We start from the raw sequence: 57,671 nt of genomic DNA on the forward strand, positions 1-57,671 counted from the left end.
AAAAAAGACGTAGCTGAAGCCGTTCTCCATTCGGATCAAGGCTATCAGTATACGTCTTATGCATACAACAAGCGATTAGAAGCATATGGCATAAAAGGCAGCCACTCTCGCAAAGGAAACTGCCTAGATAACGCCTGTGTAGAATCCTTCTTTTCGCACCTCAAGACAGAGAAGTTGTATCTATACCAGTGTAAATCGGAAAGTGAATTAAGACAAGCCGTTGAAGATTATATTTACTATTATAATTATCAACGATTTCAATCTAAACTCAATCAGCGTGCGCCGATTGAGTTTAGACACGCACTAGCTGCATAGTTTTTTTATATTGTCTACTTGACAGGGATAAGACCATAGTTACGGTCTTTTTACTAAACATTCAAGTCTCTTTTTTTATAATAAACATAGGTTACGATCAAAAGTGATAGAATCAATACTAGTGAAATTACTACAAAAATCACATCTAAACCACCGCCATACATGACATTTTTCGCTTCGAAATATTTAAAGGGTGTAAAATATCTTAAGCCTTTAATGTTCTCATTTAAGTCGATAATGATTGATAACATATACATAAGTAATAGGATTCCAGTAGATACTGATGCAGCCGTTTTTGGTTTCTTTTTTACAGCAGCGAGTGCGCTGCCAATAACCATGAACAAGACCTGCAAAATAAACATTGCCGCCATTAAGATGGCGATTTCACTATTAACCTCTTCACCATTGCTATATTTCCCTAAAAGGATAATAGAAGAAACGAATGTTACGAGATTAAAGATCACGATATTTGTGAATGCTGCCATTAACTTTGCTGTAATAACTTTACTTCTAGATACTGGTTTTACGAATAAAAACTCAGATGTTTTATCCCGTTCTTCTTTGGCAATTATGGTTGCTCCGATCATTACCGCATGAATAGTTGCCATTAATAATAAATAGAGAAAAAGCATACCATAGTAACCGCTGGCCTTCGTTAAGTCTAAATCACTAAAACCTAATACAGCCCGCAGCGACTTTGGAATATCTGCCATCAAATCATTTATCGATTGGCCCGATGACGAATACGCTTCATATTTAGTCATTCCTGATGCCACCATTAGGAAGACACCGATGCTCCAAAATATGAGCGATTTCCGATGAGATTTCAATTCTTTTATAAATATATTCATGACCGAACCCCTCCATTTAGCTTTCCGTAAGTAAAGCTATCATTCTTAAACAGAATGGATATCCTTCTTGATATAGACAACATAACTAGTCGCAATGGCAAGAATAATAATAACTGCACCAACAATTAAAAATGTTGCTTCATAGCTAGAATGTTTAATGATATAGGAAGTGTCGAAATATTTAAACGGTGAAAAATAACGTTTTACTTCATCACTATCACTGAACATTCCCACAAAATAAAAAGCAAAGACAGTAGCAAGCGAGACGGTCAACACAGATTTGATTTTTTGGACCATAACGGAAATGATAATTCCTAAAGAAAGGAATATTAGCTGCGTGAAAAAAATTGTAAGCGAAAGCAAAAAGAAAATTTTCAAGCTAAAATCATCAGTCTTAACTTGTAATGCTATAAAGCTAGCTGCAGCGAAATAAACGATATTCGTCATGACAATCGAAACTAGCGCTGCCAATAACTTTGCTGTCAAAATTTTAGTACGAGTAACAGGCTTCGTTAGCAAAAAATCCGCTGTTTTTTCACGTACTTCCTTGTTAACAATGGAAATACCGAGATTCATGGCCTGGATTGCTGCGCAAAGAGTAATAAATGATAATGGGAAGCTATAGAACCCTAGAATCGTAAAGAAATTTTCTTGATTAAACCCAAGTGCATTTCTTATCGCCTCTGGATAATTTTCTAATATTTTCATGAAATCCTCTGCATCCTTAGCAAATGAAGAGTACATCGACATATAAATAGCAATGATCACAATTAACGATAGCGACCATATAATCGTAGACTTTCGATAAGCCTTCAATTCATGCATAAAGATATTCATCGTTTCTTAAGCCTCCTTTTCGTAATAATGTATAAAGATCTCCTCAAGGTCCGGTTCTTCGATCCACAGATTCGCAATTTCAATTTCAGCGATTTTTTTCATCACCGTATTGATATTTCCTTTAAATATAAAGCTGGTTACGTTATTGTTAACTTCTAATTTATTGACCCCGTCGATTTGGAAGTAATTCTTGTCTAGAGCTGATTTCGTCTCAATTTTAAATTTTTTATAGTTATTTTCTTGTAACGTGCTAATCTTTTCTACCGTTACGATTTTACCTTCTTTAATAATGGCAACACGATTACATAATCTTTGAACCTCACTGAGGATGTGCGACGAAAATAAAATCGTAGCACCTTTTTTATTCTCTTCCTCTAATAGTTCAAAGAATTTTTGCTGCATTAATGGATCGAGCCCGCTCGTCGGTTCATCTAAAATAATAAGTTTAGGTTCATGGAGTAGCCCTTGAACAATCCCAACCTTCTTTTTGTTTCCTAAAGAAAGGTCATCAATTTTTTTATTTAAATCCAAATCCATAATTTCTGCTAACTCTTTGATTCTCTTACTGCAATCCTTTTTATAAAAGCTGGCTGAGTATTTTAAAAGGTCCTTTACTTTCATATTGTCATAATAAAAAATTTCTGATGGTAAATAGCCAATTTCCTTTTTTATTTCTGGAGCAAATTGAATACAGTCTTTCCCAAAAATTGTGGCGCTGCCACTTGTGGGGTAAATAATCGATAATAATGTACGAATCGTTGTTGACTTCCCGGCACCATTAGGCCCAATAAAACCGAAAATTTCACCTTGTTCAACATTAAAACTAATATCGGATATTCCTCTTACCTTGCCATAAGTTTTAGTTAGATTTTTAATTTCTATTACGTTCATTTTTAATACCTCCTTATTCATATAAAGAAATTCTTAGTATTTCTAAGTATTCTTCCATTTCGGCCATTGTCCCCTCGATATCGATTTGATCCAAGGATAGTGACAATGCTTTTTCTTGCACTTGATAGGCGAACCCTTCTATTGTCCAATTAATAATGTTGATCGCCTTTTTTATATCAATTCCTTTTTTAAATTTAGAAAAGTCAATATCAGAAAATAATTGATTATAGGATCGTTCGAGTATTTCTTTCGCCTTGCAGTTTATATCAATTTTTATTGCGGAGGAAGAATCTGTATAAGCCGACTTAGCAAAGTTCAACATTTCTGGATAAATTTTATATATTTCGATTTTCAGCAATGAGATTTGTCGATAGCGGGCAAAAATGTCTTTTTCATCCCAATTTATCTTTTCTGTTATTTTTTTCAGTAGAGTATCGATCATATGTTCATATAAGAATATATATAATTGTTTTTTATTTTGAAAATAATGGAATAACAAACCCTTTGATATCCCCGCTTCTTTAACGATTTCATTAGTCGACGCCTTATCATATCCTTTCTGGGCAAATTCCTTCATCGCTGCATTTATTATGCGGTCTTGTTTGTCCTGATCCAGGTTCAAAAATTTTGAATACATTGGAGAAACCCTCTTTTCTTTCATTCTAAAAATTGCAATTGACCACATCAGTCAATCACATTGTACCCCTGTTGACCACAGCGGTCAATAGTGTTCAAGTTGTATTTTTACAAAAAAATGAATTTTTAGAATTTGTAGTTTTAAAATAGTATTTGATCAAATTTATACTCATAACCTTAATGAATGAACAAAAAAAGAGCGTGTTTAAAAAAACTGCTTCACACACACTCTTAGTATTTTTAATTTCATTCTTCTTTTATAAAAAGTTTAATCATATTAAGCATTATTGCCGGTACAAATTAACCTTTCTAATACTTGTGCTACTCCGTCTTCATCATTGGACTTTGTAACGAAATATGCAATTTCTTTTAGTTCAGGTATTGCATTTTCCATAGCGATTGGGAAACCGCAGGCGTGGAAAAGATCTAAATCGTTCCAATCATCACCAAATGCCATTATGTTGTTTATATTTAACTGAATTTGAACACAAAGATCCATTATAGCTTGTTTTTTAGAAACACCTTTGGCCATAATTTGAATTAAAGTTCCCGAATCAGTACATACAGTGTTTACTTTATGTTCAAATTGCTTTTGTAATTTTTCGTAATATGGATATTGTGTGATTAATAATTTCGAAGCTTTAATTTCTTTCAATTCATCTAACGAAACTACAATTGGATTTACAATTGCATTCATAGCTTTACTATAATCTAGCGTCTTGTTGCTATACCATGTATCTTCAGATTCGATAGAAAGACAAGCACCTGAATGATGAGTAATTACATATTCAATAATTTCATTTTTGATAGCTGATTCAACTGGATAATGTTGTCTGTACTCTGATGTATAATCAATGATTAAAGCGCCGTTGTAATACACAATCGGTCCCATTTCTTGAAGTTCCCAAGGAAGAAAGTCTTTTACTGAACGCGGGGGTCTTGCAGTCGCGAAAATAACAGTTATTCCTTGTCTATAACATTCGAGGATAGCTTGTAAGTTTCTATTAGAAATTTCTTTTTGTGAATTTAGTAGTGTACCATCTAAGTCTAAAACAATTCCTTTAACATTCGATATAAGGTCCATGTGAGCATCTCCTTGTTTGAAAATATCTTTTTCATATTCTATATATAGTTCGGAAATCCTCTTTGTTTAAACTTAATCATAAAAACAAACAAAAACTTGACAAAAAATTTTATTTATGTTATGATTATTATTTTATTTGTTGATCAGAATCGTAAGGCGTGGTAAATTATCATATGTAGTAGTTAACTACTATACAAACACATTTCCTAAGGAGGCTTAATCAATGAAGATTTCAAATGGAGTTGCTGCACTTGAATTAAACATACAAGGTTTCGTCTTACATCCTACACTTATCTGGAATGATGAAGAAGCTGTTTTGATTGATACCGGTATGCCTGGTCAGTTAGAACATATACGTACTGCAATGAATAATCTAGGAGTTCCTTTTGAAAAATTAAAGGCAGTCATTGTAACACATCAAGATATAGACCATATCGGAAGCCTTCCAGAAATACTACAAGCATCCTCTAAGCAAATTGATGTGTATGCACACGAGCTTGATAAACCATATATCGAGGGAAAATTCCCACTTATAAAAACAGACCCTGAGCGTATGGATAAAGAAGCATGGGCATCTCTTCCGAAAGAAATGCAATTGTTATATACGAACCCTCCTAAATGTAATGTAAATCAGATTTTAGAAGATGGACAAGAACTTCCGTATTGCGGAGGCATTCAAGTGATTCATACACCAGGACATACTCCGGGACATGTTAGCCTGTATGTAAAGAAAAGCAAAACTCTTGTTGCTGGTGATGCGATGATATGTACAGACGGTTCTTTACAAGGACCTGTTCAGAGAACAACGTTAGACATGAATACAGCCCTTGCTTCTCTGCAAAAATATTTAAATTTTGATATCGAATCGGTCATTTGTTATCACGGAGGCGTATGTATGAATACTCCAAAAGAACAAATTCATAATCTTGTAGAGCAAGTTGAGATATAAAACTCGATAATTAAGTATAAGATGTGTGACTTATTATACTTAAAAAATTAGTAAAATAAATGTTTTATATAGCGAACGCCTCTTTAAGATTCAACTAAAGAGGCGTTCGCTTTTCATTTAAACTTCCTTTTCTTTTGCTACGATTCATAATCCTGTTACACCACAAAACATAAAGACCGTTTAGGAACAGTTATATCAGATCTTGTACTACAAATCCTGTCATGCCTCCATGGGCCTTTATCACTAATCCTTTTGTATCTTATGGAATATCGAAAATTCATTACTGCATTTTCTGTAAGTTATTTTGCACTTTATGGCACGATTGTTCCTTCTCCCTCTAACATCGAATTTTGAGAATCTCTTAGCGTATAAAAACATTAAAATGTGTGTGCTATTCCTGATAATCCTCAAATTCTTTATCATCTACTACGTAAGGGTGAGGATCCTCACGGATAAATCGTACCGCATTTAAACCAATCATCTGAGCAGCGATGGAAGTGTTTCCATCTGGTAAAATAGGCGAAACGGAAAGATCAGCAACTTTAAGATTTTTTGTACCAAAGACGTTGAGGAATCCATCTACTACTCCTTCTTGAATCGTCCTTCCCATCTTACATTGCCCTCCAAAATGAAAGAAGTTCGAATAAGACGCCCTAACATAATTCTCAAGTTGCTTTCGTGTGCCTGTCTTGAAGATATTTTCCGGAGGGTATACAACCTCACCTATGCCGTTATTAAGAGTTCGAGCATGCTGAATAATATTGTAAGTATTGATATATTGATCTACAAGAAAATCTAGATCATCACGATTTTGCAACGGATTGAAAGTAAGCGATGGAGGAGCTTCAAGATTGCTATGTGCTGCCATAATCGTACCCTTACTTTTCGGGTTAAGATCTAAAATGCCGAAACTCATGATATTGGTATCACTGGATCCATCAAAATTCCAACCATTACTGATCACCTCTTGAATAGGAAGAAATAAAGGTACGGGGGCCCCTAACATTTGGAGACGACGACCCTCCAGACTCGCTGAATTCTCTGCTTTAAAAGCACCTAGGGCAATAGGCTGGTCAGGATCAGCCGATAATATCGATACAAGTTGAGATGTCTCCACTCTAACTCCCAGTCCAACATAAGCATGAGTTTGTAGATTGTAACCCACATTTGGACTCTCTATTAATGTTGATATACCTGCTTTAGCCAAATCGCACGATCTGCCGATTCCTGAACGTTGTAGAATGACTGAGGAAGAAAATCCTGCAGAGACGATAACGCCTTTTCTTGCAAACCTTCTTTGTGAAATACCGTTCTTGACAAATTCAACACCAACCGCAATGTTCAGTCCCTGAATTTCTTTAAATAAGATTTTATTAACAGTTGTTTCAGCTAAAATAACCAACTTTCTTCCATCAACTCCAAACCCATCTGGACGAAACGGGTCTCCTTGACTAACAATATTGTCATTTAAATATCCTGTTGCTGTCGATGAACGAACAAATTGACTATTTTTTTCCTGTTGGGTATATTGTGATTTGTAAAATGTACAATCTCTTACACCTGTATTATAGTCCTCAACAATGTCGATACCCAAAACCTTTGCGGTTGCGTTAGTCAAGGTTTCTATCAGCCCATGAGGAGGAATAAGTTGCTGTCTAACAAAAATAGGACCTTCCGTTCCCCTCTCGTTAGAGCATTGTGTTCCCCCTATATAGGTCTCATTTTTCATAAATAAGGAACGAATCTTGTTGTAACTCCATTGATCACCAACAAGTTCTCCCCATTTATCATAAAGTTCTTTACTCCCGCGCACTGCATACATGTTATTAATATTTGAGCTTCCCCCAATTCCCCGACCATTTTGTGAAAAAAGCGGGCGTTCAATGATTTTCTCTAGATTAGAAGTAACATTAAATGTAAACTTATTATCGCTGGCTAAATGAATTGCATCTGTAATGGAAGCACTGCTTAGCTCATTCGTCATATTTGCTCCTGCATCAAGCACTAATACAGAAGTACTTTTGTCATCCGTTAATTCTTTGGCGATTACTCCTCCGGCAGTTCCGGCACCAATCACGATATAATCAAATCCGGTCTGCTCGGTCGGTTGTATAGGTTCTGAAATAGGTTCTGGAATGAGTTCTGGAATCTGAATAGGAAATGCCACAGGAATAAAGAAGCCTCTATTTTTTAATGGCATGAATAATCAAGCTCCTTTTTTGTATTTAGTATATTAAATGTAAAAAGAGCATGTTTTCTTGTGCTATTGTCTTTATTTACCCAAAAATATAAGCTCTATACATTTTCAGTTAACATAATATATCATTATTAAAATTACCTACTTTCAAAAATCCTTTTGTATCAAGGATTTTTCTGATTCTCGGACATTCTGAAATATGCAGGATTTTATATATCGCTGCAGTGGCGCGGCTTTCAGTGTTCAGGTTGTGTGTCGGATATGCTGAAAAATTATATAAAAAAACGCTGATGATAAAAAATCAGCGTTTTTTTATGTATCCTTTATACATGTAAAATCAACATAATGCGCGTTATTGAAATTGAACTACCCCCACCTACCGTTGCACGCTTGAGGTAGGGGTCTTCTCGCCAGATATGATAAATCTTATTTAAATTTCAATACAGGATTCCGAACAATCTATTTGTTTATTTTTTAGATCTCTTTAACGCAATTTCCTGTTATTGAAACCAACGATAAAACTTCCATATAAAAAGCAGGAAAATCATATATCCAAAAAAGGAATATGAATGATGCCATGCTTCGCTATGAATAAACCATCCTAGCTGCTCCGCAAACCGTTCAGAAATACTCATACAAAGTCCAATCAAAATGATAAATATGATTTTTGAAAATGTAGGTAACATTTTCATAATCCACACAAAAAGAGCAGTAGAAGTAGGTAATATGAATAACGTAAATGCGATATTAATTGTAAATATATGCGGGAAGGGTCTCACTGGAAAGGCATACATTTGTTTATGGACAAATAGTAAGTCTAAATATGTTCCGATTAAACAAGAGACAATGATCGTGGCTACAATAGCTTTCAGGTTATTCCTCCCCTGCTTCTTCTCGGAGCAAGACATTTTTTTTGACCAAGATGGCAAGCTCAATTTTTTCAAGCGTTTTGCAGTATTCGTTATAAATCCTTCCATCTGTACTTTCTCCCTTATCGATTAAATAATCCATAATGCGCCAGTCTTCAAACCAGTCTTCACTTTCCGCTTCTTCATGATTAAGGTCTTTCCATGCGTATATTAATCGTGGGCTATATAAGCGATTCGCACCTTTTCTTAATTGGCAGTTTTTTATTCTGCGCTCATAAAAGGCACGAGAGAATGATTCGTTTACATCATAAAACAAATGCGGCCAGTAGTCTTTTCTTGAGCCAGTATGTGGATGATCATGAGTCCAGTTTATTACCCTTTGTAAGATGTTCTCGCGGCGAAATAATAGTGAGTATAATCGTTTTCCAAGTAGAATTCGTTCATGGAGAGAGGTAAAATGTTTCATCGTATCACCGAATAGCAGTGTTTTTTGTTTAGTCTCATCTTTATAAAATGGAAAGAGAATATGATTAAAGCGGAAAAAATCGTAAAGTTTGAATACAATACTATTCAGTACAGTCTTTTTAAAATGTTCATTTTGAATAACCCTTTTTTCTAAATAGCTTTGTTCATTAATGACGGTGGCAATGGCTAATGTATAGCGGTCACCTGTTCTCCAAAAATAGTTCCATATCGTTTCCATAAACGTTGATACATGAAAAAAGGGTAGAAGATAGAATAAATTTTTTGATCTTTTTACACTTTGTTCGTACAACAAAAATTGCGGATATACATCCTTGAAGATTAACCAGTTACCTCGTTCTAAAAAAGAAAAGAAGGTGAGTTGATCTTTCTCTGACAATAGTCTAGTATATAACTCCCCTTTTAAATCGGTCATATTCCAACCGCCATTACGCGATACCATATGTCCAAGCAATGCCCATTGTATTTCTGGGTATCGAAGGTAAAAACGATAATAAGCGTGCGTTCGCGTCACGTTATTTTTGTTGTGCCCAATTGTTTGTTCTTTAATTTTATGAATTAGCATTGTTTCTTCTTCTGTTAACTTCCATGTTTTAACGGGAAGCTGTTTGTTTTCGCATTTTTTCTGTAGTTCATTTTTTACATCTAAAAGAGAATGCGGCATTGGTTTGGAAAAGTCGTTCCATTTCTTTTTCCGATCGTTTTGGTGCATTCCTCATCCTCCCGTTAACATGAATGTTCTTGTATCATTTTATTACAAACGTGGAGAATAAATGATGATTGTTTCTTATTATTATCACTATTAAACCAATGGAGTAAAATATAATTTTCATCCTAAGGCTAAGATTATTTTTGGGTTTGCTGTTTGTTTCATGTAGTTTTGAAATAAAGTTTGATAAAAAATATCCTCTTCGGTAGTATATCTGTAAGAGGGTATTTTTTACTTTTCTGAATTTTCTTAGGTGTTATATTTTATAAATCCAAAGTTAGGTATGTGAAGAATATGCAAAAGAAAATCCGGATGTGAAAGGAGTGGCGAAAGAAAATTTATTTATTTAAGTGATACGATTACCAGGAGAAAATATATAGTTGCAGAGGTTTATTCAGCGAATGGAAAAAGAGTCAATATTATAAAGTGAAACTTTAATCAGTGGGGGTTCCTCATCCCCCACTGATTATTAGTTGAACCAATCGGGCTTTTACGGACAGTTATCCTCCACCTATCTTCTTCGCTTCTCTCTCAATCTTGAGGTGGGGGTCTTACTGTCCGTTAATGCGGGATAAAGGTTGAAAGAGAGAATCTTTAGATATGTAAGGGCAGATAAAAAGATATTCCACCAACTAAAGGGGTGAAGGTATGGCTAAAAAAACACATATTTTAGTAGTTGAAGATGACAATGAGATTAATCAATTACTATGCAATATTATTAGGAAAAATGGATATTCCCCCCAACCTGTTTTCTCCGGAACTGAAGCAGTTATTTATATTGAAAAACAAGATTGGCAATTAATACTCTTGGATTTAATGCTCCCAGGTATGGATGGGGAAAGGATATTAGAAAAAATAAGTGACACAAAGCAAACACCTGTAATTATTATTTCAGCTAAAGGAGAGCTACAAACAAAAATATCAGCTTTACGAGGGGGAGCCGACGATTTTATCACTAAGCCTTTTGATATTGAAGAGGTTTCTGCAAGAATTGACTCACACTTACGAAGATACAATCGTTTAAAAGAACCTATGTTCACTAACCGTTTACAATATAAAGATATTTATTTAGACATGGATACGAAGACTGTATATGTTAATCATTCATTACTCTCTTTAACAGCTAAAGAATATGCCATTTTAGAACTCCTCATGTCTTATCCTAAAAAGGTCTTTACAAAAATGAACCTATTTGAAAATGTATGGGGAGAGGAATTTTTAGGGGATGACAATGCGATTAATGTTCATTTGAGTCATTTAAGAAAGAAACTACTGGAGGCTAATCCAGATGGAGAATATATTGAAACGATTTGGGGTATGGGATATCGATTGAAATAAAGTTGGATTTTCACTTAAACATACATCTGTCTTTGTCATAAAAAACTTAAGTCTTTCTTAAGGGATTTCTTTATTATTTCTTATGTGTTCCTCCCTATACTAGAATTATCCTATAAGAAAGGCGGTACATTACGCTATGAATGAGTTTGTGTTAAAGACTCGTAATCTTTCTAAAAAATATCAGGGGGATTTTGCCATTAAAGATGTCAATCTTACCGTTAGAAAAGGTGAAATTTATGGATTTATTGGACAAAATGGCGCCGGTAAATCAACATTCCTTCGTTTAGCAACGGGGCTTTCCTTTCCCACAAATGGAACAGTAGAATTATTTGGGATCAGTGATCAGAAAGAAATGACGAAAGCGCTAAAACGTGTAGGAGCCATCATTGAATCTCCTGCCCTCTATCCACAAATGACTGCGTTTCAAAATTTAGAGGTACACCGCTTGCAAAAGGGCATTCCTGGAAAAGAGTGTATAAAGAAGACACTGGAATTGGTTGGCCTCCAACATACTGGAAAGAAAAAGACTAAAAACTTTTCCTTAGGTATGAAACAACGACTAGGTTTAGCTATAGCCTTACTTGGTGAACCAGAGTTTTTAATTTTAGATGAACCAACCAATGGATTAGATCCAACTGGTATTATTGAACTTAGGGAACTTCTAAAAAGACTAAATAAAGAAAAAGGACTAACCATTTTAATTTCTAGTCACATTTTGAATGAGCTCCATCAATTAGCTACTCATTATGGCATTATTCACAAAGGGAAATTGTTAGAACAACTATCATCCAGGGAAATGAACGACAAGTGTAGAAAATATATTCATATTAAGGTTGATAGCCCCCAGCAAGCTGCCGTAATCATTGAATCAAAGCTTGAAACAACAAATTTTGAAGTCATGCCAGATGATACAATTAAGTTGTATGAACATATAGATACTTCAGCAAAAGTATCTAAAGTTTTATCAATGAACGGCCTTACCATTGAACAATTTGCTCTAATGGGTGACACATTAGAAAATTACTTTACAAAGTTAATTGGTGGTGAGGATCGTGAATAATTTAATCCAAGCAGAGTTGTTTAAACTAAGAAGAAATAAGGTATTTTGGACACTAATTGTTTTACTCTCTATAGGAGGGATCGGCTATACAACCTTATTGTATTTGGCCTCAAAAGGAATCATCTACCTTATCATTGGCAAGGGGCTTTTTATAGGTGGACCAGATAAGGGGCCCGCACTTAAAACTTCTGGATCAGAAATATTAATGATAACACTGTTTCAGAATCCGTTCTCTCTAACACTAATTATGAGTACGTTGGCGGGTTTTTTCATCTCTAATGATTATGCAACAGGAGTAATGAAGAACACTGCTTTAAGTGGAAATAACAGGATGCAAATATTTATTGCAAAATTCATTACCTATGCCTTGGGTATCACTATTATTTGCTGCATTTGGCCAACTATTGCTACAGTAGGTTCTACTATACTATTTGGTTTTTGGAAAGTATCCGACCATTCTATATTCATTTATATCATGAAAACGGTTTGTTTATATCTTTTACAACTCATTGCATTTTCTTCCATTATCTTGTTTGTTGCAATTGTAGTGGAAGAGAGCGGTAAAGCTATTATTATTTCAATAGGGGTTATATTATTTGTTTATTTTGGTAGTTTACTTTTAGGACAATCTTTTTCCATTGTAAGCAAATTATATCAATATACAGTATTCTACCAACTGTATGAAATAGGAAATCTAAGCATTAATATAATGAAATCTATCCTAACTGCAATCGGTACGGCTCTCGTATTTTTTCTTTTAGGAAGTATAGCCTTCAAAAAGAAAGAAATAAAGTGAAACTTCCATCAGTGGGGGGCTTACTGCACGTTAATGCGGGATAAAATAATTAAGGTAGTAGGTGAGGAAAATTGCTTTTCATAATGCTTTTTATAACGATTCTATCTATCATACTGGCAGTAATTTTTCTCACACGTTTATTTTTAATAAAAAAAGAGTTACGGAGTATGACAAGTACACTTAAAAACTATGCTAATCAAAGAAGCAACCATAAATTAGATATACAACTAATAGATAAGAATATTGAAGAACTTGCTTTTGAAATCAATCATTTAATTGAACATATAGCACAAGCAAACATTGATAAAGCACGTACCGAAAATGAATTAAAACAAGCTATCTCTAACATATCCCATGATTTAAGAACGCCACTTACGTCCATTATAGGGTATATTCAATTTTTAGAATTGCGTGGAATTACCACGGAAGAAAGAGAACATTATTTAGCTATTGTAAAAAATAAAACGAAACGTTTACAAACTTTAATAAATGATTTTTTCGAACTGTCTGTCATAGATTCTAATGATTATCACTTAAGCCCTCAATTAGTAAAAATGAACCATTTAACATGGGAGATCTTAGTTGGTTTTTATGATCAATTTAACAAGAAGAAAATGGAACCAACGATTTGTATACAGCGCGAGGAAATACAAATAATGGATGATGAAGCGGCAATTAAACGTGTCATGGAAAATCTTATTAACAATGCACTTAATCATGCTAGTGGAAATATATCAATCACCCTAAAAAGGGAAACTTCATCAGTCATATTCATGATTAGTAATGACGTTGCAAATGTAAGTCAACAAGACATACCTTTGCTTTTTGACCGATTTTATACGATCAATCATCATCGATCTGAAAAAGGGACTGGATTAGGTTTATCTATTGCGAAAACTCTGATGTTAAAAATGGGTGGGTCTCTTCAAGCAGAATTAAAAGAAGGGCGACTTCATATGATATGTAGGTGGAAAGTTCAAGATTAAACGGTAATTTATAAAGTGAAACTTTATATTGTTGTTATTTAATGTAAAAAAAGATCTTCATTAACGAAGATCTTTTACTTGTTTTGCCGAGGTATTATAAATTTGTCTATATCATTTATAATCTTCTTGAAGAACACTATATATTTCTAAATCAACAATTCCCTTCCCAGACCATAAAGTAGCTTGTCTTAATACTCCTTCTTTTGTGAATCCGTTCTTTAAAAGTACCTTCTTTGATATGTCATTTTCCGGCATAACCTCAGCTTGTATTCTATTTATATGGACATCCTCGAATAAAAACTTTACAACTGCATAAACTGCTTCAGATGCAATCCCTTTTCCCCAGTATTCTTCCGCTAAAAAGTATCCGATTGTGACCATATTTACCTTTCGATTAAAATCCATCGCTTCAATAATTCCAACCAATGTATCACTATTATTCTTTTGAAAAATCCCCCACTTAATTCTACTTTGTTTGTTGTAGTCTCTCTCAAAGTGTTGAATCATTTTACTTACCGTCTTCAAATTATGTTTCGGGATAATTCCGCAGTATTCAAATACTTTATCGTTACTATAGATTGCATATACGTCCTGTAAATGAACATCTTCAATCTTCTTTAATACTAAATTCGTAGATTCCAAAATCGGAAATTCTTCAAAAGCTATTTCAAGATCCATGTTACTCCCCTTCTTTATAAGTATTAAGCTTTACTTTTGAAATATTTGATCGCTTGGATAAGTAGATGGTAAAGAATTTATATAATCCCAACTTATAATCGTCGCACTATCTCTCCCATGCTGCTGATGTACATGCTGTAATACTGTTTCGATACAATTAGCTAGTTGTATGTTCTTTTTATCTGCATAGAGATCTGTATATAAATTGAATGGTTTTTCGTAATATTGTTCCCCGCATTCTAATAGACCATCTGTTACCATTACAATACGGTTATGCCCTGTTCGCAACTCTCGAACTCCAGATGAATAACAAGGAACTGGTAATGAAAATGTATTGATAAAGCCAATCCATTCATAGAAGTTTCGTTGATTCAGAGTGTACTGACCTAATTTATGCAATTCATCATGCAAAAGATATACTAAACAATCCCCAACGGATAACCACCAGAGATAGTTTGCTTTTCGTACACAAATTAAACAAGCCGTCTCTCCTTTTATCCGCTGACAAGATTGTTGAAATGATTCAGATGAAAAAATAGATAATATATGTCTTTCCACAGATTTAAATATCGTTTCTATCGGTTCATCTAACAAGATTTTTAGATTAGAAAACTCATTTTGCATCGTTTGTACTAATAATGCTGTACTTTCCGCACTATAATGAGCATCTAGAATCATAGCGAGTTCCCAGTCGTTATGTGCCCATACTAATGCCCCGTCTTCGTTCTTTTTAGCACCAGCAGTTTTGTTTCCGCCATATCTCCCGATGATTACATCGCCGCATTGATCAATTTTCACTTGATCGATACACATCTCTTCATTCCCTACCCATGAAAATTGCAGAACTTTATCCGTTATATTCATATTCATTCACCAAATACATTTTGATCCTTTCGCATAATTGTTCGATTTCTTTTTCTCTTCCTAGAGGCGCCCCTGGCCAAGTTGCAATTTTTGCTGGAGACCAAAACTCTTGCGGTGTGTTCGGATAACGCGGGATAAGATGCATATGCATATGTGGTACGCCATTTCCAGATACAAATGCATAAATATGTTCCGCATCTTCGCATTTTTTTAAAGCCCGGCTCACTTTACTAACAATGAGCCCGAATGCTTGCGCTTCCTTTTCACTCATTTCCGCTAATCCTGGTATATGTCTTTTCGTATCGATCATCAGATAGCCTAAATATGTTTCCTCTTCTTCCCAATAAACATGTCCAACATAGACAAAGTCATCTTCATAAATGACATCGCCTGGTACGGATATCCTACCTTCGTGTTTCTGACAAATAAAACAGTTTTGATCATGAGAAAACATACATGTACCTCCCATTTTTAAAATAGAAAAACGTATACATCTAAAGGTACTTCCCTGTTCATATGTTACACATTGCCCATTACAGTTGATTCTAAAGCTTCGTTTCTCATTTCCAATATATATCCCTTTAACACATGGTCTCTCCCGCCATTTTTTTCGTACCAGTCTTCAATACGTTTAAGATGAGCCTCGTCACTTCTAATTTTGGATTCAATTTCTACATAATCCTCGTAACTGTCATATTCCCATATAGCGAAAATTTCTATGGTATCATCACCATTATCCTTCATCCATCGACCTATAAGCCGTGAACCATATTTCAGTTGATTCGGTAAATTTGTTTCATTAAAATGCCTGTTAAAAATCTCGACAAACTCGCTTTTTACAATATAAAACTTTCTTCTATAAAACATAAAGCCCCCCTGTCGATGACAATACATTGCCAATTTAAGATTTTAAAATTTCTACTAACCGCTCTAACGGCAATGCATGTACTTGTCTCTCTTTTTGTCCAGTTATCGTTTCTGCCATACACATAGAATTAACAATTGCTTCTTGAACAGATTCAATCGCCGCTTCAAAAATAAAATCTAACTGTTCTGATGGAAACATATTGATAGGATAAGGTGTTTCATTATCGTAAGAATAGCAATTCCCCGTTGAAAAAGTAAGGAAGAAATCCCCGCTTCCTTCTTCTCCGATACCGCCTAATTTAGCCATTGCTAGCGATGCTCTTTTTGATATCCTTTCACATTGTGAAGGTAATAACGGTGCATCCGTTGCTACTGTAACGAGAAGAGAACCTGCATTTTCCGGGGTACTCCACGGTAATGCCACTTCCATTTCATTTAATATACTGCCAACGGGTTTATGATTCATAATAAAATCTTCTCTTCTACCAAAATTGGTTTGTACAAGAGCACCGACTGTGTAAGTCCCAGATTCACATTCAATAATGCGAGAAGAAGTACCGATACCGCCTTTAAATTCAAAACAAATCATTCCTGTACCGCCGCCAACATTTCCTTCTTCGATTACGCCAGATTTAGCATGAAGGATTGCTTCTTCTAAATCTTCGTATGTCATGGATGTTTTTTCTAAATCACTTAACCATCCATCCCACGTCTCTGCTACTATTCCATTTGAGAAAGGTTCTAAATTTTCAATTCTTCTTGTAGCACGCGAAAGAAAATGATGTGCTAATCCAAGTAAATGACTGCCAGTGAAAACAATCGGAGTTACTAAAGTACCTGTTTCATCAATCCAATGACTTCCTGTGAATTCACCCGTTCCATTAAAAGAAAAAAAGCCTGCTGGAAAATGCGATCCAGCTAGATTCCCGTTGTTAGGTAGAATAACGGTAAGTCCGGAACAAACATCCTTATCTAAAATCGTTTTGTGACCGACGATTACACCTTCTACATCTGTAATCGCATTACATATTCCTGGTTTTAATTTTCCGATATGAATATCTAAATCTCTTAGTCTTTTTCTTTGCATTGTAGACCCCTTAAATAATATGTATTTTATATATTAGTAACGAAGAATATATAATATTTTCATTCTATTCCATTAATTAGGAAAATTCAATTGTTTATAGAGCAAAACTTCTAATGATGGAATTTTACTGTCTGTTAATACATGATAAACACAAAAAAGAGGTTATTGAGCGTTATATTCAACAACCTCTTTTTAAAAAATTAACTGATAATTCCGTCTGCAACACCATTCACTTTTGCCTCTTCTGCTGCTAGAGATAATAACTGCACAACAACATTGCTAGGATCATTTTATCCCCTTCACGATAATCAATAAATCTACATAGATTTTCCTTTCAAAATAAGTTCTGTTTTCAAACTATCCTTCGGTAACAACCAACCTTGCTTTTGCAAGGCTTGAATAAATAATTCCCTTTGTTTCCTAGCTGTTTTTTCATCATTAACTTTAAAAGAGACTTCAACAATATAATCCTCTTCTTTATTTCCGGTATGATCTAGCGGCCAAACTTCTATATCTGTATTCAATTTATTATATTTTCCTTGATATCGATCAACTAACACAGGTCCAAAAATATGAGATTGATTCAATATATTTTTAGCCCAATTTTTATATAGCCAATTATTCATTTTGTCTGGAAGCTTATCAATCATCATTTTCCTTGCTTCCTTTTCCCCTGGTAACTGAAGCAGACCATATCCTTTTGCTTGGTGACTCTTTTTATTAGAAATGCTTAATGTTTTCTTTTCAAATCCCCAATCAATTTGCGCTTCATAGTTATTAGATTTTTGGTCAAAGCCTACCTTTTTTGCTAGTACTAATGCCTCTTGAATATCATCATTTTGAATTGGATATCTTTTCTTATATGTTAGTTCGAAGTCTTGTTCTGACTCTTTCTTCCGAATCCTTGCTGTCCACCCTGCATCATATAAATCTTTTTCATTCGTATCTAAAAATTGTACATTTATCTTTTCCGAACTTGAACTAGCTTGAAAATATTCTAGTACAGATTTGTTTAATTTTCCTTTATCGTTTATTACTTGTTCCGGTTTTAATAGTAGCTTTACTTCAAAATTTGGCTCCATTACACTTGCTGCCCCTACTCCGTTCATGCCATATAAATATAAAGAAAAGAAACTGATACAAATACAAATAAGCTTTTTCACAAAATCCTCCCCCTTATATTATTTAAAACTTATTTCTTCAGCTAAAGTAGCCGAATAGATGTGTTTAAATCCACATTCCATTAATTTCTGTTGTAATTGATCAGTATCGTTTTTAGATGCATGAACGAGTAAAGTATATTGGGGCGATATATTTTGAAGCATTCCCTTAACTTCTTCTATGCCTTGGTGAACTTTATATGGAATATATTGAGTATTAAGTCCTCGTCCATTTTTTATTTTTTCTGCGAAACTTCCTTTTGCGATATTCCCTGTAAAAATAATGGTATTACGATTGTCCGTTTTTAATTGTTTGTACAAAATCTTCGCATCATCTGTCTGCATATTTGCATCCCGTATAAGAATGATTTGTGCACAATTATTCTTTTGCAGTTTTATCCTTCCGTTTATTAGGAATATATTCCGTACCTCTGTATCTTTTTTGGGAAACACATTTTCTTTTAGCCATTCTGTATATTGTTTCATTTTTTCTAAACCATTTTTTATTTCGCTATCTACGAGTATAGGGATCTCATGATATCGTTTTTGTAAGAGCATTAATAAATCTTGAGCTCTGCCTAATGGAGGAACGGGTAATAAAACTGTACCATTCTTTCTTAATGTTTCGTCTATTTCATCAAATAGCTGGAAAATTCGTTCCTTCTGAGACGTACAATCTGTATGATATCCAGCGTCCAGAATCGCTAATTTTATAGATTTTTTTAAATTCGTAGGTAAATCAGCTCGTAATAAACATGATTCTGGTGTATAGTCTCCAGAATAAAAAACATACGCTCCGTTCATATCCACTAAAAACCACACAGCCCCTAACACATGCCCACTATATCCCCATTGAAAACGTAAGCTAGATGTAACATCAATCCACTCATTTGGGCGACTCATTTGATCAATACATATATAATCTAAATTTTCTATATCATATTGATTATATGGTAAGTCTTCTCCTTTTTCTTTATTGTAGCTTTTCCATTTTTCAAAATATAATGGGAGCTGCTGCAGTGTATAACTAGTGATCCAAATTTTTTTCTTATATCCATATTTAGTTAAAAGCGGAAGCCCCATTGTATGATCTTCGTGAATATGGGATATGAAAACTGCTTGTAAAAATGGGATGGTTTCTTTTTCTATTTTGGGATAACAATCTGTACAAGAGCGATGAATGCCACAATCAAACAGAAGCGTTTCCGCTTTATTCTCTATAAAGTAGCAGGACCGTCCATATTCTCCAGCTCCTCCCCACACTTTCACTCTCATGAACTTATTCCTTTCTTTTTTTCTTGTAAATATTGAAGAAGTAACAAACAAAGTGTAGTTAGCCCTACTGAAGCGACAGCCATAGCCATGCCTACCGAAACATTACCTTGTTCAAACTGGGCAAAAATAAATGTTGCTGATGTTTCCACAGATGGTGGTACTACAAGAAGTGATGCGACCAATTCTCGTATCGAAATAATAAATGTCATGGCCCACCCAGCAAGAATACCCGGAACAATAAGTGGCATGATAATCTTCCGAAATATATATAATGGGCTTCCAGAAAATATATTTCCAGCATATAGAAGCGAATCATCAATTTGTCCTAATGAAGCTTTCACATATTGCACCGTGTATGGTAAAAAGAGTACAACATATGTAACGATAACCATAACCGATGTATTATAAATTGGAAGCGGCATAAATGGTGCGTTCCAAAATAAAATGAGCCCTACAACCATAACAATACTCGGAACTGTATTGGGTAAAATACCGCAAATATCAATAAATTTTTCTGATACTTTCTTTCCCTTTCGAATTATGAGTGCTAAAAATACACCGATAATTGTTGCTATAAATGCTGTTATAAACGAAAAGATGAAACTATTCCATAACGCTTTCATTCCTGGAGATCCATTTGCAAATAATGCTTTATAATGAACTAGGGAGAAATTATCAAAGTGTAAGCCCCCGCCTCTCAATTTGGAGAAAGAGGCAATCAAAATTGAAAAATATGGTATACCGATTGCAACGACGAGTAAACATACAACATATCCCCATGCTAAAATGCGAGAAGTACGAGAAAGAGCGTACGTTTTGGACCTTACTCCTTTCCCGCTTACCATTGAATAGGAATACTTTTGACTTAGCACATTTTGTATGTACCAAATCACCATACAAGCGCTTAATAATAAAGAAGATAAGGCTGTCGCACTTCCGAAATCAATAGGCCAGCTTGATATGAATTTATGAATCTCTGATGTTAATACGTGAAAACCGATTCTTTTCCCAAAGGTTGCTGGTGTTCCAAATTCCGCGATCGTTTTTACAAAAATAAGGAGCGCTCCCATCGCATAACTTGATAACAGTAATGGAAAGACAATCTTCCTTAACCAATATGCAAAATTCCCCCCATGAACAGCAGCAGCTTCCTCTTTACTGCTGCCAATTTGAAGTAACGTATTTTTTAACATAAAGTATAAGAATGGAAATAAGTGCAAACTCATAATGAGAACCATACCACCTAAACTAAAAAAGGAAGCTGACACTGTTTTCAAAGATGGAAAGAACTGCTCAAAGTATCCATTAGGTTGCATAAACAAAATCCAACCCATCGATCCAATATAAGGAGGTGTCATAAATGGAATCATAAAAATAATGTCAAGTTTACGATACTTTCCTATTTCTGTTTTACTCATAATAAACGCAAGTGGCAGTGCAAATAGTGTTGCTTCCATCACAACAAGCACACCAAGAAGCATAGAATTCATAAAGACTTCTACTAATCCGCCACTACCAATCACTTCGAATGGTTTCAAAAGATTCCATACACCATCTTCATATACACTAGACAATAAGATAAGGACAATCGGAATGACAATTAACATTGTCACAAGTAGCAACGCAATCGCCATTCCCAGTTGTTTAACTGATATCATTCGACTTAACATATACATTCACCATCTTACTGGAACATTTTTTTAAATTTTTTACTGTCCTCTTCTTGTTCTTTTTGGATTGTTTTCCAATCAATTTGGATTGTTGGAATTTCGTCTGTATTTGGCCGTTTCCCAGCTTTCAGATCCTTTCTACCCGGTAACAAATAAGCATCTGAAACAAGCTTTTGTGCTTCATCAGACAATAAATAATCAATAAATTGCTTAGCAGATTCCACATTTTTAGCATCTTTCATAATCCCAGCTACACGCGGGCTGATAACTGTTCCGCTTTTTGGATATACAATGTCTATTGGTTCACCTTTTTCTTTTGCACTATAAACCATATAATCTACACCAGCTAAGACTATATCCTTTGCACCTGTTATAACTGGGTCTAATGCCTCTTGATTTGCACCTGATACTGTAGCTTTGTTTTTCTTAATTTGTTCAAATAAATTCCATCCAGCTTCTCCATTCTTTTTTACATAACCTGTTACAAAATCGAGCGCTGAACCTGATAAAGTTGGATCTGGGATATTTACTTTTCCTTCCCACTCACTCTTCGTCACGTCAGTCCAATCACTAGGCGCTGTTTTTACATTTTTTGTATTATAAACAATACCTAGTGCTGAGGCACTATATCCAAAATAATGTCCATTTTCATCAGACCATTCTGGACGAAGTTGATTTACTTGTTTCGCATCTTTATACGCCATTGTTTGTCCATCCTTTTTTAATCCTTCCATCGCTGGTAAAGATGCTAAGACAACAACATCAACAACTGGCTTCTTCTTTTCTGCTTCTATCCTCGCTAAAATCTTTCCAGTTGTTCCTTGAAACATTTCTACTTTTATTCCTGTTTTTTTCTCGAATTCTTTTTGAATTTTTTCTGCCAATTCTTTTGGACCTGCGCTATACACAACAATTTTCTTTTCATTGTTCTTCTTGCCTTTTGCATTGGTACTGTTCGTTTTCGTGTTACATCCAGTCATTAAAATGGTAATGAGTAATGTGCATATGACTACAAACTTATGCCAACTGACTTGTTTCATGTGTTTCCCCTCCAATTGTATGAATACGATTTAACGGTACATATAATGACACCGCTTTTCCGATACTTAACTTCGTGTTGTGATAGGCAGTCCATATCCCAAGATGCCCCATGTCTACTTTTACTTCATAATGTCCGCCAAGATATGTAACATGTTTGATTTGCCCTAAATATGATTGACATACATCGCTTTTCGTCCAACTAATATGTTCTGGACGAATCATTTGTTTATTCTTTACAAGCCAGTTTGTTTTCCCAACAAACTGAGCAACGAATTCATGAGAAGGTCGTTCATAAATTTCTTCCGGTCTTCCCTTTTGCAGTACTTCCCCCTGTTTCATTACGATAACTTGATTGGACATCGACATCGCTTCTGTCTGATCATGAGTTACATATAATGCCGTTAATCCGATTGATTGTACAATGTCCATGAGCTCCCATCTCATTTCCTCTCGTAAAATTGCATCCAAAGCACTTAGCGGTTCATCGAATAAAATAAAATGGGGTTTTGTCACAATCGCCCTTGCAAAAGCGACCCGTTGTTGTTGTCCACCCGATAACTCATGAGGATATCTTTTTTCTAATCCTTCTAATCGAACACGTTTAATCGCATCCATCACGTTTTCTTGTAAGCGTTCAGTTTGTTTGGAAGCTCGCAAGCCAAATGCGACATTTTCAAATACTGTCATATGGGGCCATAAAGCAAAATCTTGAAAAACCATACCAATTCTTCGTTTATGAGGAGATATTTTTACTTTTTGAAAAGAAGAATATACACATTTATCTCCAAAGTAAATTTCTCCTCCATCTGGTTCCTCCAGTCCCGCAATCATTCTGAGCAGTGTTGTCTTACCACATCCTGATGGTCCAAGTAATGTTGTGAATTGACCATGTTTCATTACAATATCAAGTGGTTTCAATACTTGAGTTGTTCCATATGTTTTTTCTAATCCACGAATACAAATATCCATTTCCCCACCCTCTTTTTATTCCACTTTTATGACATTGAAAGTTCAAATAAACAATTTCAATTCTATAAATTACACTTTTTGGAACTTTCTTTCATTTTAACTAAGAAGATTATATACAATGTTAATCCTTCGTAAAGATTGAGTTAAAAAAACTATAAACAACTGTTTATTTCTATAGATTTTTTCTATAGTTAAAATAAAAAAGGGAGACTGCTTAATGAATCACTTAAAATTAAAAATTATTATACTTGTAAAAAAATACCAGAAACTAACTATCGTAGCTGATAAACTGGGTGTTAAGCAGCCGACCATTTCATTTCATATAAAAAGTTTGGAAAAAGAATTCGGAGTCCCTTTATTTGAAGTGAGATTAGGTCGATATTTTTTAACAGGAGCAGGTGAAGCATTGTATCATTATGCTTGTAAAATAGATGCGCTTATGAAAGAAGCAAAACGTGTAGTTGCAGAATTTGCGGAGTTTAATAGAGGTTCTCTCACAATTGGGGCAAGCTATGTTCCAGCAACATATGTGCTGCCACAAATTTTTTATCACTTTCATCATGAGTTTCCAAATGTAAACGTATCACTTATCGTAAAACCTGCCCCAGAGATCCGTACATTATTACGGAACCATGAAATTGATATTGGTGTTCTTTCAACCGAACCATTTGAAGAAGATACATTAAAACAAACAGTTATATTAGAAGATGCGCTTGTACTTGCTTTTTCTCCCAATCATGTATTCACAAAAAAATTGAACATATCACTGCAAGACATTTCGAAAGAACAAATTTTGCTTCATCGTCAGTCATCTACAACAAGACGTCTACTCACACAGTGGATGACAGAGCATAATATCGTGTTTCAATCTGAAATTGAACTCGATTCACTTGAAACAATGAAACAAATCTTAAAATACGGAAATGGAATTGCATTTATTTCGAAACTGGCCATTGAACAAGAAGTAGAAAGAAATGAACTCTGTTATTTGCCCATTCCCGATTTCGAATTACAACGGCATATTTATGCGATTTATCATGAAGACCGCTGGAATTCAAAATTAGTGACCTACTGGTTAGAAGCACTTGCATCTTTTCCAAAATAAAAAAATCAACCAACATTGTACAATAGCAATGTTTAGTTGATTCTTTCTACTCTTTATATAAGGTGAAACTTATTCAAAATATTGACTAGATTGTTTTTCAACAGCATGAGAGGTCATTGAACGATATGGTTCAATAACCTCTTTTCAGTTTTAACCGATAATCCCATCTACAATACCATATGTTTTCGCCTCTTCTGCGCTCATAAAGTAATCCCGTTCTGTATCTTTTGCTACTTTCTCAACTGGCTGCCCTGTTTTATCGGCAATAATTTGATTGATATGCTCTTTTAATTTCAAAATCCGTCTTGCTGAAATCTCAATTTCAGTTGCTTGCCCTTGCGTTCCACCGAGTGGCTGATGAATCATGATTTCACTATTTGGTAAAGCAAACCGCTTTCCTTCCGCTCCCGATAATAACAATAATGCTCCGAATGAAGCGGCTAAACCAATGCAAATGGTTTGTACATCCGGTTTGATATAATTCATCGTATCTAAAATAGCAAAACCTGCAGAAGTTGAACCTCCGGGACTGTTAATATAAATAGATATGTCTTTATTTGCATCTTCTGCTGATAAGAATAATAATTGGGCCACAACACTACTGGCAACTTGATCATTAATCTCTTGCCCAATCATAATAATTCTATCTTTTAGTAACCGAGAATAAATATCATACGAACGTTCGCCAAGTTTCGTTTGTTCTATTACATAAGGAATTACATTCATGAAAAATCCCTCCACTATTTTAGTTTAAGCAGCACATAAGAAGCAGTTGTAAGAAGATTTTTTGTGTAATAAAAGTAACGGTTGTTGTAGTGAGATTTTTGAAAATTGCAGTGCTGGTATGAGTTTTATTAATAATTCTGGTCTTTGTTGTTGAATTGATTTTACGAGTATTTCCATATCTTCTTCCATTTCTTTTGAAGTTACAAAACGTTCCTCTTCTTTTATCGTTTTCAGTTTGTTACGTGTTCGAAACAAGGATGCTTTCACTGCTCCTTCTGACATAGATGTAATAGTTGCAATATCAGCTAAGCTATATTCAAACACATCCTTTAATAAAAAAATTACAGTTTGCATTTCATTTAAGCAAGATAGCATCCTTTCGATTAAATCATATAATTCAGCGACGTTTTCATGTGGTTCATAAGACGCTTCTTTATTACCTTCTTTTTCAAATGCTTTTGTCCGCATTTGATCCAGCCATTGATTACGAGCTACTTTGTACAGCAACGTTAAACAAATACTTTGGTTCCATTCTGCATTCATATATTTTTTTAATACTTTACATATCGTTTCTTGCGCCAAATCTTCTCCATCCCATGTACTTTTTGTTAAAAATGTACAATAACGCTTCAGTTCCGCATAATGTTTAATAATGATAGATCTATTTAATTGTTGCATTTCTACATTAGATTGTGAAATCATCTTTCCTTCCATATTCAAAGTGATCACTCCTTTTAAGCGCGCTTATTTAATAAACGATTCAATAAAGAAAAAAGTTACGGGAGTTATGAATTTTTTATAATACATTTTATTTAGATTGCTACTCTTATGTTTACCTTTGACAGAGCACGGTGATAATTATGTTATTCATATTCTATCGAAGGAGAGTATAAAATGCCAAAAATAACTGTTTCAGGAAAAGGAACTTTTGAAGTGGTGGCAGGAACAAAATTAGTATTGGCGCTTGAAGATAATGGCGTGAACATTCTTCATCGCTGTGGTGGAAAAGTAAAATGTACAACTTGCCGTGTGGAAATTTTAGAGGGTGATTTTTGTGAACCTAATAATATTGAAAAATTTGTATGTGCGGAAAAAGGTGTAGAAGATCACTTACGTCTATCATGTCAAGTATACGTAAATACAGATATGACAGTTCGTCCTATTTTAACAGTAGAGACATCAGGGCTGGACGCTGGACCAAGACCGGTTGAGTAAACTTATTATTCATGTTGTTGTCGAAACGAAAAGCTTATGAAAAATAGCTATAACCCTAAAAGTACCATTAAACATAACGTACTTTCAGAGATATAGCTTTTTAATTTCATTTCCCTCTTAATTAATCATCGATCCTTTCTTCATACAGTTCTTTTGGAATTTGTTGAATTAAAGGAGAACATGTCCCCGAATAAAAAATCCATAAATCATGTAGGGAGCGAGTACAACCGACATATAACAATTTGGCATCTTGCTTTGTTTGTTGATAATGAGCTGCATCTACATCCATAAGCAGTACTGCGTCGAATTCTAATCCTTTCGCTAAATAAACAGGAACGACTGAAATACCGCCTTCATATTTACTTTGATTCGCTTCTATTATATTTGTTGAAATACCAGCTTCTATAAGTTTTCCATATATCTCACGGCATTCTTCCTCTGTACGTCCGATAATCGCGATCGTTTTTACATTTTGTTCTTGCATAGTCTTTACAGTCGATAAAATCGATTGCAATTGATCATTTGTTGAGACAACTTTTACACTTTCACCGCTACGAAACACAGGATTAGCAAGTCCTACTGGAATATTTGCTGTTTGAATCACTTCATTTGCAAAATAAATAATCTCTTTTGTTGAGCGATAACTTCTCGTTAATTCAAAGTACTGCGCATTGTGATCAAATACATCTTGAAACTGTTTCCAATCATCAATACCTTGATACTCATGAATAGCTTGTGATAAATCACCTAAAATAGTGAAAGAATTTCCAAGTGTTATTTCCTTTAAAATGGAAAGTTGAAATGGTGAGAAATCTTGCGCTTCATCAATTACGACATGATGAAATTTTTGCCCAATCTTTATACCTTCTAGATAGTGATGTATATAAATGAGCGGTGCTAAATCTTCTAGCGCCACTTCTTTTTTTCGGCAGTTTTTTGCTGTTTCTTTTACAAGCTCGGTTGGCAACACACTGCAAATGTCATCTTGTTTCATTAAATTACTGTAGTAGGATAGTGCAGTCAACTTTGGCCAACTTTTTAAATAACTATTCAGCCTTTGCGTCGCTTGTTTTTTTAGTTGTTTCTTTTTATTTGTATCAGAAACTATCTTGAGTTCCATTTCAATCCAACGCTTCATGCGTGCTACGATTCGCTCTCTTCGTCTTCCAACTGGATATTGTTTATATTCTGTTTCAAACCATTGCTGAATTACCTTTCCTTGTAAAAGTGAACCATCCCAAGGTTCAAAATCTTTCGTTAGTACTATACTTTTCTCATAGTCAGACAGACTTTTCTTTATAAATTGTTGAAACTCGATCGAGCCTTTTAATTTACCAGCCATGATATCATCTTTATTTTTATGAATGGAGAATGCTTGTTGTAGTTGTGTATCCGTATTTTTTGCAAAAACAGTATTTTCTAAAGTATGTAATGCCCAGTCTTGAAACGTAGTTTGATGAATATCCCCAACGCCAAGCTCTGGTAACACACTAGAAATATAATCGAGAAATATACTGTTTGGTGCAAAAACGATCATTTTCTCAGCCTTGAGCTGCTCATGATATTGATAAATTAAAAAAGCAAGACGATGCAAAGCAATCGTTGTTTTTCCACTCCCTGCAACACCTTGAATAATAAGAGGAACATTCTTCTCAGCACGGATAATATCATTTTGTTCTGCTTGGATCGTTGAAACAATATCTTTTAACTTGTTATCTTTATTTTCACCTAAACGATAGAGAAGAAAATCATCGGCTAATGAAAGATCCTCATTTCCCCTTACATATGTATCGACAACTCGTTCGAGAGTTTGCTTTCGAATAGCAATGTTTCGTTTTAAATGAACAATTCCTTCAACGATTCCTTCTGGAGAATCATAAAAAGCTGCATCTTCTCCTCCTGTAAATGAATAAAACATACTGGCAACAGGTGCCCGCCAATCAACAACGATCGGTTGCTGCGTTTCTTCATCAGAAGCACCCACTTTACCAATATAAACAGGTGCTGGCTGCGCGTGTCCCTCTTCTTGAAAATCTAATCGTCCAAAATAAGGTTCTTCACTGGCAATGCGAAGTCTTTGACGACTAGATTCTCGCATCGTTTCAAGCACTTGTTCTGTAAAATTTTCCCCATGATAAACCGGAATACTCTCTAACTTCTTCAATTGGTGATTAATTTGTGAAAGCGTATGATTTAATTTCTCTAGCTCTAGCTCATAAATGCCTTTCATTTTTGGAATCCCCTCCCATTCGTTGGAATTTTCAGTCGAAGTTTAATTGTATTAAAAATAAAGCTTATAAGTCAAGGGTTTAGAGGGGATTTTCTAAAAAATTCATATTAACTCCTTAATCCATGCTGATGAAGGAAATTGTTCTTTTAATGATCACCTTACATGCCCATCAACTAAAAAAATAGAAGGTCCCTTAAACGGTAAAAGTAAGCATTCCTCCATCAAAATGGAAACAAAATTTTCGTTATGGAAATGCCTCGAAATATTAGCTTGAATACCTTCCTATAAACTTGATAGTTATGGGATGGCAAGAAAAATTAGCTCTAGCTTTTCAGAAAATGTTTGAACTTAGGTTTTATGTCATTCGATCAGCAGGACCCTATCGTTATCAAGATAATAAAGTGAAACTTTAATCAGTGGGGGTTTTCTTCAGCCCTCACCAATCGGGCTTTTACGGGCAGTTTATCTCCCGCCTAACTTCTTAAGAAAAGCGGAAGCAGCTCGTTCAGAATCGCAGGACGTTGGAGCCCCTTTTTTGCCTCGTCCGAGGGGGCGAAACGGCCGAAGATTCTAGCCGCTAGAGCTGGACAATGCTTTCGCTGAATTTTGAGGTGGGAGTATTACTGCCCGTTAATGCGGGATAAAACAAAATCCACATTATCCAACACCTTAATCATTTTATGGGACAATTCCTGTCATAATAAATTAAATCTAATAGATACTCACGATATTTGAATACTTAAAAGTTTTAGACGTAAGGAAGAATTATATGATAATATATCTATATAAATTCCTATTTTTTGTATTTGTGTTTAATTTTGGGTGTTGTTTGTAAGAATATATAGCATCATTTAGTTAGAAATTAATGTTTTCTCCTTACAGGGTATACACCACACTATTTTATAATAAGAAAAAGTATAAATCTCTAAAATAAATTTACTCATAATTTAAAAATATTGGGGGATTCTTTTATGACTAATAATACGTATGATAATTCAATTTACAAAAAGCACTTTTATAATACTATTTGGTCAATTCCTTTAGTGGTTGTAGCTTTATTTATATTATCCTCTATAGAATTAGAATTATCTAATTTTTTACTAATTACTTTTGTTTCTATTGTTATATTACTTTTTCAATTAGTTTATTTTTACAAGAAGTGGAAATCGGATAGAAACCAGAAAAGATAACGTTAATTTTGATAAATCAATAGGGTAATTGTAATTTTATGTTAAAACGAATGTGGAAATTGAGAAGAAATGTACTTAGATTAATGAGGCAGTTATCTTGAACAAAGGGAGTGAGGAATTGGACGAAAAGAAACTATTAAAATTAGTTTTAGAAATTCAAGAGCTACAAGATTTTGGGAAAGATTTTGAACATAAACTTACTGTATTTGAAAATAGTGTTCCCTATCCATATGCAAAAGAATTATTTTTTGCTGACTACGGTGCAGAATACATTGTAAAAAGAGCTATTAACCATAAAACTATAAAGTTAGGTGAGTTAAATAAAGACGAGTTAGTTACCTTGGTTCAAAAACTTATGGATGGGGAAGGAGAAGAATGGGAGCTGACAATTTGGTTGGACATGGTTGAATCGTCTGTTGTTGACCCTAAAATAAGTGATTATATTTTCTGGAGTGATGAAGAATTAACCGCCAGAGAAATTATAGACAAAGCATTGGCTTATAAACCATTACAATTATAAAGTGTGTTGCTCCAAGTAGAGTTAACTCTCTTTTTTAAGAATGAATTGTGTAAAATCAATATGTTTAGAACTTTGTTTGAATTTGGTCTTTAATTTTAATTAAGCTAAAGGGTACTTTAATTGAATAAGACAATAAAAGACGCTCAGAGTTTTTTTAACTCTGGGCGTTTTCATATGCTAATTATAATGTGATTTTACAGGTCAATTCGGTTTCTAATTTTATTGTGAATTTATCTTCTAAATATAATTTTGTACTTCAAAACTGAACCCGTTACTCTAACCAGGATACGCCTTTTTTTATTCCATTGTGTATATAACATAAACAATTCCTTATCATTAATTACATTTAGAAAGCGCGAATTTAGTTGTAACATTCATTCTCTTCGTAAATGAAGAATTCACTATTGCTTGAAATTGTACAAAAATATTACCGTTTTTTTGTACTTTGAATACGCGTCCATAAGGTGAATTAGCATTGTATGTGCCAATTACTTGGTTGTCTGCATCAAAGACTGTATAAGAAATCGGGAATCTTAAATTTTCAAGGAGCTACGTTATTTTCAGGAGTTTACTAATTCTTTACTCCTGTATGTTCAATAATGCGCTTCATCGCTTGAATTTGTCCTAAGTGATTTGCTTCATGCATTAACGTGAGACCTGCTAATTCTCCAAAGGTTTCAAGTCCCATAAATGGTTTTTCCAGTGTTTCATTTAACCTTTCGGCAGGAATTTGTTGAAGACGAGCTAATTGATCTTTCAACTCTATAATGAGTTTATCCATGGTAGGTACATCATTTTTCCAGTCAGCCGGTTTTGTACCGTTTCCAAATAATTCGATATAATTTGCGGGAAGATGGGTTGTTTTATGCGGAAAGCCAAGCATAAACTGTTCAGCAACCGTTAATACATGGCCAATATGCCATTTGATCGTGTTGTTAAAACCATCTGGCTGCACATTTACTATTTCCTTCGAAAGTGATTCTACGTTTTTAATAAAATAACTTCTTGTCATCTTAAATTGTTTAAATAGTAGTTTATTCATACCTTATTCCCCTTTCAAATTCCTCTCATTCCTTTATATATGAAAAATCATGATACATTAGAATACACATAAAACAAATATTGATTCTATATAAAACCATTTTAATTTTCCGACCTATAAGGCAGAATACAACATGATCACTACTTGCTTTCTTATATTGTTTCCAAGGACGTGACCGCTTCTAAGCATGGCCAGATGCTCTCGTCCGCCTAAAAAGAAAGAGGGTTTTTATATCGATTTTTTAATTTGTATTTATATACCCCCCTACTATCACACTACTATTTCTTCATTTGAAAATAAGCACGAATCATAAAGTAACTTATATGATCAGGAAGTTGTTCTTTTATAGCTTTCAATCCACCTTCAGCTTTCTCAATTGCAGCTCTGATCATAGATTCATATTCTTTCGGAACAAAACCTGGCCAATCTACTTCCATTCCTTCTTCAAAACAACGAATTAAATGATTTTCTACCGTTTGCATAGACAACTCACGTGATTCAGCAATTTGAGAAAGTTCTTTCCCTTGCTTATACATTTCATATGTAGCATGATGAGAATTTTTCATTGTCTTTTTTGACTGCTTTCGTTCTGTTATAACTTCGGTCGTTATCATCGCTTCTATATCGGGATGCTGTTCGAGGAAGTTTGTGACAACTTGTAAAAATATACTACCGTATTTTTCAAGCTTATGTTCACCAATTCCCTTTACTCCTAGCATTTCCTCTCGTGTTTTCGGCAATTTTGCACACATATCTTTCAATGTTTGATCAGAGAAAATAACAAATGGCGGCACTCCTTCTCCTTGGGCGATTTCTTTACGCACATGACGCAACTCTTCAAATAGTGGATGATCTTTCACTATTTGTTTTGTTTCTACTCTTTCTTTCCGAAAAATTAGTTGGTTCCCGAGTAAAACATCTTTTCCTTTTGCTGTTACTTTTAATGTCGGATATGTGCCATGTTCAACTGCAATAAGTTCTTCTGAAATTAAAAACTCAATGAACTCACTTATTTCTTTAACACTCTGATTTGAAAGCAATCCGTACGTTGGTAACGTGTGAAAATTAAATTCCATCACCTTTTTATTTTTTGATCCTGATAATACTTGGGCAATCATTTGTTTTCCGAACCGTTGATTTGTTCGAATCATGCATGACAGCACCATTTGTGCTTCTTTTGTAACATTGACACTATTTCGATCGTCTGTACAATTGCCGCAGCGGCCACAATCTTGTTTTGGCTCTTCACCAAAATATTGTAGAATGAATGATTGTAAGCAATTCTCAGTATGGCAATAATCTGTCATATGTTGCAATTTTTCTAGTTCATTAGAAAATCGCGATGCTCCAGTTGACTGATCAATTAAATATCTCTGTACTTGTACATCTTGCGGTGAATATAACAAGATACATTCACTATCTAATCCGTCACGACCAGCACGCCCTGCTTCTTGATAGTAACTTTCCATGTTTTTTGGAAGCTGATAATGCACCACATACCGAATGTTTGATTTGTCGATTCCCATACCAAATGCAGATGTCGCAATCATTACATTTACTTCGTCCCGTAAAAAACGTTCTTGCTGTTCATTTCGGTCGTTATCATTCATACCAGCATGATAACGTGCGACAGAAACGTCTTCTTTATTCAATTTTTCATACAGCTGATCAACAACTTTGCGCGTCGCTGCATAAATAATTCCCGCTTCTTTTTTATTTTGACGAATATAACCTGATAAATAGGCGTCGCGGTCCTGTCCCTTCACTACAGAAAACGATAAATTTTCTCGTTCAAATGTCGTCATTATTGTATTCTGCTTTGCAATTCCTAAAGTGTCACAAATATCTTGTCGCACTTGCGGCGTTGCTGTTGCTGTCAATGCAAGTACAATTGGCTGAACTGGAAGATAATCAAGTACACGATGAATATGTAAATAACTCGGACGAAAATCATGCCCCCATTGCGATATACAGTGGGCTTCATCAATTGCAATTAACGGGATTTTCATATCAATGAGTTGATCAACGAAATCAATCGAATCAAGACGCTCTGGGGCAATATATAACAATTTATAATGCCCCTGTTTCGCTAACTGAATGCGCTGATTTGCTTCTGCAATTGAAATAGAACTGTTAATATATGTAGCTGGAATACCATTTTGGGTTAAAGTATCAACTTGATCTTTCATGAGAGAAATGAGCGGAGAAATAACTAATGTTGTTCCCTCTAACACTAATGCTGGAATTTGATAACATAAAGATTTCCCGCCGCCAGTTGGCATAATACAAACCGTATCCTTACCGTCCAATACATTTTTTATCGTTTCCTCTTGGCCGCGTCTAAATGACGTATATCCGAAAAAAGAAGATAACATTTGTTCTGCTTTTGTAAACAAAAAAGTTTCACCTGCTTTTCTTAGTATTTCATCTATTCGTATTATACCATTAGTCAAAAGTCATTGTACTCTCTACTTCTCTAATGCTTACGAATAATTATTACAACTCATATGATAGAGAAAACCGGTTTTAGAAATAAAATTAATAAAAAAATGACTAATAACAAAATAATCATTTGCTATTTGACATGATTATTTCCATTGTGATTTAAGTAATAACCATAACTTTTCAAAACAGATTACATGTATATAACCCAACATAATTAACAGATTCTTCTCTAAATCCACCTTACCTCTTTACATTTAACATATATCGATATATTTTATTAGTATCTTTTTTTATACTGGACTAATAGGCAGTAAGCCCCCACTGATGGAAGTTTTACTTTATATTTATAGGAGGCAATATATTGATTAACGCAATAGGTATCGCTTTTATTCTTTCTAATAAGCCTGAGAAGAAGAAAAAAGTTTATCTTAATGATAGATTTACACTAATAGACGTTTTTGAATCTAAAGATGTATATGATTCTGAAGGTAACCCACTTGTAGAGCTAACATGTAAATATAGCATTTATTTGGATGAAAAATATTATTGTAAATCTCTCGAAGACTATACTGGACAAATATTCCCTTTCCTAAAGGAAAAAATCGGAAAAGGCCTTGTTAGAAATTTAAATTATTACTCTTCACATATTGATGTATACGATAAAAAACCACCAGTGAAAGAGATAAGAAATCTAATGGAGCAGGTAATTAACTATTACTAACATTTAGAATGATAAAATAAAGGGGTATCGAAAATGCCCCTTTATTTTTCAATAACGAATTATTACTTTTCCTCATAAATCAGTTCCTGAATCTCGTTATGATTTTCAACTGCCTTCTTCAGCCTCTGTAACATATATCCAATCCCTTTACAGCCTTCTAATGGATAAGAAATGCACTCTCCTGGATATAACTTTGTCACTACATTTTTATGCTTCTTTCCTGCAAGCAGCACAATTTCATCAAAGTCTAGCAAGTCTTTATCCATCATCTGCTTTTTTAGTTGTTCTATATTAATAATCTCACTACTTTTCGAATGAAAAGCAAGATCATAGTTTTCTTCCACTATATCGGTTGGTAGTAAAAATCCATGCTTCGCGGATAAAATAACCCAGTGTGTAAAAAATTGAGAAGCATATGTTTGGCATGCTTTTCCGAATGGACTAATGTATACATCCTTTGCTTCTGTTGCTCCCTTATCAGGGTACGTATCCCAAATCTTCTTTTTCCCACATGGAATTATGCATAGTCTTTTCATTGTTACGTTCTTACCTCTTTTCTATTTCAATCCCATAACATCTACTTCATAAAAAAATCATACCAGTTTTCATCCATAAATAAAAATGTTAGTTTTTACTTTTCTTTCTATCCAAGTTTTATTTTTCCTAAATGAAATATGATAAGAACTGACCTTAATATTCGAAGTTTTATCTTTCCTAAAAACAAAAAAGAACAAGCAGACTATATATCTGCTTGTCCTTTTACATCCAAAGTCACTCTTATAGAGCTTGGAACGTTTCTGTTAATACAGGAACAATTTGTTTTTTACGAGATACAACACCTTTTAAAGTAGCTGTATTGTTTTCTAACGTTACGTTGTATGCTTTCTCAACAACTTGTGCTGCTTTACCGATTGCAAGGCCCACAGAGTCGTTTGTTAAAATGTCTGTTACAACGAATAAGAATAGGTCTAAACCTTTTTCTTCTACTACTGCAGAGATTACTTTTTCTAATTCTGCTTGGTGTACAAGAACGTCATTTGTATCAACAGCGTTTACTTGTGCGATTTCAACTTTTGCATCTCCCATTTGGAACTCTTTTGCATCAAGGGAAATTAATTGTTCCATTGTTTTACCGCTTAAATCTGCACCTGCTTTTAACATGTCTAAGCCGTAGCTTTCAGCATCTACACCAGCGATTTCAGCTAATTCACGAGCTGCTGCTACGTCTTGGTCTGTGCAAGTTGGAGATTTAAATAGTAACGAATCGGAAATGATTGCAGATAACATTAATCCTGCAACTTCTTTACGAATTGCAACGCCGTTTTCTTTGTACATTTTATTTAAAATTGTAGCTGTACAACCAACAGGCTCACAACGGTAGTATAAAGGATCGCTCGTTTCAAAGTTAGCAATACGATGGTGATCGATTACTTCCAATACACGAACAGATTCGATATCATTCGCACTTTGTTGACGCTCGTTATGGTCAACTAAAATAACATGGCCCACTTCGTTTGCTACTGTCTCAACAAAACGTGGTCCTTCTACTTTAAAATAATTTAAAGCAAATTGTGTTTCACCGCTGATTTCGCCTAAACGAACAGGCTCAGCGTTCATTCCTAATTCTTTTTTTAGCTCTGCATATGCAATTGCAGAACAAATTGCATCTGTATCTGGGTTTTTATGCCCGAAAATAAGTACTTTTTCCATGATTTCACCTCTCTACAAAAGGATATCTTAAAGAACAGGATATGACAATATTTTAGGCGAATTTTTTTAGAAATAATCAAAGTTTCTTTTAGATTTACGTGAAAAATAGAGACTTTGTACCGATGCTCCGTTTAAAAATGTCCCATATGAAAGATAGTATTGGATTTTATCCCACTATTCGTGGGCAGTAATACTCCCACCTCAAAATTCGGCGAAAACATTGTCCAGCTCCAGCGGCTAGAGTCTCCGGTCGTTTCGCCCCCTCGGACAAGGCAAAAAGCGCCTCTCTGTCAGGGGCGTGGGCGTCCTGCGATTCTGAGCGAGCCGCTTCCGCTTTTCTTAAGAAGTTAGGTGGGAGATAAACTGCCCGTAAAAGCCCGATTGGTGAGGGCTGATAATCAGTGGGGGATGAAGAAAACCCCCACTGATTAAAGTTTCACTTTATAAGAAGTTTTGAATACATAGTCGCAATAAAGCATATTTTCGAATATATAAACTTATTTTTTCTGTGAAAAGGAGGTTTATTTGCATGTCTTATATAAAACTTGATAATGACGTAAATATATATTATGAAGATCAAGGACAAGGAACCCCAATTATATTCGTACATGGGGTTTGGATGAGCAGCCGCTTTTTTCATAAACAACTACCGTATTTTAGTGAAAATTACCGCGCGATTTCACTGGATTTACGAGGTCATGGCCGTTCTTCACACGTTCAATCTGGGCATACCATTGCAAACTATGCTCGTGATTTACACGCTTTTATCGAAAAATTATCTCTTGAGAAGGTTGTATTAGTTGGCTGGTCTATGGGGGCATTTGTTGTTTGGGAATATTTAAAACAATTTGGTGAAAGTAACGTGAAAGCTTCTGTTATCGTAGATGAACTCGCTTCTGATTTTAAATGGGTTGACTTCCCAATTGGAGCTTTTGATTTTCCGGCCCTTATTCATATTATGCGAGAAATACAAATGAATCGAGTCGACTTCCTAAAAGAATTTATATCATTAATGTTCAAAAACCCTCTTTCTGAAGATGATTTTGAGTGGATATTAAAAGAAGTGACAACTATCCCAGAGTCTATCGCAAGTGCTATTTTGTTCGACCAGTCTGTTGTGGATTATCGAGACTACCTAGATCAAATTATCATCCCTACTTTACTTTGTTTCGGCAGAGAAGAGAAGCTCATTCCTGTTGCAGCAGGCGAACATTTACACAAGCATCTTCAAGACTCTCAGCTTATCACTTTTGAAGATAGCTGCCATTGTCCATTTTTAGAAGAAGCGGACCGTTTTAATAAAATAGTAGATACCTTTATTCAATCTATAGATAGTAATCAAACACCTTCTTGATGAAGGTGTTTGATTAACATGTTTGTTAACGCTATTCTTCCATGCATTGCTGCACAAGTGTAACAGCTTGACTCATCGCAACTCCGCCAGCAAATGCTGCTGCAACGCCACATACTTTTAAGAGCTCCTTATCAAAGCACCCTTAATCAATGCAACCTTTATACTCTTTTACAAACATAAAAAACAGCTGCTGAGATTGTTACATCTCAACAGCTGTTTTTTTATTACTCATATGATTTATTTATATTCGCAAATGCGATAATACCTTCTTCATCATGTAACTCAAGCTGTAATCTTGCAGCAAATGGATCAATGTTATATTCCATATCAAGCCATAAACGAAGGGCCTCGATTAAATTTGCTTGAATTAAAATTTGCTGACGACCGTTTACTTCTACTTCAGCTGAGAAACCGTAATCGTCATCGTACATCAATTCCACCAAGACTTGTTCCGGAGTAACTTGACGTTTTTGTGCAATATATACACAAAGTGCATTGATCAGCTCTTGTTCAGAGATTTTTATCGTTTCCATGCAGCCTCTTCCACCTGTTTCTTACGTTGATTTTTAAAATATTTGAATGCGCGAACCACTAGCATTACTATACCAGCCATTACTAGCATATTCACCATAAATGCTAATACAGAGCCAAGCGCTCCCATGTTAGCAAATAAACTTCCCATTAGCAAACCGCCAAGACCACCAAGTAAAAGACCTTTCATAAAGCTTCCTTTATTACTTTTTGGTGCTGTATTTGTTGCTTTTGTTTTTGAATCTGTTGTTTTATTTGCATTAACATTCGAATCTTTTTTATTCAAATCTACTTTTGATTTTTGTGTTTGACCTGAACTTGGAGTAAATGATTTTTTACCAGATTTGTAGCCTTTTGCATAAGCACTATCTACTGAAACGAAACTACCTGCAGCGAAGACAAACATAAATGCTGTCAATATTGTAATCATTTTTTTTAACATATTCAATTCATTCTCCTTCTACAATAAATATATCATCTCTATCTTTCTCTTAAATGATGAAAAGATAGATGATTTTTAAAGCGAATCAAAAAGTTCTTATGAACCTATTATATGAACTTTCTTAAGAATAATCAAGAATTATTTCTTAAGATTATTAACTTCTTCGACTACGGCAGAAATCATGAAAATACAATTGACTTTATATAGAACAATGCATAATATAAGTTCATAAGAACTTTTATATTATTGGAGGTGAAAAGATGGAAACATTTCATCTCACACGAAACGAAATGGCGATGCTCCTTCTCTCTCTTAGAGGATGGGATACAAAAAAGCCTCTTGCAATTTTACAAGAAGCCTGGGCAAAGTCACATAAAAAAGATATTGAGAGCGGTCAAAGTTTTACAGCTATTATTACAACAGCACTAGCACCTATTTTTGAAAAGTTGATTAAAATAGAAGAAACGGATATTGGATTCTCTTTAAATGAAATTGTAGCGCTTGGGAATCAAATTGAAAATACTAACTTTACTATTACGGCACTGCAAAATTGGGTGAAACGTGATATAAAAGAAATGATTGGTTCTCCGCAAAAAGGAAAAAAATATTCAATTGAACAAGCCGCCTTATTATTTATTGTAGAAGATTTAAAAACAGCGCTCGATTTTGACTCCATTCGAAAGTTGTTAAAACTTATCGTAAATGACCCAGCAGATCGTACTGATGATTTAATTAATCCGATTCAATTATATGTTTTTTACTCTTCTCTATTTGAAAAATTGAATCAACGAGGTTTCATTCAATTCACTGCAACGAATACGATTTATACAATTGAACAAACAATTAAAGAAAATGCCGATCAGTTGGCAGCTAAAATTGAACATATAAACAATGAACAACGCGAAGCTATTCGCAATGCCATTGTAATCGCAACCTTATCTGTTCATACTGCTTATGTACAAAGATTAGCGAAGCGCTACGTATCAGCTACGTTGTTTTTACAGCATTTAAATGTGAATTAAACGTTCGCAAACCACATATAACCGATAACAATTGTTATCGGTTATATGTGGTTTCGTTGTTTGTCCTGCAAAGTACAATACCACTTATCATATATAGTATAGAAGCGACATAAAAAATCGTTCCAATCGTTAAAAAATCAACTAAATACCCTGTTAAAATAATAGCGATTGCTGCCCCTAAAGATGTCCAAACGTGATATTTTCCAATTTCATACCCAGCTTCTTGACGTTCTACTTTTCGTGCTAGTGATGTTTTTTCTGCATTTTTCTGCATAGCCCCTAACAATCCCATTAAAATTTGCAAAATATATACATGCCAAACTTCTGTAGCGATTGGAAAACATAACATTAAAATAGCCATTGACCATGAATATATGATTAACAGTTTTTTATCACCAAACCGATCAGAAATTTTACCGATTAGAGGATAGACAAGCGCTGATGTTAATGCAAACAAACCATATGCCCAGCCAAATTGTGAAAAGCTGTTTCCTACGTTTCTTAGTAATAATACATAAAAAGGAAATACCATACTTCCTGCCATCATAATGAGACTTTGTGAAACTACAAATCTTGTATATGTCATTGACCATACTCCTTATAAAATAAATTAACAAACCGTTCTTGCGGGTCATACTCCCTCTTTTTTTGAAAAAACTCATCTGAACGAGAGTAAGCATTTTGAAACTGCTGTTTGTCTGGATAATGATAATACGGCAAATAGTAGCTTCCATCATGTTGTAAAGTAACGTTTATCATCTTCTGAATCACTTTTTTTGTTTTTTCTATCTCTTCTTCAGAACGTCCTTGATTGATAAGAAAGACAAGAGCAAACATATCCTCTTTCGCATAGGATAAAACCGCATTTTCATTTTTTGTCACATATCGAATGGTGATATTTAGTAGATTCAGTTCTTCTTGATTTAGTACGTTTCTCAGGTCATCTATATAAGGAGAAAAGCGATCAACTGGAATAAAGTACTCTTGTAAAATTTCTGTTTGATTCGGATTTTCATATTCCATAAATGCACTATCTGATCTCATGACGTTATTACGAGTTTCATGAGATCCATCTGTACGTTCAAAATACTTCTTTTGGATATTCCAAAACATTGTTTTTCCCCAATCACTGTACCTAGATAACCCAAGAAAAAACTTTGGCAGAGCAACATTTGTTTCTTCTTTTAAAGTACTATATTGCTCTCGCTTTTCTTGATTTGTAGCAAGAACGTAATTTGTCACATACATCTCCCGTAAAAATGAATTAGGTGCGACAGAAATACGCGCTAAATGCATACGCACGCCTTCATCACCTTCAACATGTTTCTTAAAATAAGAAGTATAATCATGATAATCTATAGTTTTAGTTCGTATTTGATATAATTCATCATCTGTTAATTTTAATGTTACATCTAGAATGACTCCAAATAGACCGTATCCACCTATAACAAGAGAGAATAACTCCGCATTTTCATTTCGACTTACATTTTTAATATTGCCGTCTGCCATTAATAATCGAAATGAATCAACTGTATCTATTAGTGCATCATGCCGAATATCTCGTCCGTGTACATTTGCACTTAATGAACCACCAATCGTAAAGATATTTTGTGATTGCATAACTTGAATCGCAAGACCATATGGATTAATTACTTTTTGAATATCATTCCACGTCGCACCACTCTGCACCCTAATTCTCTTTTGCTTTGGATTGAACTCCACTATTTTATTGTAACTTTTCATATCTAAAACAGTACCATTTGGATAATATGTATGGCCCCCTTGCGTATGCTGCATCCCAGCAATAGATAGCTTTTCATTTGAAACGTTTGCGTCCCGAACCAATTGTTGTAACTCTTTTTCATCTTCAACGCTCTCTATTCGTTTAACTTTTACCGGAAGTAACCGCCCTGCATCTGCTATAACAGGTTGAGCTAGTTGTTTTGTATAAGTATGTATAGATACAGTTAGTAAACTTGTGTATATTACTACAGAAACTATTATCTTACCAATTTTCAATATACCCTCTCCTTTCAACTGAAGTGTAATAATACACTTTAGTTGAAATTATATCATTTGTTTTCAAGTGTGAAAAGCTATATTTTCGTACTTAAAGGCAGCATTTTCGTTTTTTTATAATTTTGTAGTCGATTAATAGCTGAATAAATAGAAAATCAGCACTTATTATAAAGTACTGATTTTCCATAAATTTCATTTAGTTCTTCTCCATACCGTACATCTTTTTTCATACTCCAGTCTTTTTTCAACAGAATATGATAGATCCTTGTTTATAAAATAATGTTATTTGCTCTTTTATCACATAGATTTATAACAACAATAATTAATTATTGTTGTCGAATTCTCATACAGGATTTTAGTCAATCAATACCGAATTTTTAAAGGGCTATATTTTTGTTAAGGAGGAATTTATCATGATGAACTATTATTCTACAATTAGTGATTTAATTTTTATAGACCGTAAGCACTTGTTTACAGAAACAGACATTATGCTATATCATCCCGGTCATTTCCCAGAATTAAACGAACTTGTTGCAAAGCATTACCATCAAGAAGTTGTAAAATATATTTTCATTCCTTCTATTTTTAATACGTTTCTACAGGCGAATGAATTTGAATATCATAGAGAAAGATTAATTCAATTAGGTGTTCCTCACGAGAACATCCAACCGATTACGGGAGATTTTTCTAATGTAGAAGGTGTAGTTTAACATGATAAATAAACAAGAAGTAACGAATGTATTACTCGCTGGAAAAAGTTTTTTCTGTCGAAGATTTTTATTACTTGCTTCACTATATGCGGCTGAAGATAAAATATTAGATGTTCTTCCACTGCAAGATTTGCGACAAATTAATCGCGATACTTGGCATACAAGTGAACAAGGAAGACAAAGGATCACGAATGAACTTAAACAATATTACGAAATTACGGAAAGACACTCTATGCTTTTTATTCGAAATTCTAATACATAAAATTATTATGTAAACTATATACAGAGAAATAACATACTAAATATATCCAAATCAATTTAAACCTCCTATCTATCTTTATATAAAGCTTTGTACATTATAGGTATAATATCATTATTACTTATATAAAACCCTCTAATAAAGGAATCTGAAAGGTCGTTTTTTAGAGGGTTTGGATATTTTTGTATATTAAAAGACTTATCTGCCTACAGAATAAGTCTTTTAATATTTCATTATATACCGATCTAATTTTTCTTGAATTGCAGAAGTTATAAAATCCTCTATCGACATCTTTTCTTCATTTACTATATTTGAGATAGATTGATACTCTGATGAAGTTAGTATAATGCTTTTCGTAACACTATTGCTATCTAAGTAAATACTATTATTAGGGCGTTTTGCTAATTTCCCTTCTATTATATATGGTATAAGAGAATCGATCCACTCTTGTTGAATTTGTATGGGAACTTGAATAAGCGATTGACGAATTTCAATTATCCAGAAATTATGTTCTTCTGAAATTCGAATGTTTCTAGGTGATACATATTGCAATAAGGAATCCATCCGCTGAAAAATATCGCTTCGTAAATTGTGTGCTTTCAAAAAGCGAAACATCACAAATTTTTGATGGTGGCTTCTTGGTTTATCTGATAGTTGATATGCTGCAAAAAAGCCCGCTTCTTTCGCCTGTTGCAATGTCATCTCATTTCCAAATTCATCTGTTACGATAATATCTCCTCTTTTTGGAATAGAGGTTATTCGTGCAATTGTATTCCCTTGTATAAATTTTTGAAATAAAACTACATTATACTTTCGAGAATATGTATAAAGACTATTTGCATCATCTAAATTTTCGGCAAGATTCTTTACATCATCTTCTCTTACAAACTTTGTTTCTTTATTTCTATGCATTTGAATTGTATAGGATAACTCCCCTTCTTCAATCCATTTCAATAATTGATACATACTAATATGAAACTGTTTACTTGCTTGGTTTAAAGTCATTCCTTCTATATGTAACTGTGATTGTAATGAAATAACCTCATTTTTTCGAAACAAAAAACTTCCATCTAATCGCCACGTATCTTTATTAATTGGCGATAACTTATTTTCTTTCATCAATTTCTTAAATGTGAAACTTGAAATACGTAAAAATTCTTTAGCCGCATTTGTATCCATATATTGTTCGTATGTATGATCGTTCATAAAAATAAATCCTTTCTAATTAAAACTAAATATAATTTATATAAAAATAGAATTTAAAAAATAAGTAATATACATTATAAATTTATTATAGCACATATAATTACGAAACTATAATTATATTAGATACATACGTGATTTCTATTTGTTTTTAAATTAAATTTTATATTATTTTAATTCAACTAATAAAAACTTAAATTTATAAATAGATTCTAAACCATAGAAAATGCGTGATTTTCTATGGTTCACAATTCTTATTGTATTTTATGTACATGCACTTTAAAATAAATAGTAGATATAATTCATCTTCTTTTATTCATACTATAAAAGAAATTAATAAGGATTTGATATAACATGAAAATTAATTTAATGCCAATTCATAATTCGTTATTAAAGAATAAAGAAAAATTAGCAAATGCGATTGCGATATGGAACGAAGATTTTTTAAAGGAAGCTGAGAATCGAAAAGAACAAAATGAACGTCAACATACATATTCGTATGAAGGTTTTTCTGATGAAGAGATTTTGTACTATTATTTAAATCGACAAACGCATTTTGATAAAGAAAAACGAGTGAAAGATACATCTCGTCTTCTCTATGCTAGAGATTTATCACAATTTTATCTTTTTATTAAAGAGCATATTGAATTTTTACAAATGGATGTGGAACATTTCGTAGAAGGTAAAGTTTGGATAAATTTACGAAAACGACACATTCGTAATTATCAAAAGTGGCTCGCTGAAGAAGCTATTTCCTATCAATCAAATGAAACTTATAAGCCAGCAACAATAAGTAGAAAGTTACGCATTACACGTTCTTTTTTAAAGTGGTTATATGAAATTGAATATATTAAAGAGCCTTTATACATTGAGATACTAAGTACAACGATAACGAAAAAACATAAACCAAGAAGAGAGTTATCTTACGAAGAAGTAAAACAATTGCTTTCTTATTATAAAAATAATCCTATTAATTATGCCATGCTTTCCATATTAGCAACTACCGGGTTACGTGTTGCCGAAGTTGCTAATGCAAAATGGGAAGATTTAGAATACGACGCATTACGCGATCGTTATTATCTTTATGTAAATACAAAAGGAGATTCTGAGCGAATCGTCCCCATTAATAAAGCTGTCTTTGAACGGATCATTGGTTTTCGAATACGGCGCCGTTTACCAATTGAGTTAGGAATCAAAAATGGTGGTACAATTTTTCAAACAAAAAATCATACGGCATATAAAGAAAATTACCTGTCACAATACATTACCAAAATTATAAAAGAAACCGGTTTATCGTTTACAAAAAATGAAAAAATAACCCCGCACTTCTTTCGGCATTTTTATGTTCAATATTTATATGATTATAAGCAATTACCACCGCACATCATTGCAGCAGCTGTTGGGCATAAAGATGATAGAACGACAAAAGAAAATTATTTGAAGCAACGATTAATGAAAGATCATGACGCTGGGAATTTAATTCACGAGGATGAATTTTAATTCTAACAAGTTAAAAAACAGCATAAAAAACCTTTTCTTTTAGAGAAGGACGAGAGTATCTGGCTATGCATAAACACAGTCAGTTCCTTTTTCTGACACATGTGAGGTTTAAAACAAAGAGAGAAAATAATTCGCGGTTATGCTGTATTTTGCATAGCAGTGAATTATATAAAAGAGGAAGAGCTATCCAATATACTCTCCCTCTTTTAGTTTACGATAATCAAATTACATTAAACTATATCTATTTTGTCTGCGGCCTTTTCCACTCTCTTTGCTGACATACGACTTCATAACGAGTGTTGTTAGTGAATCTACTAATGTTTTATACGATAAATTCGATAATACTAGTAAATCATTTGTATATAGTATTCTATGTTTTTCTAATAGTAATAAAATAAGCCGTTCTGATGGCTTTAATATCTCATCACTTTCAAGTATAAAATCAACGTTTTTCATGAATATACATCCTTAACATGTTTTTTAAATGATCAAATATTAATATTTATTATGTGAAAATTATATAATAAAATCATTATTTTGTCCTGAAAAATATTACTTCTAGATACTATGCCACTTATTTTCTTTTTCAAAAGTACAGACGAAACAGTTGTATTCGTAATTTTATTAACGAAAAAAACAAGCCTCTTATTTTTCAAGAGACTTGTTTTTTTATATTTCATTTAAGAAAAAGACAGCTAAAGTTCCTGGACCAGCATGCGCTCCTACAGCCGCACCAATTGAATTTACTACAAATACTTTGCATCCAAATCTTTCGGTAATCATTTCTGATAATATGTTAACACTTTCTAAATCATCGCCATGTGAAATTCCAATTGTCTGATTTCCAAGGTCTTTACCCCTTGTTTCCATAATATCTAGTATACGTTGAAATACTTTCTTGCGGCCGCGAATTTTTTCGAGCGGAATAAGTTTTCCATCTTCTACATTTAAAATAGGCTTTATATTTAATAAGCCTCCTATAAAGCCCGCTACTTTACTTAACCGTCCGCCACGAACTAAATATTGTAAATCTGCAACCGTAAAGATGTGTTCCATATGCTTAGCCATAAAAGCAATACGGCTTAATATTTCCTCTTTTGTTGCTCCGCTTTGCGCCATTTTGGCAGCTTCTACTACGAGTAATCCTTGACCAGTTGATATGCATTTTGTATCAATGATTTCCAAAGAGGAATTAGGGTAGATTTCTTTTACTTCCTCTTTTACAATAACAGAGGATTGATATGTGCCAGAGAGTTCAGAAGAAAAAGCTAAATAAATACAGGTAACATCTTGTTTTGCGTATGTAGTAAATACTTCTTGGATTTTTTCTAAAGAAGGTAAAGATGTTTTATATACTTTTCCCTCTCTCATATTTCGTAGTAAGTCAATCGGATCTAGTGTTACCCCATCAATAAATTCATTTTCTTGTTCATCATATACACGAAGAGGAATAACCTCTATATCATAAGTATGAAGCAGCTCTTTCGGTAAATCTGCTGCACTATCTGTAATAATTTTTATTGTCATAGTTTGTTAAACCTCAATTCTTTTATAAATAAACAGTCTGATTCGTCTCTTCTAAATTATATAGCCAATACAAAGATTAAGAAAGTGAAAAAATTTTATACATCACATTACTACCATATTATATTCGCACAAAGATACAACAATGACTTTTTTCTCAATCATAACTAGAAAATCGATAAAAACTTAAAAAATATATCATTTTTTTCATTTACGGTGATGTTACTGTTTCATGTTTTTCATAAAAAAAGTTATAATAATATATAGCCTCTTAGAATAAGAAATAAAGGAGAATAAAACATGGCTAAAATTAAAGTATATCAACCGAAAGAAGAACATGTAGATGCTGTAAAAAATATCATTGATGTTGAGGAATTAAATCCATCAGCTATTGATTTACAAAATTTATATGCGTGTGTACTAGAAACTGAAGATATGTCTTTGCCTGAAACTTACATTGAAGAAGATATTTTAATCGACTCTGTTGAAGGAATGGTAAATGCTTCACCGAATAAAGTGAAAAACTTAGGAACATATGATGTAATTGAAGTACATAATAAAGGTAAGAAACTTCAAATTTTACTTTTAGCAGATGAAGAATACGAAATTATTGAAGAATAATTTCTGTAAAAGTTTCTCAATCATTAAAACAAAAGCACTCTCTTCATTTGAAGGGAGTGTTTTTCATCAATTTCTTTATTGAGGTAATCCGCTTAAAAGCGGCTCTTAAATCATGGTTTTCAGTATTCCTCTATATTTGTTTAAATTCTTTCACAATTGATTGATTGTCATTTTTATAAGTTTCGTGATATTCCAATACTCCTATTTCACACTCTGGACCAATCGTTACATTTTTCCCCCGAACAATATCAGCTTTTGTATATTCAAGATAAATTTCATCCCCTTCAATTACATTAGCATGGAGATAACCACAATGTTTCAAAAAAGGAACAAACGATGATTTTTTTCGAACAGTAATTTTGTCTCCTCCTATTTCTTCTACATTACTGTGCTCATATCTTAGATTAATATTAATATTTCCAGCGTTCAGCATACCTGCAATCGTAAAACCGCCATTTATTGTGAATTTTTCTGCTTCTAAGTTTCCTTTTGCGTTTATTCCACCTGTTATGTTGACCTCTTCACCAGTAAAACTTCCGCCTATATCAAACATCCCTCGCACTTTTGTATGTTTCACTTCTGCTGTACCACCAACTTCAAGACTACCGTTAACTTTTACATTCTCTGAATGCAAATCACCACGAAATTTTGTTTCGCCAAACACAGTTACCATTTGTGCTTTTATATTTCCTTGTACTTCACTCGCCCCATACGTTTTAAACACATCACAATCAATATCTTCCAAAATCGTTCCTTCACCGCGAATGTTAACATTTTTGTATATACCACCTGATGAATTACCAGATCCATTTAAACTAAGATTATACTGTTCTTTCACACCATTTGCCCCTTCCTATAAAAATTTAAATTTTTCGGATATCTTTTACGTTTGCATTTTTATCGATTTTACAAACTCCAGTATATTCAATAAGATTAATTTCACAATTAGGTCCAACTGTAACATTGTTACCTCGAATCGTATTCGTAATTGTATACTCAACTATAATATTGTCTCCTTCTATTAATTCCGTTTTCATTCGAGGAGGAAACATTGTTTCAAAAAGCCAACTTAAAGTGGATTTCTTATGTTTTATGTTAATCGTTTGACCGCCTATTTCTTTTACATTACATTCTCCGTGTATTTCAATGAAAATATCATCTGCACTCAATAAGCCACCCACGGTAAATTGTCCTTCTGATTTGAATGTATCTACTTCACAATTCCCATCAATAATTGCTTTACCGCAAATGTTCATGTCTTCACCAGATACATTTCCTCCGATTGTTCCTTTACCTGAAATTTTTATTTTCTTTACAACCGCATCCTGTTGTATATTGCCACTGCCTTCAATGCTCATTTGCTCGGCATCAATTTTTCCACTTATCTTTCCGGATCCACTTATTTTTACTTTCTCCGCTTTTAAATCCCCATTTATATGACCAGAGCCGTTACACTCGAAATCATCACATTCTACATCACCATTTACAGTCCCACTTCCATTTAATTGTACATTGTGAAACTGCCCTCCGTTCGACGTTCCATGTCCATTAATTAATAAGTCATTAGTTTTCACTACTTTCCCTCCATCATAATAACTTTGTTTTTAGTTCTTCTGTACAAATCATTAAAGGTAAACGTATCACGATTTTCGTACCTTGATCAAAATATAAATCCTCTACACTTGATAGTAAAAAACATGTTGAAATCCCTAGTTTTCGAATAAAAATAAGCTCAGCATGTTTATTCTTCATCGATTCATAGTGTTCATTTAAAACAAGTAACATCATCTTTCCTTCTTCAAGGCTAATCTCTCCAGACTGAAGTGCTTTTTCTAAAATATAAATAAAAAGGATTTTTCCAAACCGAAATTCAGTCATTTCTTGATTTTGCTCTATAAAAAAATTGACCACTGACTCTGAAGCAATTCCGCGTTGTATAATTCCTTCTTTTGATAAACTAATCTCATTCACATTTGGTGAGAACATATTCGCCAAATCATCAAGTGACAAATTTTCTTTCATCGTTTGAATTTTTTCGATTCTATCTAAAATCTTTTCTTTTGGAAAAAACGTCTCCTGCCCTGTAAACGTTGATTTTCGCACAAACCAATCTTCTGGTATTAAGTTTTTTCTTTTCCATCTGTATAACTGACCATAGGAGATTCCAGTAAGATCTAACAAATCTTTTTTCGAAATTAAGTCCTGACTCAAAATTTTGCTCTCCCTTCTTTTTATTCAATGTAACATAACATTGTTACGCTGTAAAGGTATGTTTTCCTGTTTTTATGAAAAATATACTAATATCATTACTAGGAATAGTGTAGCTTTATCCCGCCTATCTAGTGAGTAAACCCATCATTTCATTATATTACAATCAAAGAAATGATGGGTTATATGCACCCTGTTTTACTACTTTGTTACGTTAAGTAGTCGCTTAAACCATATGTGATAAAAATCAATCCAGCCCTGTGAGTTAATAGCTACATTTTGTATTGTCTCATGCGTATGTACCGTCATATTGTTACGATACAAAGGAATGATATGAATATTTTCTAAAAGCTCCTGTTCTGTTTCCCCTAACAATCGCATTCGCACACTCTGATTTTCTTCCTTAAATACTCGTTTCAGCTTTTCATTTAAATGAAAGGAACTATGCTGATGAAGAAAACTATTTGTCGTTAGTAATAAATACAGATAACTTAACTCTGCATTTTCGCTTATTGTAGCACTATCATGAATCAAATCCGCTTCTTGTATAACTCGAGGTGTAAGAAGCTCCTGTGCATCTAAAAAAGATAGTTCTATCTGAATACCGTACTTGGCACATTCATTTTGAATCCAATGTGAATCCTCAACATGATCCTGCTCTTGAAAGGTATATAAATATAATGTTTCTCCTTTATATCCGCTAATTTTCAATAACTCTTTCATTGAACTTTCTTTCTTGATTTCGATTGTTTTTCCTAATAACAGATTCGTTGCTACTTCTCCTCGTTCCCCTTTTAAATCATTTACTATTTTTTGGCCACTAATAATTTGTTGTAAAGCTTGCCGAAAAGCTATATGTTGCATCGGACCTTGCTTTTTTATATTAAGTGTTATGTATGTTACATTCGCTTCTAATTGAGATGTTTCTTTTTGAACGCTTTTTTTATCATGCTGTAAAGAGCCAGCTAATACTTCATAACCACTATAACTGCTTAAATATTGCGCATACCATAGCTCAATACGATCAAGAAATGGGCGCTCACGAAAATATATCGGATTAACTTCTAAAATAAGGACGGTATCATCATTTTTAACAAGTTTAAATGGACCTGTTCCATTTAATAAGCATTGATAATCCTCTGTTACAGGTGACTCAGAAATGATAGAACAATGTTCCCCTCCTAATATGTGTAAAAATAATTCATTTTCACTTTGTAAGTAAATTTCGATTGTATATTCATTTACGATATGTATTCTTTTAATATCTTGTAGCATCCAGCGATACGGATTGTCCTCTGTGCTTAAAAAACGGGTGAAAGTATATTTGACATCGTCTGCAGTAAACGATTTTTGATTATGAAAGTATACTCCTTTGCGAAGATAAAATGTCCATATTTTATGTGTATGATTGTATTCCCAATAAAAAGCGAGACGAGGCTCGATTTCATTTGTCAGTTCATTATAATGAACGAGCGTATCACAAACGTGTTTAACAATGTGACACTCAGAACGGAGTGTCACATACATAGGATCTAGACACGTAATTGGACGTATGCGCATGTTTAAACGTAAAATATCGATTCTTCCTTGCGGTGACTGTTCAATGTGGTATCCAAAAAGTGTGTCAATCCACGTTTGGAATTGTTCTAATATGTAGGGAAAATGTTTTGCATATGTTTGAATAAAAGTTTTTCCACTTTTGATTTCGCCTTGTTTTACTAGTGCTTTTCCTTTTTCATAAATAATCGCTGCGGGATCTTGTAAAAAAGCAATTTTCGAGCGATTACCTCTTCCCCGCCCTGGTATCCAACAAATCCATTGCATTTCTTCTAGTTTTTTTATTGTGAATTTACTATTTCGATCTGTACAATATAATGATTTTGAAATGTCTTGCAGCGATATTTCTATGTTTTCACCAAGATTTCTCCCATTTGCATACTGAAGCCAAAGCTGTATGTAATGATCCAAAATTATCATGCCTATCCCCCTAAAAGATGAAAAATTTCTTTGCTTCATTCTACTCTTTTTCCTCTTCCCTTTCCATCATAAAATTTCCATATAGAAAGGAGAGAATAAAATGATGACATTTGCAAAACGTTACAGTAAACCTATTTGGATTCGGTTATTTGGAGAACTATTAACTAGTATAACCGGAGCGATGCTCGCACTTATTTTTATCATATATGTAAACAAAGCATTAAATGGAAACGCCTTGTTTACTATGTTACTTTTTGGGCTACAACCGCTTAGTGAAATTCTCTTTACACTTTTCGGCGGTACTATTACAGATCGATATGGACGAAAAAGAATTATTTTAATTGGACTACTCTTACAAGCATGCGCTATGACTGGTTTCATTTTTGCCAAATCGGTTATACTGTTCGCTCTCTTCTACATTATGAATGGTCTAGGGCGTTCTCTTTATATTCCTGCACAACGAGCACAAATTGTAGATGTAACGGAGAAAGAAAAGCAGGCCGAAGTATTTGCTCTTATTCAAACAGTTGGAGCTATTGGGGCAATCATTGGCCCAGCCATTGGATACCTTTTTTATAATGATAATCCAACCATACTTTTTATCTTAGAAGCCGCTGCTTTATTTCTTTATTCGTTTATTGTATGGACACAACTTCCAGAAACAGCTCCAATCCTTCAACATGATGAACAAAAAAACACTTCAATAAAATGGAGAAATTTTCTCACGCAACATTATAGCGTGTTTGGACTTATGATTTTTATGTTACCAATTAGTTTTTTCTATGCACAAATAGAAACAAACTATCGACTATATGCCGAAAAGGAATTATTCACGAATTTTATGTTTGTTTTTACATTTATGGCTACTTGTAAAGGTATTATGGAGATTGTTTTGCAAGTGGGAGTCGTAAAATGGGCGGAGAAATTTTCTATGCAAAAAATTATTGTAATCTCTTATGTTTGTTATACGATTGCTGCAATTGGTTATGGCTACTCTAATACATTATGGTTACTATTTTTCACACTATTAATCTTAACAATTGGAGAAAGTATCGCTTTAAATCATCTGTTACGTTTTGTTTCAGAATTAGCGCCAACACATATGCGAGGAATTTATTTCTCCATTTACGGTACCCACTGGGATATCTCACGAATGCTCGGTCCAGCAGCCGGAGCGTTATTATTACAACACTTCAGCGGGAGTTTCTTATTTAATATGTGCGCCGTTATTCTGATCATTGGCGGCACGTGTCAATATCTGTTTATAAATTATATTCTTAAACAAGACAAATCAAAAAGGCTGTCCGCATAAGGAGCAGCCTTTCTTATGTAATTAAGCTTCAATAGCTTTACCATCTTCTACGATATGATATAGTAAATGTGCTAAATGATGAATTGGACCATATTCTTCCTCTTCTTCATCCGTTTCACCTTGGAATTCAAGATCATTTAAATACAAGGCTACAAATTGATAAAATAGTTTTAAATCAAAACCGTAGCACGCGCTTGGCTCTTCATGATCTCCTTCATATTGAAGCATTAAATATTGCTCATTACCTTCAGCATCTTCAGCATCGAAGAAGACAAAGAAACCTACGTTTGTATCTAAATCAAACAGATGACGTGTACCGCCTTCTGTTGCTTTATTAAAATCATCTTCATTTAATTTATAAACTGTCGTTGCTTTTGCATTATCTTCTTGATGGAAATTGACTGTAAATTCTTTCATGTTGACACCTCCAAATGTTATGTCTCTAGCATAACAGATTTATAAATATAACACAAAATTAACGAAAAAGGACTGCTTACGCGAGTAAACAGTCCAAATAATTTACTTTTTCATCAACCGAAGTAAAAAGCTAACGATAAATATAAGAATAATGGAACCAATTAAAGCTGGGATAATCGAAAATCCACCAATCACAGGACCGAAACTTCCAAGAAGCGATGTACCAATCCAAGATCCAATAACCCCCGCAATAATATTACCAATTACACCACCAGGAACATCTCTTCCGATAATTAAGCTAGCAAACCAGCCTAAAATGCCCCCAACAATTAATGACCATATAAATACCATTCATTATTCCTCCTTAAAAATGTAAACATATCAAAATGTGTAATTACTTATCTTTAGTTATGTTACATTTTTATGAAAAAATACACTAAAACGTTCATAGAATATTGCTATTTCGTTAAATCAATAACAATATTGTCTAAATCAAAATTTTTCTCACCACCAGATTTTTCTGGCACTGAAATCTTCTTCTCTTTCCCTCCTGTCATTTCTACTCCGCCGTGATTATTAGGAGTATGAATTCGCAAATTAATATGAGGGGTTATGATTAGTTTTGTTGCATTTTTATCAAGCTTTTGAAAAGTTTTACTCCAGCTAATATTATAAGGATCTTTTCCTGTCCCTCCGTTTCCTTCTCCTGAATACTGATTTCCTAAGTCATCTTTAATTTCTAACTCTACGTTCACGTCATCCCATTTCTTTCTAACTTCCTTATTAACCTCCTGGTTGTAGTAAACAATGAATGACATCGGTGTTACTGTTAACCTTTCCATATTTACTTTGACACCATCTTTTTCTGCACTACCGTTAATCGATTTTTCATTACTATCTATTGCTTTTAAAGTAAACGCGAAATTCCAATTTCCTTTAATCTCTTTTTTCTGATTTGGAATTGTAATACTTTCTATGTCACATCTTACCTTTATAGATTCTTTTTTCTTTGGACCTTGATGAGTAGCTGTCATCAACCCTACATACTTCCTATCAGCAACTTTTGATATTTGAGAGCTTCCTGTCATTCCATCTGGTCCTAAAAAATTTAAATTACCTAATACATCAGGTTTATCCCCCAAGTCTTGTTCACTTTCTATAGAATATGTTACTGATACTGTTTTCCCATCAAAAATCGCATCATTTATAGTAACCTTAATGCCATTACTTTCTTTTGTCATATTCATTTCGGTAGAAAACTCTTTATAACGATCATAAAGACCTGTTCTCCCATTATCTAAAAATCGAAAAATATCACCCATTATAGGTAAACTCCCCGCATAAGTGGGAAACGCTAATCCCAAAGTGGTAGCTGATAAACCAACAATAACTGTAGATGCCACAACTTTCATTTTCCAATTTTTCGTTTTTTTCTTTTTATGCATTGATTGTTTTAAAGAACGTTTCACCTTTGCCTTTTCTAGTTCACTTACTTCCATTTCTTTATATTCCGTTTCATCCATATCTACATCATTTAATAACTCATAAATATCTTTCATACTACACTACCTCCCAAATTAAGATTTGTAGCAGTTTTTTGCAGTTTCTTTTTCCCCCTATAAATCCGATTATCTACAGCTGCTCTAGTTAAACCAAATTTTTGTGCAATATCTTCCGTCTTTAAACCTAGAAAAAACTTCATAATAAAAATCTCTCTATCGACAGGCTCTAACTGATTAATTAACTTTATAAGTTCATTTCGGTCTTCTATTAAAATCAATTCATCTTCAGGTGATTTTTCTGCATTCAAATCCATATGATTTTGAGGAAGTTCTATATTATTAGTGGCCTTTCGGTAATAATCAATCGCTTTAAATTTCGCAATCGCACAAATCCATTTCTTAAAATCGGTTTGATCTCCATGAAACTTTCTCGAATTATTCCAAATGGATAAAAAAACATCATTTATACATTCTTCTATAACTCCTTTGTTTTCAATTGGAGCAAGGATTTTATAAGTAATTCCTTTTATTAATGGCAAATACATATCGACTATGAATTCCAGCGCGTCTTCTTTTTGCCGCTGTAATCGCCGAATAAAGTTTGTATCATTACACTTCATGTGACAACTCCCCTTACGTTTTGTAAAAGCTTTTACACTTTATATAACGTGTGAAAAAATTTTTTCTCTCACAATTATTAAAGATTTCAAATATAAATTTCATAGTAGTTTACAAAAAAAAATATATAAATACGGTATGTTAATGTTGCTCACTTGCTTTATCGTAAAATGTATGATGAAAGAAAAAGATCGCTAACATTAAACGTTAAGCGATCTCTGTATCCATTTCTATAGGATTTTCAAATTTTATAAGGAGTATATTGAGATTATTTATTAAAAAACTTCTCTCTTTCTGCAGAAATCCAAGGTTGTAAATTCTCCTCACTTTCCTGCATTAATCGATTTACTAATACATCATGCCATACGTAATTTTCTAATAGAGATACATGTACAGGATCGTCAGTATAAAAGGTGTTTCCATTTTGTTCTACAGGATGGCCGTAAATCATTTCTTTGCCATCAATAGAAATAATAAACCACTTTTTTTCACCGATGTTATCTACGTAATCGGTCTTACGATGAATCACTAAATTTGGTAATGGATTCTCAACTTGAAAGACAATTCCCTTTAGATTACAAGTTTTTTGCATCTCTTGTAAATCATCTTCAAGCTTTTCATACATTGTCCCCCACATCGATATAATAATTCTGCTTTGAGCTCGGCGAAGTAGAATTCGACAAAATGAAAGTATCGTTTCTTCCCCCTTTATCGTTGTAACACACGGAGCAGCTTTTGGTCTTTGACTCTCAAATATTTTTAATTCTTGTTGTACAGATGTATATGTATCTTCCCATTTTTGTTTAATTGATTCTAGAAATACATCAACAGGTAAAGGAGAATATTGTGTGGCCTCATTTATTTCTTCTTTCATCACTACACCCATTTTTTCTAATCCTTCTAACACTTCATAAATCCGCGCACGAGGAACACCCGATTGTTTACTTACTTGATAAGCGCTCGATGTCCCTAAATATACGAGGGCTACATACGCTTTCGCTTCGTATTGATTAAAACCTAACGACTGAATTTTTTGTAAGATTTCTTCCATATTAACCTTCCTATATAAGCGTTTAATAAAACTGTAAACATTTAACTACTAAAGCTAATAGTATCGTTAAACAACAGTTTAGTAAATGGTTTCTATGGTGTTATCAATTATATTAATATGAGTTGAAACACTGAAATAAAAAAACTTTCTTTTTAGATGGGCGAGTGCATCTGGCCATGCATGGGAGCGTTCAGTGCCTTTTTCTGCCACGGGCAAAGGTTAAAACAAAGGGAGAAAACAAGAGTCCTGCACCTCTTTTCTCCTTATCAGCGAATTATTTATTAAAAGTCAAGATGGGTTTAAATAATTAAATTTATTAACTTTCCTTATTAGTCGTTATTTTCGAATTTTTCATTCACAAATACTTATAATTTTGCTAACATATAATTAGTCACTACTAAGATAGTGACTAATTATCAAACCGTTTTGCTAGAAATTAATTTACATTATAGGGGTTGTTATTATGGAAGATATAAACATTTACACATTAGTTTTTTTAGTACTCTCTGGTTTTTTAGCTGCATTCATCGATTCAGTAGTTGGAGGAGGCGGTTTGATTTCTATCCCAGCCTTACTGTTTACCGGGCTTCCACCTTCAACAGCAATTGCTACAAATAAATTGGCAAGTTCAATGGGAGCTTTAACAAGTACAATTTCGTTTATTAAATCAGGAAAAGTAAATTTTCGACTTGTATCTAAATTGTTCCCATTGACTGTCATCGGTTCGTTTTTTGGTGCATATGTAGTAAAACACATTTCCTCACAAGTATTAAAACCATTAGTACTAGTATTACTAATTACAGTTGCGATCTATACCATTTTCAAAAAGGATTGGGGTAAGGATTCTAAATATGAAGGGATGGGATTGAAAAAAGGAGCCGCCTT

General features: G+C 33.7%; 58 protein-coding genes and 3 pseudogenes (1 of these 61 running past the window's edge). 18 read left to right on the forward strand and 43 right to left on the reverse strand.

Going from position 1 to position 57,671, the window contains the following annotated elements; translation table 11 throughout:
* Nucleotides 1-315 (forward strand): IS3 family transposase (locus BM211_RS09955; protein ID WP_141771581.1); only part of this gene is annotated, 315 nt, incomplete at its 5' end.
* A gap of 53 nt (nt 316-368) precedes the next feature.
* On the opposite strand, the gene BM211_RS09960 is transcribed toward BM211_RS09955, so the two are convergent.
* The 5 genes from BM211_RS09960 to BM211_RS09980 all read right to left on the reverse strand — a co-directional run bounded on the left by BM211_RS09960 (nt 369) and on the right by BM211_RS09980 (nt 4,614).
* Nucleotides 369-1,166, reverse strand: coding sequence for an ABC transporter permease subunit (locus BM211_RS09960; RefSeq protein ID WP_090996728.1), 798 nt, complete (start codon nt 1,164-1,166; stop codon nt 369-371).
* 45 nt (nt 1,167-1,211) lie between these two features.
* Nucleotides 1,212-2,003, reverse strand: a complete 792-nt coding sequence (locus tag BM211_RS09965) for an ABC transporter permease subunit (protein WP_035432122.1) — start codon at nt 2,001-2,003, stop codon at nt 1,212-1,214.
* Between the two features lie 6 nt (nt 2,004-2,009).
* Entirely contained in the window at nt 2,010-2,894 is an 885-nt protein-coding gene (locus BM211_RS09970) for an ABC transporter ATP-binding protein (protein ID WP_035432123.1), read from the reverse strand.
* Nucleotides 2,895-2,907: 13 nt separating this feature from the next.
* A complete protein-coding gene (locus BM211_RS09975) occupies nt 2,908-3,579 on the reverse strand; it encodes a TetR/AcrR family transcriptional regulator (RefSeq protein ID WP_231559694.1) in 672 nt (223 codons plus the stop codon).
* A 228-nt stretch (nt 3,580-3,807) separates the two neighbouring features.
* Nucleotides 3,808-4,614 carry a Cof-type HAD-IIB family hydrolase gene (locus tag BM211_RS09980; RefSeq protein WP_035432127.1) on the reverse strand — a complete coding sequence of 269 codons (807 nt, stop codon included), beginning with the start codon at nt 4,612-4,614 and terminating at the stop codon, nt 3,808-3,810.
* A gap of 223 nt (nt 4,615-4,837) precedes the next feature.
* On the opposite strand from BM211_RS09980, the gene BM211_RS09985 reads away from it, so the two are divergent.
* Complete coding sequence (locus BM211_RS09985) at nt 4,838-5,563, forward strand: MBL fold metallo-hydrolase (RefSeq protein WP_035432129.1); 726 nt, start codon at nt 4,838-4,840, stop codon at nt 5,561-5,563.
* Between the two features lie 391 nt (nt 5,564-5,954).
* Here the strand turns inward: BM211_RS09985 and BM211_RS09990 are convergent, their stop codons facing one another.
* From BM211_RS09990 to BM211_RS10000, 3 genes are all read right to left on the reverse strand, one after another.
* On the reverse strand, nt 5,955-7,763 hold the full coding sequence (locus BM211_RS09990) for a GMC family oxidoreductase (RefSeq protein WP_090996730.1): 1,809 nt from the start codon (nt 7,761-7,763) through the stop codon (nt 5,955-5,957).
* Between the two features lie 497 nt (nt 7,764-8,260).
* A complete protein-coding gene (locus BM211_RS09995) occupies nt 8,261-8,668 on the reverse strand; it encodes a CBO0543 family protein (RefSeq protein ID WP_090996733.1) in 408 nt (135 codons plus the stop codon).
* A complete protein-coding gene (locus BM211_RS10000; RefSeq protein WP_090996736.1) occupies nt 8,634-9,824 on the reverse strand; it encodes a DUF2515 domain-containing protein in 1,191 nt (396 codons plus the stop codon). Before BM211_RS10000 ends, BM211_RS09995 begins: the two co-directional genes overlap by 35 nt.
* A gap of 645 nt (nt 9,825-10,469) precedes the next feature.
* Between BM211_RS10000 and BM211_RS10005 the strand changes: the two genes are divergently transcribed.
* The 4 genes from BM211_RS10005 (at nt 10,470) to BM211_RS10020 (ending at nt 14,001) form a co-directional block, all read left to right on the forward strand.
* The gene (locus tag BM211_RS10005; RefSeq protein ID WP_035432132.1) at nt 10,470-11,159 is read left to right on the forward strand and encodes a response regulator transcription factor; all 690 of its coding nucleotides are present in this window, start codon (nt 10,470-10,472) and stop codon (nt 11,157-11,159) included.
* 136 nt (nt 11,160-11,295) lie between these two features.
* Nucleotides 11,296-12,219 (forward strand): ABC transporter ATP-binding protein, encoded by a 924-nt coding sequence (locus BM211_RS10010; protein ID WP_090996739.1) that lies wholly within the window; start codon nt 11,296-11,298, stop codon nt 12,217-12,219.
* Nucleotides 12,212-13,015, forward strand: a complete 804-nt coding sequence (locus tag BM211_RS10015; protein WP_177206910.1) for an ABC transporter permease — start codon at nt 12,212-12,214, stop codon at nt 13,013-13,015. The genes BM211_RS10010 and BM211_RS10015 overlap by 8 nt, the downstream gene beginning before the upstream one ends.
* A gap of 167 nt (nt 13,016-13,182) precedes the next feature.
* Nucleotides 13,183-14,001, forward strand: coding sequence for a sensor histidine kinase (locus BM211_RS10020; protein ID WP_256217061.1), 819 nt, complete (start codon nt 13,183-13,185; stop codon nt 13,999-14,001).
* Between the two features lie 111 nt (nt 14,002-14,112).
* Here BM211_RS10020 and BM211_RS10025 read toward each other — a convergent pair whose 3' ends face one another.
* The 10 genes and pseudogenes from BM211_RS10025 to BM211_RS10065 all read right to left on the reverse strand — a co-directional run bounded on the left by BM211_RS10025 (nt 14,113) and on the right by BM211_RS10065 (nt 23,612).
* Complete coding sequence (locus BM211_RS10025) at nt 14,113-14,679, reverse strand: GNAT family N-acetyltransferase (protein ID WP_090996744.1); 567 nt, start codon at nt 14,677-14,679, stop codon at nt 14,113-14,115.
* Nucleotides 14,680-14,709: 30 nt separating this feature from the next.
* Nucleotides 14,710-15,549 (reverse strand): PP2C family serine/threonine-protein phosphatase, encoded by an 840-nt coding sequence (locus tag BM211_RS10030; protein WP_090996746.1) that lies wholly within the window; start codon nt 15,547-15,549, stop codon nt 14,710-14,712.
* Nucleotides 15,527-15,997, reverse strand: a complete 471-nt coding sequence (locus BM211_RS10035) for an HIT family protein (RefSeq protein ID WP_090996749.1) — start codon at nt 15,995-15,997, stop codon at nt 15,527-15,529. Before BM211_RS10035 ends, BM211_RS10030 begins: the two co-directional genes overlap by 23 nt.
* Nucleotides 15,998-16,062: 65 nt before the next feature.
* Nucleotides 16,063-16,410 (reverse strand): NIPSNAP family protein, encoded by a 348-nt coding sequence (locus tag BM211_RS10040; protein ID WP_090996752.1) that lies wholly within the window; start codon nt 16,408-16,410, stop codon nt 16,063-16,065.
* Nucleotides 16,411-16,444: 34 nt separating this feature from the next.
* Nucleotides 16,445-17,497 (reverse strand): P1 family peptidase, encoded by a 1,053-nt coding sequence (locus tag BM211_RS10045; RefSeq protein ID WP_090996755.1) that lies wholly within the window; start codon nt 17,495-17,497, stop codon nt 16,445-16,447.
* A gap of 317 nt (nt 17,498-17,814) precedes the next feature.
* Nucleotides 17,815-18,656 (reverse strand): annotated as a pseudogene (locus BM211_RS10050) (hypothetical protein); the annotation flags it as partial.
* Nucleotides 18,657-18,678: 22 nt separating this feature from the next.
* Nucleotides 18,679-19,932 carry an MBL fold metallo-hydrolase gene (locus tag BM211_RS25885; protein ID WP_141771617.1) on the reverse strand — a complete coding sequence of 418 codons (1,254 nt, stop codon included), beginning with the start codon at nt 19,930-19,932 and terminating at the stop codon, nt 18,679-18,681.
* The gene (locus BM211_RS25890; RefSeq protein WP_141771618.1) at nt 19,929-21,602 is read right to left on the reverse strand and encodes an ABC transporter permease; all 1,674 of its coding nucleotides are present in this window, start codon (nt 21,600-21,602) and stop codon (nt 19,929-19,931) included. Before BM211_RS25890 ends, BM211_RS25885 begins: the two co-directional genes overlap by 4 nt.
* A gap of 14 nt (nt 21,603-21,616) precedes the next feature.
* A complete protein-coding gene (locus BM211_RS10060) occupies nt 21,617-22,642 on the reverse strand; it encodes an ABC transporter substrate-binding protein (protein WP_090996758.1) in 1,026 nt (341 codons plus the stop codon).
* Nucleotides 22,620-23,612: an ABC transporter ATP-binding protein gene (locus BM211_RS10065; protein WP_090996761.1), complete on the reverse strand. Its 993-nt coding sequence runs from the start codon at nt 23,610-23,612 to the stop codon at nt 22,620-22,622. The genes BM211_RS10060 and BM211_RS10065 overlap by 23 nt, the downstream gene beginning before the upstream one ends.
* Nucleotides 23,613-23,829: 217 nt before the next feature.
* Here BM211_RS10065 and BM211_RS10070 point away from each other — a divergent pair, with 217 nt between their 5' ends.
* Nucleotides 23,830-24,717, forward strand: a complete 888-nt coding sequence (locus BM211_RS10070; RefSeq protein ID WP_090996764.1) for a LysR family transcriptional regulator — start codon at nt 23,830-23,832, stop codon at nt 24,715-24,717.
* 150 nt (nt 24,718-24,867) lie between these two features.
* Here BM211_RS10070 and clpP read toward each other — a convergent pair whose 3' ends face one another.
* Complete coding sequence (clpP, locus tag BM211_RS10075) at nt 24,868-25,458, reverse strand: ATP-dependent Clp endopeptidase proteolytic subunit ClpP (protein WP_090996767.1); 591 nt, start codon at nt 25,456-25,458, stop codon at nt 24,868-24,870.
* A 9-nt stretch (nt 25,459-25,467) separates the two neighbouring features.
* On the reverse strand, nt 25,468-26,157 hold the full coding sequence (locus BM211_RS10080) for an RNA polymerase subunit sigma-70 (RefSeq protein ID WP_141771623.1): 690 nt from the start codon (nt 26,155-26,157) through the stop codon (nt 25,468-25,470).
* 180 nt (nt 26,158-26,337) lie between these two features.
* Here BM211_RS10080 and BM211_RS10085 point away from each other — a divergent pair, with 180 nt between their 5' ends.
* A complete protein-coding gene (locus BM211_RS10085) occupies nt 26,338-26,658 on the forward strand; it encodes a 2Fe-2S iron-sulfur cluster-binding protein (protein ID WP_090996773.1) in 321 nt (106 codons plus the stop codon).
* Between the two features lie 121 nt (nt 26,659-26,779).
* On the opposite strand, the gene BM211_RS10090 is transcribed toward BM211_RS10085, so the two are convergent.
* Entirely contained in the window at nt 26,780-28,888 is a 2,109-nt protein-coding gene (locus tag BM211_RS10090; RefSeq protein ID WP_090996778.1) for a HelD family protein, read from the reverse strand.
* 1,287 nt (nt 28,889-30,175) lie between these two features.
* Between BM211_RS10090 and BM211_RS10100 the strand changes: the two genes are divergently transcribed.
* The gene (locus BM211_RS10100; RefSeq protein ID WP_051957275.1) at nt 30,176-30,598 is read left to right on the forward strand and encodes a hypothetical protein; all 423 of its coding nucleotides are present in this window, start codon (nt 30,176-30,178) and stop codon (nt 30,596-30,598) included.
* A gap of 336 nt (nt 30,599-30,934) precedes the next feature.
* Here BM211_RS10100 and BM211_RS27035 read toward each other — a convergent pair.
* The 3 genes and pseudogenes from BM211_RS27035 to recQ all read right to left on the reverse strand — a co-directional run.
* A pseudogene (locus BM211_RS27035) lies at nt 30,935-31,144 on the reverse strand (hypothetical protein); the annotation flags it as partial.
* A 25-nt stretch (nt 31,145-31,169) separates the two neighbouring features.
* A complete protein-coding gene (locus BM211_RS10110; protein ID WP_035432168.1) occupies nt 31,170-31,640 on the reverse strand; it encodes a DinB family protein in 471 nt (156 codons plus the stop codon).
* Nucleotides 31,641-31,918: 278 nt separating this feature from the next.
* On the reverse strand, nt 31,919-34,036 hold the full coding sequence (gene recQ, locus BM211_RS10115) for a DNA helicase RecQ (RefSeq protein WP_035432169.1): 2,118 nt from the start codon (nt 34,034-34,036) through the stop codon (nt 31,919-31,921).
* 410 nt (nt 34,037-34,446) lie between these two features.
* Between recQ and BM211_RS10120 the strand changes: the two genes are divergently transcribed.
* The gene (locus BM211_RS10120; protein ID WP_035432171.1) at nt 34,447-34,806 is read left to right on the forward strand and encodes a hypothetical protein; all 360 of its coding nucleotides are present in this window, start codon (nt 34,447-34,449) and stop codon (nt 34,804-34,806) included.
* A gap of 62 nt (nt 34,807-34,868) precedes the next feature.
* Here the strand turns inward: BM211_RS10120 and BM211_RS10125 are convergent, their stop codons facing one another.
* Both BM211_RS10125 and ppaC read right to left on the reverse strand, forming a co-directional pair.
* Nucleotides 34,869-35,342, reverse strand: a complete 474-nt coding sequence (locus BM211_RS10125; protein WP_035432172.1) for a DUF6884 domain-containing protein — start codon at nt 35,340-35,342, stop codon at nt 34,869-34,871.
* A gap of 241 nt (nt 35,343-35,583) precedes the next feature.
* Nucleotides 35,584-36,516 carry a manganese-dependent inorganic pyrophosphatase gene (ppaC, locus tag BM211_RS10130; protein WP_035432173.1) on the reverse strand — a complete coding sequence of 311 codons (933 nt, stop codon included), beginning with the start codon at nt 36,514-36,516 and terminating at the stop codon, nt 35,584-35,586.
* A gap of 529 nt (nt 36,517-37,045) precedes the next feature.
* Here ppaC and BM211_RS10140 point away from each other — a divergent pair.
* Nucleotides 37,046-37,870 (forward strand): alpha/beta fold hydrolase, encoded by an 825-nt coding sequence (locus BM211_RS10140; protein ID WP_035432174.1) that lies wholly within the window; start codon nt 37,046-37,048, stop codon nt 37,868-37,870.
* A 31-nt stretch (nt 37,871-37,901) separates the two neighbouring features.
* Here the strand turns inward: BM211_RS10140 and BM211_RS10145 are convergent.
* From BM211_RS10145 to BM211_RS10155, 3 genes and pseudogenes are all read right to left on the reverse strand, one after another.
* Nucleotides 37,902-38,030, reverse strand: a pseudogene (locus BM211_RS10145) (carboxymuconolactone decarboxylase family protein); the annotation flags it as partial.
* Nucleotides 38,031-38,094: 64 nt separating this feature from the next.
* The gene (locus BM211_RS10150) at nt 38,095-38,403 is read right to left on the reverse strand and encodes a YxcD family protein (RefSeq protein WP_035432176.1); all 309 of its coding nucleotides are present in this window, start codon (nt 38,401-38,403) and stop codon (nt 38,095-38,097) included.
* Nucleotides 38,391-38,843, reverse strand: coding sequence for a hypothetical protein (locus BM211_RS10155; RefSeq protein WP_090996784.1), 453 nt, complete (start codon nt 38,841-38,843; stop codon nt 38,391-38,393). Before BM211_RS10155 ends, BM211_RS10150 begins: the two co-directional genes overlap by 13 nt.
* Before the next feature lie 260 nt (nt 38,844-39,103).
* On the opposite strand from BM211_RS10155, the gene BM211_RS10160 reads away from it, so the two are divergent.
* Nucleotides 39,104-39,865 carry a DUF1836 domain-containing protein gene (locus BM211_RS10160; protein WP_090996786.1) on the forward strand — a complete coding sequence of 254 codons (762 nt, stop codon included), beginning with the start codon at nt 39,104-39,106 and terminating at the stop codon, nt 39,863-39,865.
* Nucleotides 39,866-39,899: 34 nt separating this feature from the next.
* Here the strand turns inward: BM211_RS10160 and BM211_RS10165 are convergent, their stop codons facing one another.
* Nucleotides 39,900-40,451: an MFS transporter gene (locus BM211_RS10165; protein WP_090996789.1), complete on the reverse strand. Its 552-nt coding sequence runs from the start codon at nt 40,449-40,451 to the stop codon at nt 39,900-39,902.
* Nucleotides 40,448-41,884 carry an FAD-binding oxidoreductase gene (locus BM211_RS10170; protein ID WP_090996792.1) on the reverse strand — a complete coding sequence of 479 codons (1,437 nt, stop codon included), beginning with the start codon at nt 41,882-41,884 and terminating at the stop codon, nt 40,448-40,450. The genes BM211_RS10165 and BM211_RS10170 overlap by 4 nt, the downstream gene beginning before the upstream one ends.
* A 413-nt stretch (nt 41,885-42,297) precedes the next feature.
* Here BM211_RS10170 and BM211_RS10175 point away from each other — a divergent pair, with 413 nt between their 5' ends.
* A complete protein-coding gene (locus BM211_RS10175; protein ID WP_090996794.1) occupies nt 42,298-42,594 on the forward strand; it encodes a hypothetical protein in 297 nt (98 codons plus the stop codon).
* A 1-nt stretch (nt 42,595) separates the two neighbouring features.
* Nucleotides 42,596-42,856 (forward strand): hypothetical protein, encoded by a 261-nt coding sequence (locus tag BM211_RS10180; protein WP_090996797.1) that lies wholly within the window; start codon nt 42,596-42,598, stop codon nt 42,854-42,856.
* Between the two features lie 219 nt (nt 42,857-43,075).
* On the opposite strand, the gene BM211_RS10185 is transcribed toward BM211_RS10180, so the two are convergent.
* Nucleotides 43,076-44,059: a DNA-binding protein gene (locus tag BM211_RS10185; RefSeq protein WP_090996800.1), complete on the reverse strand. Its 984-nt coding sequence runs from the start codon at nt 44,057-44,059 to the stop codon at nt 43,076-43,078.
* Nucleotides 44,060-44,410: 351 nt separating this feature from the next.
* Here BM211_RS10185 and BM211_RS10190 point away from each other — a divergent pair, with 351 nt between their 5' ends.
* Entirely contained in the window at nt 44,411-45,556 is a 1,146-nt protein-coding gene (locus BM211_RS10190) for a tyrosine-type recombinase/integrase (protein ID WP_090996803.1), read from the forward strand.
* Nucleotides 45,557-45,781: 225 nt separating this feature from the next.
* On the opposite strand, the gene BM211_RS10195 is transcribed toward BM211_RS10190, so the two are convergent.
* On the reverse strand, nt 45,782-46,012 hold the full coding sequence (locus tag BM211_RS10195) for a hypothetical protein (protein ID WP_035432192.1): 231 nt from the start codon (nt 46,010-46,012) through the stop codon (nt 45,782-45,784).
* A 213-nt stretch (nt 46,013-46,225) separates the two neighbouring features.
* Nucleotides 46,226-47,083, reverse strand: a complete 858-nt coding sequence (locus BM211_RS10200; RefSeq protein ID WP_090996806.1) for a DegV family protein — start codon at nt 47,081-47,083, stop codon at nt 46,226-46,228.
* A gap of 297 nt (nt 47,084-47,380) precedes the next feature.
* Here BM211_RS10200 and BM211_RS10205 point away from each other — a divergent pair, with 297 nt between their 5' ends.
* Nucleotides 47,381-47,701 (forward strand): hypothetical protein, encoded by a 321-nt coding sequence (locus BM211_RS10205; RefSeq protein WP_090996809.1) that lies wholly within the window; start codon nt 47,381-47,383, stop codon nt 47,699-47,701.
* A 130-nt stretch (nt 47,702-47,831) separates the two neighbouring features.
* Here the strand turns inward: BM211_RS10205 and BM211_RS10210 are convergent, their stop codons facing one another.
* From BM211_RS10210 to BM211_RS10225, 4 genes are all read right to left on the reverse strand, one after another.
* On the reverse strand, nt 47,832-48,539 hold the full coding sequence (locus BM211_RS10210; RefSeq protein WP_090996812.1) for a cytoplasmic protein: 708 nt from the start codon (nt 48,537-48,539) through the stop codon (nt 47,832-47,834).
* A gap of 25 nt (nt 48,540-48,564) precedes the next feature.
* Nucleotides 48,565-49,275, reverse strand: coding sequence for a polymer-forming cytoskeletal protein (locus tag BM211_RS10215; RefSeq protein ID WP_090996814.1), 711 nt, complete (start codon nt 49,273-49,275; stop codon nt 48,565-48,567).
* Between the two features lie 13 nt (nt 49,276-49,288).
* Nucleotides 49,289-49,912 (reverse strand): YhbD family protein, encoded by a 624-nt coding sequence (locus BM211_RS10220; protein ID WP_090996817.1) that lies wholly within the window; start codon nt 49,910-49,912, stop codon nt 49,289-49,291.
* Between the two features lie 198 nt (nt 49,913-50,110).
* Nucleotides 50,111-51,886 carry an SgrR family transcriptional regulator gene (locus tag BM211_RS10225; RefSeq protein ID WP_090996819.1) on the reverse strand — a complete coding sequence of 592 codons (1,776 nt, stop codon included), beginning with the start codon at nt 51,884-51,886 and terminating at the stop codon, nt 50,111-50,113.
* Nucleotides 51,887-51,986: 100 nt separating this feature from the next.
* On the opposite strand from BM211_RS10225, the gene BM211_RS10230 reads away from it, so the two are divergent.
* On the forward strand, nt 51,987-53,198 hold the full coding sequence (locus tag BM211_RS10230; RefSeq protein ID WP_035432208.1) for an MDR family MFS transporter: 1,212 nt from the start codon (nt 51,987-51,989) through the stop codon (nt 53,196-53,198).
* A gap of 21 nt (nt 53,199-53,219) precedes the next feature.
* On the opposite strand, the gene BM211_RS10235 is transcribed toward BM211_RS10230, so the two are convergent.
* The 5 genes from BM211_RS10235 to BM211_RS10255 form a co-directional block, all read right to left on the reverse strand.
* Entirely contained in the window at nt 53,220-53,615 is a 396-nt protein-coding gene (locus BM211_RS10235) for a hypothetical protein (RefSeq protein ID WP_035432210.1), read from the reverse strand.
* 102 nt (nt 53,616-53,717) lie between these two features.
* Complete coding sequence (locus BM211_RS10240; protein ID WP_035432212.1) at nt 53,718-53,966, reverse strand: GlsB/YeaQ/YmgE family stress response membrane protein; 249 nt, start codon at nt 53,964-53,966, stop codon at nt 53,718-53,720.
* 107 nt (nt 53,967-54,073) lie between these two features.
* The gene (locus tag BM211_RS10245; RefSeq protein ID WP_090996822.1) at nt 54,074-55,174 is read right to left on the reverse strand and encodes a DUF4179 domain-containing protein; all 1,101 of its coding nucleotides are present in this window, start codon (nt 55,172-55,174) and stop codon (nt 54,074-54,076) included.
* A complete protein-coding gene (locus BM211_RS10250) occupies nt 55,171-55,737 on the reverse strand; it encodes a sigma-70 family RNA polymerase sigma factor (RefSeq protein ID WP_090996825.1) in 567 nt (188 codons plus the stop codon). The genes BM211_RS10245 and BM211_RS10250 overlap by 4 nt, the downstream gene beginning before the upstream one ends.
* Before the next feature lie 266 nt (nt 55,738-56,003).
* Nucleotides 56,004-56,786 (reverse strand): TrmB family transcriptional regulator, encoded by a 783-nt coding sequence (locus BM211_RS10255; protein WP_090996828.1) that lies wholly within the window; start codon nt 56,784-56,786, stop codon nt 56,004-56,006.
* A 463-nt stretch (nt 56,787-57,249) separates the two neighbouring features.
* Here BM211_RS10255 and BM211_RS10260 point away from each other — a divergent pair, with 463 nt between their 5' ends.
* Nucleotides 57,250-57,671, forward strand: the 5' portion of a protein-coding gene (locus tag BM211_RS10260; RefSeq protein WP_090996831.1) for a sulfite exporter TauE/SafE family protein. 349 nt of this gene lie beyond the right edge of the window; the window shows 422 of its 771 coding nt (coding positions 1-422); the start codon lies at nt 57,250-57,252; the stop codon falls past the right edge of the window.

The sequence above is a fragment of the Bacillus sp. 491mf genome (genome assembly GCF_900112415.1).
Classification (GTDB): Bacteria; Bacillota; Bacilli; order Bacillales; family Bacillaceae_G; genus Bacillus_A.

What these genes read in the sequence shown, in the direction of transcription:
- BM211_RS09960 (WP_090996728.1), bottom strand. Translation starts at nt 1,166, where the DNA reads ATGAATATATTTATAAAAGAATTGAAATCTCATCGGAAATCGCTCATA.
- BM211_RS09965 (WP_035432122.1), bottom strand. Translation starts at nt 2,003, where the DNA reads ATGAATATCTTTATGCATGAATTGAAGGCTTATCGAAAGTCTACGATT.
- BM211_RS09970 (WP_035432123.1), bottom strand. Translation starts at nt 2,894, where the DNA reads ATGAACGTAATAGAAATTAAAAATCTAACTAAAACTTATGGCAAGGTA.
- BM211_RS09975 (WP_231559694.1), bottom strand. Translation starts at nt 3,579, where the DNA reads ATGTGGTCAATTGCAATTTTTAGAATGAAAGAAAAGAGGGTTTCTCCA.
- BM211_RS09980 (WP_035432127.1), bottom strand. Translation starts at nt 4,614, where the DNA reads ATGGACCTTATATCGAATGTTAAAGGAATTGTTTTAGACTTAGATGGT.
- BM211_RS09985 (WP_035432129.1), top strand. Translation starts at nt 4,838, where the DNA reads ATGAAGATTTCAAATGGAGTTGCTGCACTTGAATTAAACATACAAGGT.
- BM211_RS09990 (WP_090996730.1), bottom strand. Translation starts at nt 7,763, where the DNA reads ATGCCATTAAAAAATAGAGGCTTCTTTATTCCTGTGGCATTTCCTATT.
- BM211_RS09995 (WP_090996733.1), bottom strand. Translation starts at nt 8,668, where the DNA reads ATGTCTTGCTCCGAGAAGAAGCAGGGGAGGAATAACCTGAAAGCTATT.
- BM211_RS10000 (WP_090996736.1), bottom strand. Translation starts at nt 9,824, where the DNA reads ATGCACCAAAACGATCGGAAAAAGAAATGGAACGACTTTTCCAAACCA.
- BM211_RS10005 (WP_035432132.1), top strand. Translation starts at nt 10,470, where the DNA reads ATGGCTAAAAAAACACATATTTTAGTAGTTGAAGATGACAATGAGATT.
- BM211_RS10010 (WP_090996739.1), top strand. Translation starts at nt 11,296, where the DNA reads ATGAATGAGTTTGTGTTAAAGACTCGTAATCTTTCTAAAAAATATCAG.
- BM211_RS10020 (WP_256217061.1), top strand. Translation starts at nt 13,183, where the DNA reads ATGACAAGTACACTTAAAAACTATGCTAATCAAAGAAGCAACCATAAA.
- BM211_RS10025 (WP_090996744.1), bottom strand. Translation starts at nt 14,679, where the DNA reads ATGGATCTTGAAATAGCTTTTGAAGAATTTCCGATTTTGGAATCTACG.
- BM211_RS10030 (WP_090996746.1), bottom strand. Translation starts at nt 15,549, where the DNA reads ATGAATATGAATATAACGGATAAAGTTCTGCAATTTTCATGGGTAGGG.
- BM211_RS10035 (WP_090996749.1), bottom strand. Translation starts at nt 15,997, where the DNA reads ATGTTTTCTCATGATCAAAACTGTTTTATTTGTCAGAAACACGAAGGT.
- BM211_RS10040 (WP_090996752.1), bottom strand. Translation starts at nt 16,410, where the DNA reads ATGTTTTATAGAAGAAAGTTTTATATTGTAAAAAGCGAGTTTGTCGAG.
- BM211_RS10045 (WP_090996755.1), bottom strand. Translation starts at nt 17,497, where the DNA reads ATGCAAAGAAAAAGACTAAGAGATTTAGATATTCATATCGGAAAATTA.
- BM211_RS25885 (WP_141771617.1), bottom strand. Translation starts at nt 19,932, where the DNA reads ATGAGAGTGAAAGTGTGGGGAGGAGCTGGAGAATATGGACGGTCCTGC.
- BM211_RS25890 (WP_141771618.1), bottom strand. Translation starts at nt 21,602, where the DNA reads ATGTTAAGTCGAATGATATCAGTTAAACAACTGGGAATGGCGATTGCG.
- BM211_RS10060 (WP_090996758.1), bottom strand. Translation starts at nt 22,642, where the DNA reads ATGAAACAAGTCAGTTGGCATAAGTTTGTAGTCATATGCACATTACTC.
- BM211_RS10065 (WP_090996761.1), bottom strand. Translation starts at nt 23,612, where the DNA reads ATGGATATTTGTATTCGTGGATTAGAAAAAACATATGGAACAACTCAA.
- BM211_RS10070 (WP_090996764.1), top strand. Translation starts at nt 23,830, where the DNA reads ATGAATCACTTAAAATTAAAAATTATTATACTTGTAAAAAAATACCAG.
- BM211_RS10080 (WP_141771623.1), bottom strand. Translation starts at nt 26,157, where the DNA reads ATGGAAGGAAAGATGATTTCACAATCTAATGTAGAAATGCAACAATTA.
- BM211_RS10085 (WP_090996773.1), top strand. Translation starts at nt 26,338, where the DNA reads ATGCCAAAAATAACTGTTTCAGGAAAAGGAACTTTTGAAGTGGTGGCA.
- BM211_RS10090 (WP_090996778.1), bottom strand. Translation starts at nt 28,888, where the DNA reads ATGAAAGGCATTTATGAGCTAGAGCTAGAGAAATTAAATCATACGCTT.
- BM211_RS10110 (WP_035432168.1), bottom strand. Translation starts at nt 31,640, where the DNA reads ATGAATAAACTACTATTTAAACAATTTAAGATGACAAGAAGTTATTTT.
- BM211_RS10125 (WP_035432172.1), bottom strand. Translation starts at nt 35,342, where the DNA reads ATGAAAAGACTATGCATAATTCCATGTGGGAAAAAGAAGATTTGGGAT.
- ppaC (WP_035432173.1), bottom strand. Translation starts at nt 36,516, where the DNA reads ATGGAAAAAGTACTTATTTTCGGGCATAAAAACCCAGATACAGATGCA.
- BM211_RS10140 (WP_035432174.1), top strand. Translation starts at nt 37,046, where the DNA reads ATGTCTTATATAAAACTTGATAATGACGTAAATATATATTATGAAGAT.
- BM211_RS10150 (WP_035432176.1), bottom strand. Translation starts at nt 38,403, where the DNA reads ATGGAAACGATAAAAATCTCTGAACAAGAGCTGATCAATGCACTTTGT.
- BM211_RS10155 (WP_090996784.1), bottom strand. Translation starts at nt 38,843, where the DNA reads ATGTTAAAAAAAATGATTACAATATTGACAGCATTTATGTTTGTCTTC.
- BM211_RS10160 (WP_090996786.1), top strand. Translation starts at nt 39,104, where the DNA reads ATGGAAACATTTCATCTCACACGAAACGAAATGGCGATGCTCCTTCTC.
- BM211_RS10165 (WP_090996789.1), bottom strand. Translation starts at nt 40,451, where the DNA reads ATGACATATACAAGATTTGTAGTTTCACAAAGTCTCATTATGATGGCA.
- BM211_RS10175 (WP_090996794.1), top strand. Translation starts at nt 42,298, where the DNA reads ATGATGAACTATTATTCTACAATTAGTGATTTAATTTTTATAGACCGT.
- BM211_RS10180 (WP_090996797.1), top strand. Translation starts at nt 42,596, where the DNA reads ATGATAAATAAACAAGAAGTAACGAATGTATTACTCGCTGGAAAAAGT.
- BM211_RS10185 (WP_090996800.1), bottom strand. Translation starts at nt 44,059, where the DNA reads ATGAACGATCATACATACGAACAATATATGGATACAAATGCGGCTAAA.
- BM211_RS10190 (WP_090996803.1), top strand. Translation starts at nt 44,411, where the DNA reads ATGAAAATTAATTTAATGCCAATTCATAATTCGTTATTAAAGAATAAA.
- BM211_RS10195 (WP_035432192.1), bottom strand. Translation starts at nt 46,012, where the DNA reads ATGAAAAACGTTGATTTTATACTTGAAAGTGATGAGATATTAAAGCCA.
- BM211_RS10200 (WP_090996806.1), bottom strand. Translation starts at nt 47,083, where the DNA reads ATGACAATAAAAATTATTACAGATAGTGCAGCAGATTTACCGAAAGAG.
- BM211_RS10205 (WP_090996809.1), top strand. Translation starts at nt 47,381, where the DNA reads ATGGCTAAAATTAAAGTATATCAACCGAAAGAAGAACATGTAGATGCT.
- BM211_RS10225 (WP_090996819.1), bottom strand. Translation starts at nt 51,886, where the DNA reads ATGATAATTTTGGATCATTACATACAGCTTTGGCTTCAGTATGCAAAT.
- BM211_RS10230 (WP_035432208.1), top strand. Translation starts at nt 51,987, where the DNA reads ATGATGACATTTGCAAAACGTTACAGTAAACCTATTTGGATTCGGTTA.
- BM211_RS10235 (WP_035432210.1), bottom strand. Translation starts at nt 53,615, where the DNA reads ATGAAAGAATTTACAGTCAATTTCCATCAAGAAGATAATGCAAAAGCA.
- BM211_RS10240 (WP_035432212.1), bottom strand. Translation starts at nt 53,966, where the DNA reads ATGGTATTTATATGGTCATTAATTGTTGGGGGCATTTTAGGCTGGTTT.
- BM211_RS10245 (WP_090996822.1), bottom strand. Translation starts at nt 55,174, where the DNA reads ATGAAAGATATTTATGAGTTATTAAATGATGTAGATATGGATGAAACG.
- BM211_RS10250 (WP_090996825.1), bottom strand. Translation starts at nt 55,737, where the DNA reads ATGAAGTGTAATGATACAAACTTTATTCGGCGATTACAGCGGCAAAAA.
- BM211_RS10255 (WP_090996828.1), bottom strand. Translation starts at nt 56,786, where the DNA reads ATGGAAGAAATCTTACAAAAAATTCAGTCGTTAGGTTTTAATCAATAC.